Origin of the sequence: Streptomyces panaciradicis, assembly GCF_023516615.1 — a bacterium.
GTDB classification, from domain to species: domain Bacteria; phylum Actinomycetota; class Actinomycetes; order Streptomycetales; family Streptomycetaceae; genus Streptomyces; species Streptomyces panaciradicis.
Map to the genome: position 1 here is coordinate 1 of NZ_JAMGBF010000040.1, position 57512 is coordinate 57512.

Consider the following 57512-nt stretch of genomic DNA (forward strand, 5'->3'; position numbering starts at 1 on the left):
CCCGCGACCGCCACCGGCCACCGACCCGCGGCCACCCCCGGACCGGGTGCCTGAGCCGATTCCCCCGACACCCCCATCCACCCGACAGCCCTCCCATGACCGCCACCGGCCACCGCCCCGCGGCCACCCCAGGGCCGGCTGCCTGAGCCGATTCCCCCGACCCCCCCATCCACCCGACAGCCTTCCCATGACCGCCACCGGCCACCGCCCCGCGGCCACCCCAGGGCCGGCTGCCTGAGCCGATTCCCCCGACGCCCCCCATGCGCCGCACGGCCCTCCCGTGACCGCGGCCGGCCGCACGGCAGCACCCGACCCCGCGCCCCTGGCTGCCGCCGTCGCTCGTCGGCAGTCGGTGTGCCGCCGGCACGCGGTGGTGGTCGGCGTGGGGGCGGGTCGTCAGGGGCGTTCGCCGGCCGTCTCGCCGTGGTGGGCGCCGGAGAGGAGGTCCAGGGCCTGGTTCAGGGTCTGCGGCCTGGGCAGGCCCCGCGCCGAGGGGCCGGACCAGCCGGGTCCGGCCAGGACGACCAGTGGCCCGCGCCGCGCGCCCTTGACCCCCCACTGGGTGTCGGCGACGTGCCGGGCCAGCGGCAGGCTGGCGGTGGAGCGCGCCTGCGCCCACAGCACCACGGCCGACGGCCCCAGCCGCTGCACCGCCGCGGTGAGCGCCTCCACCGGTACGGCGGCGCCGAACATCCGTGTCGGAAGGTGGAGCGCGCCCAGGGCGGCGTTGAGCGCCTCGATCGCCAGGGTGTGCTGTTCACCGGGGACACAGGCCAGCAGGACGGGCCCGGTGGCCGAGACATCGCCCTGCCGTTCGGGGGCCGGGGTGTGCCTGCGCAGGGTGGTGGAGACGTGCCAGGACAGCATGTGCTCGACCTCGACGTAGCGGTCGCCGGAGGAGGCCCACTTGCGTCCCACGGCGTGCAGGGTCGGCGCCATCACCTCCTGCCAGGCGACGGCGATGCCGTACTGCTCGACGGCGGCGGCCAGTTGCGCCTCGACGGCCGGGGCGTCCAGGCGTACGGCGGCGCGGGCCAGCCCCCGGCACTCCTGGCGGACATCGCCGAGGGGCAGGGTGCCGGCCGCTTTCGAGCGGCTCGGCGGCGAGGGCTGGACGTACGTCTCGGCCGTTCCGGGCAGGGCCTCGGCCGTCTCCTTCGCGGCCCGGGCCGCCTCCGCGGGCGGTACCCCCGACGAGGTCAGCCGGCACATCGCCTCCAGCACCGCGACGTCCTGCCGGGTCCAGCGGCGGTGCCGTCCGTCGGCGCGGGCCGCCGGGCCGATGCCGTAGCGGCGGTCCCAGGAGCGCAGCGTGGTGGGCGAGACCCCGAGCCGCCGGGCCAGGGCCCCGGTCGTCAGGGGCACACCCGCCTCGGTGGCGGGCTGCGCCTCGCCCCGGTCCTCGCCGTGCGTGGCATCCCCGTAGGCGGCCGCTTCGCTCATGCGACGAGCCTATACGACGCAGAAACGATGCGAGTTGATGACCTTGTCCACGGGCTCTCAGCATGAACGGACCGGCGGCCGCCCGGGCGGCCGCGCCCGATCCGCCCGCTCGTCCGACGCGAGGAGCCGCACATGTGCCCGCAGCGCAGCACCGTCGCACCGGCCCCCGCGGCAGCCCGCCCCGGCCCCGGCCCCTACCCACCGTCACAGGCCCCGGCGGCGGATTCGCCGACCGAGGACGAACTCGCCCGTGGACTGGCCGAGGGCGACGAGTACTGCCTGGAGGCGGCCTACCGTCGCTGGTCGTCGCTGGTGCACTCGCTGGCCTGGCGATCTCTGGGCGACGCGAAGGAGGCGGAGGACGTCACCCAGCAGGTGTTCCTCGGGGTGTGGCGCGGACGCCGGGCCTTCCGGCCGGAGCGCGGCACCGTCGGGGGCTGGATCGTCGGTATCACCCGGCGCAAGATCGCCGACGCGCTCTCGGCTCGCACCCGCCGACTGGCGACCGTGGCCTCCGTCGGTTCGTCGTCGTCCCTGTCCTCGTCCGACCCCTCGGCCGCGCAGCCCGACGCCGCCCTCGACCGTGTGCTCGTGCTGGACGAGCTGGCCAGGCTGCCCGCTCCTCAGCAGCGGGTGCTACGGCTGGCCTTCTACGAGGACCTCACCCAGACGCAGATCGCCGAGCGCACAGGCTGGCCGCTGGGCACCGTGAAGAGCCATGCGCGCCGCGGCCTGCACCAGTTGCGGCGGCGCCTGCAGGAGGAGGACCTCTGAAAGGCTCACGAGTGACCACTCGCACCTCCTTTCGACGCAGAAACGCTGCGCCGCTGTGAACCCACCCGTACGAGAAAGGGGCGGCGCATGCCCGGCCCGTACCGCGTCGGCCACGTACCACCGGACCTCCTCGTGGCCATCGCCCTCGACGGGAGCCGGCTGTCCCGCTCCGCGGACGTCGTGGCGGCCGAGGGGCACGTGGCGGAGTGCCTGCAGTGCGCCGACGCGCTTGCGGGGCTGCTGCGGGCCGTCGCGGCGGGCCGGAGCACCCGGCCGGGCGGCGGCGCGGCCCGGCGGCCTCCCGCCCTGGTGCGGCGGGCGATCGCCGAGCGGACGCACGTGCCGGCCGGGCCCGGCGGGAGAGCGTCGGCGGCGCTGCCGGGGCCCGTGGGGGTGCTGCTGGCCCTGGTCGGGGCCGTGGTCCTGGCGCGCCGGTGGCACGGGAATCTGCGGCGCCGCTCCGCATCCGCCGGGCGCCCTGCCACGGAAGTAGGAGTGAACCCTGGGACCGGCTGACGGTCCGGCGGGTCGGGGAGCTCCCCTCCTCCCCGACGGCCTCCGGGGAGGGTCGGCGCCCCCCGGAGGCCCCTCCCGCGGTCGTGCTCAGCGGCCGGGGACCAGCCACGGCTCCTGCGGCAGCGGACTGCCGGTCTCCAGCAGGGACTTGAGGTTGGACAGCACCGCGGGCCAGCCGAGCGACACGTCGGACAGCGCGCCCTCGTCCCACAGGTCCTCGTGCGTGACGGTGAGGCGGACGATGTCCTCGTGCGGGGTGATGTCGAAGGTGACCCGGGCGTAGGTGTCCTCCTGACCCTCCTTCTGCGGATCCACCCAGGTGGCGACCAGACGCGTGGGGGGCTCGCTCTCCACGACGGTGCCGACGACGTCGGCGATGCCGGAGCCGTCCGTGCGGACGTGCTCCCAGCGTGAACCCCGACGCCAGTCCGAGACGTTGCTGTGGCCCCAGTAGGAGGCGGTCAGGTCGGCGTCGGTGAGCGCCTCCCAGACCTTCTCGGGCGTGCTGCGGATGTAGGTGACGTACACGAACGTGGGCTTGTCGGTCATGGCTTCCTCGGCTTGTCGTTTCACGGCGCCGAGCGCGCTCAGGCGCGGGCGCTCGAACTTGTCGATCCACCGTTCCTGGATCTCGTGCAGTGGGACCGGGTTGAGGTAGTGCAGCTTCTCCCGCCCCCGCCGCACCGTGCTGACGAGGTTCGCGGCCTCGAGGACTGCCAGGTGCTGGGTCACCGACTGGCGTGTCATGTCGATGCGCCCGCACAGCTCGCCCAGTGTCTGGCCGTTGTGCTCGTGCAGCCGGTCCAGCAGCCGCCTTCGCGTGTCGTCGGCCAGCGCCTTGAAGACCTTGTCCATCCCGGAGTCGCTCTCTTCTCGCACACCCAACGTTATGCAGGTAATTACCTGCATGTCAATGATCCGGTCTCGCCGACGGTGAAGGAGATCCACGCGTCGGGCGGCAGTCCGGGCCGGTCCGGCACCGGCCGCGCCTCCTCCGACCAGGCGTGACCGGCGAGTTCGCGGGCGGCGCGGCGCCAGAAGCGCACCGCCGCCTCGTTGTCGTACTGGAAGGCGACCTCCCAGGGCCCCGGGTGCCTGGCCACCACCTGCCGCACGGCCCGCAGACCGATGCCCGCCCGTCGCGCGCCGCGCACCACGAAGAAGCTGTTCAGCACACGCACCGGGGCGTCCAGCGCCCGGACGAAGGCGAAGCCGACGGGGTGGTCGTCGCGGTGGAAGAGGTACGGCGCCCAGCCGTCCTCGGCGAAGGCCGCCTCGACCCGGTCGCCGCGGAAGGTGCCGTCCGGGTTCGGCAGCACGCCGCGCAGGCCCGACAGGTCATGACGGAACATCAGCCACAGTCGCTCGACGACCGGCCGGTCCGCGGCGGTCGCGAGGCGGACGGACACAACGGGCATGAGGCACTCCTGAGGTCGGCCGAAAGGGTCCGGACATGCGAAAAGCCTCCCCGGCGGAGCATGTCCGGCCGGGGAGGCCTGTGAGATGCGGAAATCTTAGTGGCTCAGGCTCCCGCGGGTGCCACGTCGGGGTCCTCGGCCTTCAGGTACTCCTCGGTGATCTCCTTCGGTCCGAACGGCCACACCTTCTCGAAGCGGGCCCACAGCACATAGGCGACACCGCCCAGGGCCAGCCAGGCCAGGGACCACTCGATGGGGTGGCGGCCCGGCGAGTTCTTGTCCGCGTAGCCGTAGATCACGCACCAGCCGACGAAGGCGACGATGCTCGGCAGGGGGTAGAGCCACATGCGATAGGGGCGGCGCAGCGTGGGTTGCCGTTTGCGCAGCACCGTCAGGGCGACGATCTGGGCGAGCGCCTGAACGAGCACCATCACCGTCGTCAGCAGCTGGATCAGGGTCGCGAGGTCGGTGTGCCGGCCGATGAGGAAGCCGACGGCGGTGATCACTCCCATGGTGGCCAGGCCCAGCATCGGGAAGCGGTGCCGGGGGTGGAGCTTGGCGTAGGGGCGGAAGAAGACGCGTTCGCGGGCCGCGTCGTAGGGCACGCGCGAGCCGCCGAGCAGACCGGTGAACACGGAGGCGAACGCCGTGATCAGGATGAGCACGGTGACCGTGTCGGCCGCCCCCTTGCCCCAGGTCTTCTCCAGCACCGCCGAGGCCACGGAGGTGGAGGCGATGTCGTTCGGGTCGGTCATGCGGTGCCAGTCGATGACGCCCAGGGTGCCGATCTGCAGCAGCAGGTAGATCGCCATGATGCCGAGGATGGAGAAGATGATCGAGCGGGGCAGCGTACGGCCGGGGTCCTTGATCTCGGCCCCCATGTAGGCCGTGGTGTTGTAGCCGAGGTAGTCGTAGATGCCGATGGTCAGACCGGCGGCGAAGCCGATCCAGAAGTGGTTGCTGCCCAGGTCGAAGGCGTCCGCCGGGTAGGTGAAGGCCAGGTGCGGGCTGAAGTCGGTGGCGGCGGCCAGGATCACCAGGAAGACCGAGGCGATCATGACCGTCCACATCACGGCGGTGATCCGGGCGATGTTCTCGATGCCGCGCCACAGCAGCAGCACGACGAGCGCGACGATCCCGAGGCCGATCAGGTCCCCCTGGGTCTTCGTCAGATCGGGGGCCAGGTAGCCGAGGTACTGCACGAAGCCGACCACGCCCGTGGACATGATCAGCGGAATGAAGAGCATCGCCGTCCAGACGAAGAGGAACGGCATCAGCCGGCCGGTGCGGTACTGGAAGGCCTGGCGCAGATAGACGTAGCTGCCGCCGGAACCGGGCATGGCCGCGCCGAGCTCGGCCCAGACCAGTCCGTCGGCCAGCGCCAGGATCGCGCCCGCGATGAATCCGATCACCGCCTGGGGGCCGCCGAAGGCGGCGACCATGAGTGGGATCGTGACGAACGGGCCGATGCCGCACATCTGGCTCATGTTGATCGCTGTGGCCTGGAACCGGCCGACGCGACGGACGAAGCCACCGTTGGGTGGCGGGCTACCGGACATGAGGGCTCCTGGGGGTGGGTGCGGGGCGAAAGGGCGGGTTACGGCGTGCGGGCCGGTATCCGGTGGCTGACTGGCCGATAAAGTTAAGGAGCCTTACTTGATGCGTCAAGAGGGGAGCCCGTATGCGCCAGAATGGTGCGATGGCCGCCGGTGACGTCGTGGAGCAGCAGGAACAGCCCTGGAACCGGCAGCGGTTGCGCAGCACCAACGAGCGGTTGCTCCTGGACCGGCTGCGCGCGTCCGGCGCCGCGTCCCGGGCGCAGCTCGCCCGCGACACCGGTCTGTCCAAGCCGACCGTCTCCAGCGCGCTCGCCTCGCTGGAGTCGGCGGGGCTGGTGCGCGAGGCGGGCACCCACGCGCCCGAGCGCGGCCGTACGGCGGTCCTGTACGCGCCGGACCCCGCCGCCGGCCACGCCCTCGGCATCGACATCGGCCGCAGCTGGCTGCGGGTGGCCGTGGCCGACCTGGACGGCACCGTGGTCGCCCGCTCCGACGTGCGCAACCGGGCGCGCAGTTCGGGCGCGCTCGCCGACCTGGTGGTGACGACGGCCCGCCAGGTGGTCGCCGGGTCGGGCGTGGCACCGGAGGAAGTGGTGCACGCGGTGGTGGGCACGCCCGGCGTCTACGACGAGAAGCAGCGCCGGGTGCGCTACGCCATGCACCTGCCGGGCTGGGGGCGCGCCGGTCTCTTCGACCGGATGCGGGCGGAGCTGGGCGTCCCGCTGGAGGTGCACAACGACGCCAATCTGGCCGCCCTGGGCGAGTACACGTACGGGGTGGGCGCGGGCAGCCGGCTGTTCGCCTACATCCTGATCGGCACCGGGCTCGGCATGGGCGTGGTGAGCGAGGGGCGGCTGTTCACCGGGGCGCACGGGCTGGCCGGGGAGATCGGGTTCCTGCCGTGGCCGGGGCAGCAGAAGCCGGCCCGGCTGGAGGACGCGGTGTCGGGGGTGGCCGTCGTGGAGGCGGCACGGCGGTTCGGCATGAGCGGGCAGCTCACGGCCAAGGCCGTGTTCGACGCGGCCCGGCAGGGCAACGACGCGGCGGTCCGGGCGGTCCGCCTGGAGGGCGAGCGCATCGCGTACACGGTGGCGGCCGCCGCGGCGGTGCTCGATCCGGACCTCGTCGTCCTGGGCGGCGGTGTCGGCCACAGCGTGGACCTGCTGCTGCAGCCGGTGCGCGACAACCTCCGTGCGCTGACCCCGTTGCGGCCCAGGATCGCGCCCAGCCGGCTGGGCGAGGACGCGGTGCTGCTGGGCGCGGTGGCGACCGCTCTCGACACCGCTCGGGACGTGGTGTTCGAGCGCCGGTCGGCCGCCTCCTGACCAACTCGCGCACGGGCGGGGGTGATTGACAGGCTCACCGTCGGGTCCTAGCCTGCCTCGCGTTAGTAAAGTTTCCTAACTTTACGAAAGCTGGAGCCTCCGTGAACAGACAGCGTCTCGCCACGGCGACCGCGATCCTGGGACTGCTGGGTTCCCTCACCACCAGCGCCTGGGCCGGCGGACCGGACCCGGGCCGGCAGGACCCGCCCGCCCCGGTCACCAGGATCCCCGCAGCGCCGGGCGCCGCGACCGCACTGTCCGGCTATGCCATCCGGTCGACGGCCGAGGTCTCCGACCCGGCGTCCGCCGTCTCCTCCCCCGGCTACCCGGCGACCGGCTGGCACCGGGCCGGACCGCGCTCCACCGTCCTGGCGGCCCTGCTCGCCGACGGCGTGTACGCCGACCCCTTCTACTCGACCGACCAGCAAAAGATCCCCAAGGCCGACTTCCGGGTTCCCTGGTGGTACCGCTCCGACTTCACCGTCGCCGACACCTCCGCGCGCACCTACCTCGACTTCAGCGGGGTGATCTCGGCGGCGGACGTGTACGTCGACGGCAAGCGGGTCGCCACCGCGAAGGACGTCACCGGCGCCTACACCCACCACGAGCTGGACGTCACCTCCCTGGTCCGCAGGGGCACGAACACGGTGGCCTTCCGCATCCGGCCCAACGACCCGGTCAAGAACCTCACCATGGGCTGGATCGACTGGCTCCAGCCGCCCCCCGACGAGAACATGGGCATCGTGCGTGACGTCGTGGTCCGCCGCGGCGGCCCGGTCGCCCTGCGCGACGCCCACGTGGTGACGAAGCTGGACGTCCCCTCGCTCGCCTCGGCGGACCTGACGGTCAAGGCGCGGGCCCGCAACGACTCCGGCGCACCGGTGACGGCCACGGTCTCCGGCAGCATCGGTCCGACGACGTTCAGCCGGCCCGTCTCCCTCGCCGCCCACGAGACCAGGACCGTGACCTTCACCCCCTCCGACGTGCCCGGCCTGCACCTGACGTCCCCGAAGGTGTGGTGGCCCGCCGGCATGGGCGGTCAGCCCGTGTACGACCTGCACCTCACGGCGTCCGTCTCCGGCGCCCCCTCCGACACCGCGCACGAGACCTTCGGCATCCGCGACGTCAAGGCACCCCTGAACTCCGACGGCGCCCGTCAGTACCGGGTGAACGGACGCGCACTGCTGATCAAGGGCGGCGGCTGGTCACCGGACGAGTTCCTGCGCTGGGACCGAAAGTACGTCGAGGACCGCCTGAGGTACGCCCTCGACCTGGGCCTCAACACCATCCGCCTGGAAGGCCACCTCGAACCGGACGAGTTCTTCGACCTCGCCGACCGCTACGGCATCCTCACGCTGCCGGGCTGGGAGTGCTGCGACAAGTGGGAGGGCCAGGTCAACGGCGACGAGCCCGGCGACAAGTGGACGGCCGCCGACTACCCCGTCGCCAAGGCGTCGATGGCCGCCGAGGCCGCCCGGCTGCGCGACCACCCAAGCGTCGTCTCCTTCCTGATCGGCAGTGACTTCGCCCCCGACGCGACGATCGAGAAGACCTACCTGGACGCGCTGAAGGCAGCCGACTGGAACACCCCCGTCGTGGCCGCCGCCTCCGACAACGCCTCGCCCCGACTGGGCAGTTCGGGCATGAAGATGACCGGCCCCTACGACTGGATCCCACCCGGCTACTGGTACGCCAAGCGCGAGGGCGGCGCCACCGGCTTCAACTCCGAGACCAGCGCGGGCCCCGACATCCCCACCCTCGACACGCTGCGCCGCATGATGACCCCGGCCGAACTGGACACCCTCTGGAAGGACCCGAGCGCCAGGCAGTACCACCGCTCACCGTCGTCCACCTTCGGCACCCTCAAGCTCTACGACGACGCCCTCGCCGGCCGCTACGGCGCCCCCACCGGCCTGACCGACTACGTCAAGAAGGCCCAGCTCGCCCAGTACGAGAACGTCCGCGCCCAGTTCGAGGCGTACGGGCGCAACGCCACCGACGCCGCCAAGCCCTCGACCGGCGTCGTGTACTGGATGTTCAACAGCGGATGGACCTCGCTGCACTGGCAGCTGACGGACCGTTACCTCGACCAGGGCGGCGCCTACTTCGGGGCCAGGAAGGCGAACGAGCCGCTGCACGTCCAGTACTCCTACGACGACCGTTCGGTGGTGGTCGTCGACAACCGGCACACGGCAGCATCCGGCCTCACCGTCCGGGCGGCCCTGTTCAACCCCGACGGCTCACAGAAGTACGGCAAGACGGTCACCGGCGCGACGGTGAAGGGCGACGGCGCGCACGCCAGGGCACTCACCCTGCCCTCGTCGGTGAGCGGACTGGCGACGACGTACCTGCTGCGGCTGACCCTGACCGACAGCTCCGGCAAGGAGGTCAGCCGGAACGTCTACTGGCTGTCCACCAGGCCCGACACGCTCGACTGGGCCCACACCGACTGGTACTACACGCCGACGACGAGCTACGCCGATCTCAGGGGCCTGGCCTCCATGGCGCGGGTCCCGGTGTCGGCCACGGCGTCGACGGTGACCTCGCACGGCACGTCCACGACGACGGTCACCCTGCGCAACACGGGCAACGGCACAACCCCGTCGCTGCTGACGGACGTCCACCTGGTGGACGCCGAGGGACGGCCGGTGCTGCCCGTGCGGTGGTCGGACAACGAGGTGAGTCTGTGGCCGGGCGAGTCGGTGACGCTCACCGCCCGCTGCCGCACGGCCGATCTGCACGGCTCGGCGCCGCGTCTGCGAATCTCCGGCTGGAACACGCCGGAGCACACGGTCCCGGCCGCCTGAACCTGAGGGGCCCGGCCCGGCGGCCGGGCCCCGCGGGTCTCAACTGACGTTCAGGGCCGTGTCGTCGATGACGAAGGAGGTCTGCAGGGTGGAGCCCTCGGTGCCGGTGAACTTCAGCGTGACGGTCTGGCCGGCGTAGCTCGCGAGATTGAAGCTGCGCTGGGTGTAGCCGCTCGCGGCGTTGAGGTTCGAGTACGTCGCCAGGGTGCCCAGCACGGTCCCGGAGCTGTTGAGGACCTGGACCTTGAGGGTGTCGTAGGCCGTGCTGGTACTGGTCTCCGCCGTGTCGACATGGAGATAGAAGCTCAGGGCGGCGGTGGTGCAGCCGGACGGGATGGTCACCGACTGCGACAGCGTGTCGGTGGTGGCGCTGCCGTAACCGTCCAGCCAGGCGTAGTACGAGCCCGAACGCGCGGACTCACCCGTCGAGTTGGTGATCACCCCGCTGGAGGCGCTCCAGGTGGTGCTGCCCGACTCGAAGCCGTTGTTGCCGAGCAGCTGGGCGGCGGTGCAGGTGCCCGAGCCCCCGCCGCCTCCGCTGCTGCTGCCCGCGCCGGCCAGCCACGCGGTGGCGTTCAGGGCCAGGGCGGCATTGGTGGCGCCGGAGTCGTTCCAGCCGTCGTAGAGGGTGTTGCCCGACTGGCCGGTGCCGTCGTCGATGGGTGAGCTGTCGCCCCAGAAGGCGACGCGGCCGCTGCCGAAGGCGGACGTCAGGAAGAACGCGCCGGTGTTGCCGGAGTAACCGGTGCGGTAGAGCAGGCCCTTGACCGCGGAGTTGTCGGCGGGCTTGAGGGTGGCGGTGGTGCCGCTGGCGATGAGGCTCTTGGAGACGTTGCCGAAGGAGCCGTGCAGCACCGGGTCGGTGCTGTCGCTGATGGCGGACGGGTAGTCGGAGCTGATGCTCAGCGAGTCGATGGAGAAGCCGAACGGGTCGGTCGAGTCGACGCTGTTGTTGGTCATCAGGTCGTTGAGGATCTCGACCGCGTCGTAGCCGTCGTTGTTGCGGTCGGCTCCGGTGTGGTCGGAGATCATGAACAGCCCGCCGCCGTTCTTGACGAACGTCATGATCGCCGTCTTCTCGGCGCTGGTGAACAGGGTGTTGGGCTCCGGCAGGACCAGGGTGTCGAAGTTCGACAGGTCGGTGGACGACGAGCCGCCGTACGTGAGCGCGCTGGTGGCCGTCTTGAGGCTGTAGCTGCCGGTCTTCTGCAGCGCCACACCCCAGGACGACAACGCGCCCGTCCAGTCCGTCTCGGCGGACGGGGTCGAGTCCTGGCCGAGCGGATCGGGCTTGCTGGTCGAGATGATCCAGTCGGCGTTGCCCGCCTCCTCGGCGTGACCGTCGTCGAAGAGCACGCGATGGGTGGTGGCCGCGTGGGCGGGGGTGGCGCCCGCCGTGGCCTGGAGAGCGGCGCCCGTGCCGAGCAGACCGAAGACCGCGAGGGCCGTGGCGAGTCTGTGGCGGGTTCGGGAACGAGTGAGCATCCGGCGTACCTCCGAGTGGGGTTGGGGACGAGTGGTGCGGGATGCGGGGCCGGACCTACGCGCGTAGAAAAACGGCATCTGCGCGCGTAGAGACTCGGTCGCACGGGACCCGTGCGATTGATTGAACGGTACATGGCAGAACAGGGGCTGAACAGGCGTCACCGGCCCGGCCCCCGGGAGATGACCCGACGTTGACCCGTGCTTGAAACGGAACGGACTGTCCCCCTCTCCAGGGGGCATGTGACTGGTGCGGGGGTCTTCGAAAGAGGGGTGGAGATGGAGATCTCAGGCATCATCAGTGCCATCGTGATCGGCATCGTCATCGGCGTGCTCGGACGGCTCGTCGTGCCGGGCCGCCAGCGCATCGGGATCCTGCTGACGATCCTCGTCGGCATCGTGGCCGCGCTGATCGGATCGGCGTTGGCGAGTGCGTTCGGCGTGGCCGACACCAAGGGCATCGACTGGATCGAGTGGCTCATCCAGATCGGCCTCGCCGCGCTGGGCGTCGCCGCACTGGACCGCACGAGGGCGCGCCGCTGAGGGATGCGTCAGGCCCGGCAGGGGTCATCAGCCCTGGCGGGGTGCGGTGGTCAGGCCCGCCGACGCGGCTCCCCTCAGCAGTCGGCGGGCCCGTCGCCTCGACCGTGCGCCCTGAGCGGGAGAGTCGGACGCGGCGGGAGGCTGTCCCCCGGGTGGTGTACCCATGGACGAGACTGCCAGCCGCGCCGATCGGTGACGCGGGGCCGTTCGGCCCCGGACTGCGGTCCGAACAGCCCCAGTTGGCGATTCAACGGTGCGCCGCGGACGCCGCCGACGCCGCGAGGCCGTCACGGCAGGAGGCGTACTCGGGCGTCCAGCCCAGCTCCCGCTCCGCCTTCGCCGAGGACACGCGCATGCAGGTCGACATCATCGTGTGCGCATAGGTCAGGGGCCGGGTCAGCCACAGCGGTACCGTCAGCGGCTTCGGCAGGCCGAACTCCTCGGCCACGAACAGGAGATGGGCGCGGAAGCCGAGCGGGGTGCGGTCGGTGACGTTGTACGCCTGGCCGGCCCGGCCGCGTTCGACGGCGGCGGTCACCGCGCGCGCCGCGTCGGCGAGGTGGATCCACGGCAGGACCCGGCCGTGGTCATCGGGGGCGGGCAGTTGCCGCTTGCGCAGCAGCGCCACGACGGCGTCCGTGCCGCCGGGACCGTAGAACAGGCCGAAGCGCAGCGCGATGCCCGCCAGTCCGGCCGCTTCGAAGGTGAGTTGCTCCTTGATCCGCATTCCCTCGATGTGCCGCTCCAGCTCCGGGGTGGTGCCGCGCGGACCGAACGGGTCGTCCTCGGTGAGGACGTGGTCGCCGAAGTCCCCGTAGCCGTAGCCGAAGACCATCGACTCGCTGACGAAGCGCCGGGCTCCGGTGGCCTGCGCCGCCTCGATGAGGTGGGCGGTGCCGGCGACGCGCAGCGCGTCGGTGGCGTACATGTCGCGATGGCGCATCGGCGCCTTGCGCAGCGCGGTGGCGGCGTGGACGACGGTGTCGAAGTGCCGGCCGTCGACGGCGCGCAGCAGCCCGTCCCGGTCCATGAGGTCGGCGCGCAGCTGGTGGGCCGGTCCCCGGCCGAGCCCGGTGACCTTGTGCCCGGCCTCGGTCAGGGCACGGGTGAGGTGCCCTCCGAGGACGCCGCCGGCGCCCGCGAGGAGGATGCTCTGGTTCGTGTGGTTCGTCGTCATACCGATGCGACGGACCCGGCCGCCGCGGATGTGACATCCCGCGGAAGCGAACCTCGCCCCGGTTGCCGGGGGCGGCCGGACCTGGCCTAGGGAACGTAGGTGTACGGAGTCGTCGTGGTCAGCGGCGCGAAGCCGAGGCGCTCCAGGATGGGCCTGCTCTGGCTGGAGGCGTCGACCTGGAGGTAGCGGTAGCCGCGCTCGACGGCCGCGCGGGCACGGTGGGCGACCAGCGCGCGGTAGACGCCGCGCCCGCGCCAGCCCTCGACGGTGCCGCCTCCCCACAGCCCGGCGAACCGGGTGCCGGGCAGGAGTTCCATACGGGCCGCGCTGACCGGTTCCTCGCCGGCGAGGGCAACCACCGCGAGGATCGTGTCCGGTTCCGCCGCCAGCCGGGCCAGCAGTTGCTCACGCAGGCGGGAGCCGTCGGTGCCGAACGCCTTCTCGTGCACGTCGGCCACGAGGTGCACGCCCGCCGCGTCGGTGACCGGCAGCAGGCGGACGCCCTCGGGCGGCTCGGCGTCGAGGTCCAGACCGGCGGCCTCGGCGATCATCAGCGTCTCCTCGGGCTCGGCCGAGAACCCGGCGGCCCTCAGCCGCTCCCCCAGGTCCACCGGCCGGTCGTGGCCGTACAGCTTCCACTCGAACTCCCGGCCCAGGCCGGAGAAGTAGTCGATCTGCTCGGAGATCGCGGCCTGCGCGGTCGTCCCGTCCAGGTCGGACCAGACGACGCCGTTCCAGCCGCGCGCGGTCGACACCTGGCGCACCACGCCGCCCACCCGCTCGACGCGCGTGCCGGGGCCGTCCGGCTGGGCGCCCTCGCGCATGTCACGGTCGAAGAGAGCGAGCACCGCTGCATGATCCATGGAATCACTCCAGCACCCGCCGCCGAACGCGGCAACAGCTTTACGGGGCGGGGCGGCGAGCGTCGGGGGCGCGGGCTGGGCGGCGTCGCGAGCGGCGTTGTGGACCGGTCGGCGTCACGGGCTAAGCAGCACCACAGGGCAAGCGGCATCGCACGCCCCTCGGCGTCACGGGCCGAGCGGCATCACGGGCTGGGCAGCGTCACGCGCCCAGGGTCACAGGCCGGGCAGCGCCACAGGCCGAGTGGCATCACACGTCCGTCGGCATCACGGGCCGAGAGGCATCACGGGCCGGGCGGCATCACGGGCCGGTCGGCGTCACAGGCCGAGCAGCGCCACAGGCCGGGCAGCGCCACAGGGCGAGCAGCATCACGGGCCGGCCGGCGTCACGGGACAAGAGGCATCACGGGCCGAGCGGCATCACGGGCTGGGCAGCGTCACGCGCCCAGGGTCACAGGCCGGGCAGCGCCACAGGGCGAGCAGCATCACGGGCCGGCCGGCGTCACGGGACAAGAGGCATCACGGGCCGAGCGGCATCACGGGCTGGGCAGCGTCACGCGCCCAGGGTCACAGGCCGGGCAGCGCCATAGGGCGAGCGGCATTACGGGCCGGTCGGTGTCACGGGCCGAGTGGCATGACTGGTCGGCCAGCATCACGGGCCGTGCAGCGTCACAGGCCGTACTCGGGCCCGATGCCGGGCCCTGGGCCCGGCCGCCGCACCGAACCTCGCGACCGTCTCCGCCGCCGAACCCCGCGGTCCTCGGCACGCCGGGCCTCACCACGGCCGCCCTCGCCACCGCCGCCTTACCCCGCGGCGCGGTTTCCCGCCCCGCGCGGGCGATCATAGGCTCGGGTCTTCGAGGGTCGGGACGTGAGGAGGGCCGTACGGCATGGTCGTGAAGGACATCGAGCTGCCCCATCTGCGCCGGTGCGTCGAGCTGGCCGCCGAGGCGCTGCGGGTCGGTGACGAGCCGTTCGGGTCGGTGCTCGTGGGCGGGGACGGCACCGTACTCGGCGAGGACCGCAACCGGGTGGCCTCCGGCGACGGCACCCGGCACCCGGAGTTCGAGCTCGCGCGCTGGGCGGCCGCCCGGCTGACGCCCGAGGAGCGGGCGGCGGCGACGGTGTACACCTCCGGCGAGCACTGCCCGATGTGCGCGGCCGCCCACGCCTGGGTGGGCCTCGGCCGGATCGTGTACGTGGCGTCCTCACGGCAACTGTCCGAGTGGCTGCGGGAGTTGGGGGTTCCTCCAGCACCCGTGCGGACACTGTCGGTGAACGAGGTGGCGCCGAACGTGGTCGTGGAGGGCCCGGTACCGGAGCTGGTGCCGCAGGTGCGCGCACTGCACCGCAGGTTTCACCGCGGGGACGCCTGAGACGGGCGGGACTGCGTTCAAGATGCAGCGGTGCGCGCCCCGTGCCTAGGCTCGACGGATAGCAGACCAGGTGGACGACCCGGTCCCCTCCGATGGGGGAGGCGCTTGCCCTTGCTGCCCGCACACCGGCTGATGGTCGCTCATGCAGCCGTGGTCGCGGCGGCCACGACCCTGTACGTGACGGTGCCCGCGGCACGCACTCCGGCGTGGGCGGTCATCGGTGTCGCGGGCGTGGCCGCGGTACTGACCGGTGTTCGTGTCCACCGGCCCGCCCATCGCTGGCCGTGGTGGCTGCTGGCCGCCGGCCTGCTGACGTTCATCGCGGGCGACACGTACTACAACGTCGTCGAGCAGTACTTCCACGCCTCCAACCCCTTCCCCTCCCCCGCGGACGCCTGCTACCTGGCCACCTACCCGCTCTTCGCGGCCGGGCTGTACGGACTGGTGCGCTACCGCTGGTCGGGGCACGACCTGCCCAGCCTGCTCGACGCGCTGATCCTCACCGCGGGGCTCGCGCTGCCGGTGTGGCTCTACCTGGGGCAACCGCTCACCGAGGTGGACGGCCGCAGCTGGCAGCAGCAGTCCATCAGCGTCGCCTACCCCCTCGGGGACATCCTGGTGCTGGCACTGCTGGCCCGGCTGCTCACCCCCAGCCCGGTGCAGGCACGCAACCGCTCTGTGCAACTACTGGGGGTCGGCACGCTGACGCTGCTCGGCTTCGACATCGTGTACGGCATCCTGCAGCTCAACGACACCTGGCAGGTCGGCACGGCCCTCGACCTCGGGTGGATCGTCTTCTACACCGCCTGGGGCCAGGCCGCGCTGCACCCGTCCATGGTGGAGCTGACGACGGCGGCACCCCGGCACCGGTCGGTGCCGGCCCCCGGTCGCCGCCTGGTCATGCTGGCCTCGGCGACCTTGATCGCCCCAGCGATCCTGTTCTACGAGGGGCTGACCGGGTCGGCCGGGGACGCCGCGGTGATCGCCGCCTTCTCCGCTCTGCTGTTCCTGCTCGTGATCTTCCGGCTCGGCGGGATGATCGCGGCCCACCGCGGCACCGTGGCGCGGGAGCTGACGCTGCGCAACGCCGCCGTCTCACTCGTCTCCGCGGCCCGCCAGGAGGAGGTCGCCCGGGCCTGCGCCACGGCCGTCGGCCATCTGCTGGGCACCATGGCGGACCACCGGACCCTGCTGCTCCCGGCCGAGCGGGCCGCCGCCCTGGCGCCCCACCACGGGCACCTCGTCGCCGCCCGGGACCTCGGCGTCGACGCCGAGCTGGAGCCGTCCGCCACCGTCCTGGTCTGCCTGATGATCCCGCCGGACCGCCCCTACGGCGACGTCCCCGGCGTCCTGCTGGTCGACGGACCGGCCGGGCAACTGACCGAGACCCGCGGCTCGCTGGAGATCCTCGCCTCGCACGCGGGCCTGGCCCTGGAACGCATCGTGCTGCGCCAGGAGATCGTGCGCCGGGAGAACGAGGCGTACTTCCGCACGCTGGTGCGCAACACCTCGGACGTGATCCTCATCGTCGAGGACGACGACACCATCCGGTACGCCAGCCCGTCCGCCGCGACCGTCTTCGGCACCGCCGACCTGGTCGGCGTCCCGCTGCCCGAGCTGGTCGACCCGCGGGAGCGGCAGCGCGCCGCCCGGGAGCTGGCGGCCGTGCGGACGGCGGGACCGCGGGCCACCCACGACCACTGGTGGGTCAGGCACCGGGCGGGCCGGGTCGAGGTGGAGGTGCGGTGCAACGACTTCCGGGACGAGCGGACCGTGGGCGGCCTGGTGGTCACCCTGCGCGACGTGACGGAGCAACGCCGGCTGGAGCACGAGCTGACCCAGCGGGCCTTCCACGACTCGCTCACCGGCCTGCCCAACCGCACGCTGCTGCTGGAGCGGATCGAGCGGGCCCTGCTGCGCGGGCGGCGCGAGTCGTCCCTGACCTGTCTGCTCTTCGTCGACCTCGACGACTTCAAGCAGGTCAACGACACGCTCGGGCACTCGGCCGGCGACCGTCTGCTGGTGGCCGTCGGCGACCGGCTGTCCAAGACGCTGCGGCGCAGCGACACCGCCGCCCGGCTCGGCGGCGACGAGTTCGCCGTCCTGATGGAGGACGCCCGCGAACCGCTGGACGCCGAGCTGCTGGCCGCTCAGGTGATCCAGACGCTGACCCGGCCGTTCCCCCTCGAAGAGGAGTCGGTCACCGTCTCCGCCAGCATCGGGGTGGCCACGGCCCGTGACAGCATCGACGCGGAGGAACTGCTCGGCCACGCCGACCTCGCGCTGTACGCGGCCAAGGCGGCCGGGAAGCGGCAGTGGCGGCGCTTCCGTCCCCTGCTGCACACCCGCATGGTCGAGCGGCACGACCTGCAGAACCGGCTCGCGCGGGCGGTCGCCGGCAAGGAGTTCACCCTGCGCTACCAGCCGGTGGTGGACATCAAGGCGGGCGAGGTCGTCGGCTTCGAGGCGCTGGTGCGCTGGCCGCAGGCCCCGCCCCGGCCCATGCCGCCGGAGCAGTTCATCTCGCTGGCCGAGGAGACCGGGCACATCGGGACGCTGGGCTCGTGGGTGCTGGAGAACGCCGTCAACGACATCTCCGCCCTGCAACGGCTGCCGGGCCCCGCCGCGGCGCCGTACGTCAGTGTCAACGTCTCCGCCCGGCAGTTCCGTGACGCCGGGTTCGTCGACCAGGTCGGCGAGGCCCTGCGCACGCCCGGACTCGCCCCGGGGTCGCTGCAGCTGGAGCTCACCGAGACCGTGCTGCTGCGGCGCGACACCCAGATCCAGGGCATGCTGCGGGCGCTGAAGGAACTGGGCGTGCAGATCGCGGTCGACGACTTCGGCACCGGCTTCTCCTCGCTGCGCTACCTGCGGGACTTCCCCATCGACGTACTGAAGATCGACAAGACGTTCATCGACGACATCACCCGCGACGCCCAGCAGGTCGCGCTGGTCGAGGGCATCGTGCGGATCGCCGACACCCTGGGGCTGCAGGTGATCGCCGAGGGCATCGAGGAGCCGGCGCAGCGCGATCTGCTGGCGGGGATGGGGTGCCGGTTCGGTCAGGGCTATCTGTTCGCCCGCCCGATGACGGTCGAGCAGAGCGAGCGGGTGCTGCGTCGCAGCGGCAGCGGCCGGTTCGTCGAGGCCGACTCGGATGCGAAGCCGGCGCCCGCCGCCGACGCCCGCTCCGCGCACCGGCGACAGGCTGCCCGCACCGCGGGCCTGGAGCGCCTGCGGCGGACCAGCCCGATGAGCGACGCGGTCCTGGACGAGGTGCGGGGCCGGCACATCCGCAGCGGCGACGACTGGCTGATCGACTTCGCCTCCTGCAACTACCTCGGCCTCGACTGGGACCCGGAGGTCATCGACGCCGTGGACCCCGCGTTGCGGCGCTGGGGCACCCACCCCAGCTGGTCCCGTCTGCTGGGCAGCCCCCGGCTGTACCCCGACATCGAGGAACGGCTGGCCGCCCTGCTCGGCGCCCCGGACACGCTGCTGCTGCCGACGCTGACCCTGATCCACACCTCGGTGATCCCAGTACTCGCCGACGGCGGCCATGTCTTCGTCGAGGCGACGGCACACCGGACGATCTACGACGGCTGCGTCGTCGCCCGCGGCGAGGGCGCCACCCTGCACCGTTTCCACGCCGAGCGCCCCGAGGAGCTGGCGGGGCTGCTGGCCTCGGTGCCCACGGGGCTGCCCCGGCTGGTGTGCATGGACGGCGTCGACAGCATGAGCGGCAACATCCCCGACCTGCCCGCGCTGGCCGCGGTGTGCCGCGCGGCGGGGGCGACCCTGTACATCGACGACGCGCACGGGTTCGGGGTGATCGGGGAGCGCGGGCCGCGGGAGCCGTGCCCGTACGGAATGCGCGGCAACGGGGTGGTGCGGCACACCGGGGAGTCGTACGAGGGGATCGTGCTCACCGGCGGCTTCTCCAAGGCGTACTCGTCGCTGCTCGCCTTCCTCGCGCTGCCGACCGGGATGAAGAACCGGCTGAAGACGGCGGCGGCCCCCTATCTGTACTCGGGGCCCTCCCCCACGGCGTCCCTGGCGACGGTGCTGGCCGGCCTGGACGTCAACGACAGGCGCGGGGACGCGCTGCGCGCGGATCTGTACCGCAGGACGGTCCGGGTGCTGGACCACCTGGACGTGCTGGGCGTGGAGACCCTCAACCGGGACCGGCTGCCGATCATCGAGATCCCGCTGGTGGACGCGGACGACCTGGACGCGGTCGCGGCGTTCCTGTGGGAGGAGGGCATCTACGTGACGCTGGCCGCGCATCCCCTCGTCCCGCGCGACCGGGTCGGGTTCCGCGTCCAGGTCACGGCGCTGAACTCGGACGACGACATCGAGCGGCTCAACGGGACGCTGACCCGGCTGGCCGCCCGTTTCCCGCTGCGGCCGAAGGGCTGAGGGCGATGACGACGCACAACGACGACGTGGACTGGGACCGCTGGCCGGTGGCGGACTACCTCGCGGAGAACTACCGCGACCTGCATCCGTCCGACGCGGCGGTCATCGCCCACCACTCCGCCTTCTACCGGCGTATCCCGCCGAGGTCCCTGGACCGCTCGGTCGAGTTCGGGGCCGGTCCCAACCTCTACCCGCTGATCCTCGCGGCCGCCGCGAGCCGCCGTATCGACGCCGTCGAGGCGGGGGCCGGCAACGTCGCCTACCTGGAGCGGCAGATCCTCTGCGGGCCGGACGCCAGCTGGCTGCCGTTCCACGCGCTGTGCCGCCGCCTCAACCCCGACCTGCCCGCCACCCTGGCCGGGGCGCTGGCGGACGTCCACGTCGTCCACGCCGACGTGCGCGAGCTCACTCCCGGCGGGTACGACCTGGCGTCGATGCACTTCGTCGCCGAGGGCGCCACCGAGGACCGCGCGGAGTTCGCCGCCTTCTGCCGGGCCTTCGCGCGCTGCGTCGTCCCGGGCGGGCTGCTCGTGGCCGCGTTCATGGAGAACCTGCCCACCTACCGCATCGGCCCGGCCTCGCGCTGGCCGGGCTGCCCGGTGGACCCCGAGACGGTCACGGGAGTGTTCACCCCGCTGACCCACGAGCTGAACGTCACCCACATCGACCCCGACCCGACCCTGCCCGCCTACGGCGACTCCGGAATGGTCCTCCTGACGGCCCGGACGCGACAACCGTCACCGGGCCGGTGACGCCGGGACGGGGCGGCCGGGCACCGGCACGGGGTCCCGCCGGCCCCCGGAGACAGGAGATGCGGCCCGGCCCGCGGGTGCGGGTCGTGGTCCCAAGGGCGTCGGGGCGGCCGGGGGACGCCTGGGGCGGCAAAGCCGTCGGGGGGACGCCGAGGGCGTGTGAAGCAGTCCGGGGGATGCCGAGGACACGGCGAAGACGTCAGGCACTGCCAAGGGCACGGCGAAGCCGTCGGGGGGACACCGAGGGCGGGCCGACGCGGTCCGGGGATGCCGAGGACACGGCGAGAAGGTCAGGCGCCGCCAAGCGCACGGCGAAGAGGACCGGAGACGCCAAGGGCACGGGAGAACGTCAGGCGCCGCCAAGCGCACGGCGAAGAGGACCGGAGACGCCAAGGGCACGGGAGAACGTCAGGCGCCGCCAAGCGCACGGCGAAGAGGACCGGAGACGCCAAGGGCACGGGAGAACGTCAGGCGCCGCCAAGCGCACGGCGAAGAGGACCGGAGGACGCCAAGGGCACGGGAGAACGTCAGGCGCCGCCAAGGGAACGGCGTAGCCCAGAGACGCCGAAGGCGGGACGAACAGTCGGGCGACGCCAAGGACGCGACGAGGCGGCCCGCGGACACCAGAGCGGCACGCCCAAGCCGCCGGGCGACGCCAAGGGCGTGACGAGGGGGCCACGGACACCAAAGAGGCACGCCCAAGCCGCCGAACGACGCCGAGGGTACGGCAGGTCCCGGGGTTCCGCTTGCCCGGAGGCGAGGGGCGTGGGGGCCGCCTATCGTGAGCGAGGGCGCCGTTTCCCGCCGGTCCGCTGCGGGCGCCCTGGGAGGCATCGATGCTGGCCAAGCCGACGACGCGGTCCGCCCTGCGGCGCTGCGCGGTCACCGGAGCCGCCGCATTGGCCCTGCTCGCCGCGGGGTTGCCGGCGGCGACCGCGGACGGAACCGGACCGGACCTGTCACGCTTCTACCGGCAGAAGATCGTCTGGTCCAGGTGCAAGGGCGCGGACGCGCCCAAGGACCTGCAGTGCGGCACGGTGACGGTCCCGCTCGACTACACCAGGCCGCGGGCGGGCACGCTCGACCTGGCGCTGGCCCGCTACCGCGCGACGGCGAAGAAGAAGCGCGGTTCGGTGGTGCTGAACTTCGGCGGGCCGGGCGGCTCCGGGGTGAGCGAACTCGCCGCCGGTGGCGACGACTTCATGGGCCTGACCGACGAGTACGACGTGGTGTCCTTCGACCCGCGCGGCGTCGGCAGGTCCTCCCCGGTCAGCTGCGGCGACGACTCCGACGCGCTCGCCGCGGTGACGGACGACAACGCCGACCTCGGCCATCCGCAGGACGTGCTGCGGCGGTTGAAGGCGGCGGCCGAGCAGTGCGCGCGGCACTCCGGGCCGGTGCTCCCCCACATCGGCACGGTGAACGCCGCCCGCGACCTGGACGTGATACGCAAGGCGCTCGGCGACAAGAAGCTCAACTACCTCGGTTTCTCCTACGGAACACGGCTCGGCGCGGTGTACGCCGCCCAGTTCCCCAAGAAGGTGGGCCGCCTGGTGCTCGACGGGGTGGACACGCTGACCGAGCCGATGGCGGAGCAGGGCATCGCGGGCGCCGAGGGCCAGCAGACGGCCCTGGAGGACTTCATCACCTGGTGCGTGAAGGACATCGCCTGCCCCTTCGGCCAGGACGCGCGCGACGCGCGGGAGCAGGTCGTGCAGTTGGTCGACTCGCTCGACCGGGACCCGGTGCCGGGCGATCTGGGCGGCGAGTTCACCGGCCAGGACCTGGTGGGCGCGATCGGGCAGGCGCTGTACAGCAGGCAGCTGTGGCCCTCTTTGGAGCGCGCCCTCGCCCAGCTCGTCGAGGACGGTGACACACGCGGCGTGATGAACTTCGCGACCGGCGGGGCCCGGCCGTTCCGGTCGGAGGGCGACGGCGGGCTGGTCGACGAGGACGAGGTGCCGCTGGACAACCTGCCCGCGGCGCTGATGGCGATCGACTGCGCGGACGACCCCGACCGCCCCGGAGCCGACCGGATCGCCCAGGACCTGGGCCGGCTGCGCGCCGAGTACCAGCAGGCATCCCCGGTCTTCGGCCGCTACCGGCTCACCGAGCTGCTGATGTGCTACGGCCGGCCCAAGGGCACCGACTTCATCCGCGAGAAGGTGCGCGACGTGCACAGCGCCAAGATGCTGCTCGTGGGCACCCGGGGCGACCCCGCCACGCCGTACCGCTGGACCGTGGAGACGGCCGCGCGGCTCGGCTCCTCGGCCGTGGTCCTCGACAACAAGGGCGAGGGGCACACCGGTTACGCCTCCTCCAAGTGCGTGCACGAGAAGGTCGACGACTTCTTCCTGTACGGCTCCCTGCCGCCGAACGGCAGCTCGTGCGGTCCGGAGGAGGAGGACTGAGTCAGGCCTCCCAGTCGTAGGCGAGGCGGTGCAGGGCCGCGGCGGTCGCCACGAAGCCGTCCTCGCCCAGCAGTTGGCGCAGCTGGGCGTTGAAGCGGTCGATCTCCGGGCGCGCGGCTCGCAGGGCGTCCGCTCCGGCGTCGGTCAGCTCCAGCACGACGGCCCGGTGCTGGCTCGGGTGGGCCCGCTTGGACAGCAGCCCGGCCATGGTGAGGCGGCCGACGAGCGCCGTGACGGCCGACTCGCGCAGACCGAGCACACCGGCCAGCTCCTGCTGCGTGGCACCGGGCCGGTCCTGTACGGCGAACAGGGCGCCGACCTGGGCGGTGGTGACGCCGGCGACGGCGAGGCAGCGCCGGTCCACCGCGGTGCGCAGACGGTGCGCCGCCCGCTGCAGCAGGAAGTACAGGCGCTGATCCGGCTCGGACATGGGCCGATCTTGACAGACACCGGGGACCCGCGCCACCCTCACTTCACTGGTGAAGTGAGATGGAGGGCGGACGGCGCGATGGACCTGGAACTGGCTCGCAAGGCCCTGGCCGAGCAGCCCTTCAGCAGGCTGCTGGGCACCCGGCTGACCGCCTGCGGGGACGGCACCGCCTCGCTGGAGCTGGACATCCGCGAGGAGTTGCTCCAGCAGTACGGCTTCGTGCACGGCGGAGTGCTCTCCTACCTGGCGGACAACACGCTGACGCTGGCCGCGGCCACGGTGGTGGGCGCCGGGGTGATCACGTCCGGGTTCACCATCGACTATCTGCGGCCGGCCACGGGCGCGGTGCTGCGCGCGGACGCCCAGGTGGTGCGGGCCGGCCGCACCCGTGTGGTGTGCCGCTGCGACGTGACGACCGTGGACGGCGCCGGGGTGGCGACCTTGTGCGCCGTGGCCCAGGGGAACGTCGCGGTGACGGAGCCGCCGGACGGGGCCCGGTAGGCCCCTGCGTCAGAAGTCCACCGGATCGCGCACGATCGGGCACGTCATGCAGTGCCCGCGGCCGCGGCCCAGTTCGGCGCCGACGATGGTGATCACCTCGATGCCGGCCTTGCGCAGCAAGGGTGTTGGTGCGGGTGTTGAGGCAGTGGGTGAAGACGACGCCGGGCTCCAGAGCGACCGCATTGTTGCCGCTGTCCCACTGCTGCCGCTCTCGGAGGCGCAGGCGTCGCCGCCGGTCTCCACGTCCCGCAGCCCGGGCAGGCCGAGCGCCTTGGCGACGACGTCGACGACGTCGACGACGTGATGAGCACGTGCGGGAGCCGCCGTCCGGCGACTCGGGCGACGTCAACAATCAAATGCCCGTAATGCCCGGTCGAACCGCTCCCCATGCCCCACGGGCGAATCGGTCCTATCGTGCTGTTATGGAGCACGATCTGAGTCCTTCAACCCTCTCCGAGCTCCGGCGTCCGCGGCCTTATCCGGCCGTGTCCGTGCTGACGCCGACGCATCGCCGGGAGCCCGACAACGCCCAGGATCCGGTCCGGCTGCGCAATGTCGTGGCCGAGGCCAAGAAACAGCTGGAGGCCGATCCCTCGGTGACGCGGGAACGGCGCTCCGACGTCGTCCGCCAGCTCGACCAGGCCCTCACGGAGGTGGATCTGGCGCATGCCGAGGACGGTCTGGTGATCTTCGCCGCTCCGGGTGAGCACCAGGTGTGGTCGCTCGCCCGAACCGTGCCCGAGAGGGTGGTCCTCTCGGACACCTTCCTGACCCGCAACCTGGTCTCCGCCCACGCCGCCGAGCGGCCGTTCTGGGTGCTGTCGGTCTCCGCCGACCGGATCACCCTGTGGAGCGGCGGCATCGACCGCGTCACGCAGGACCACAGCGGCGGCTTCCCGATGACCCGGCCGGCGCCGAACTTCGACGCCGAGCGGATGGAGCGGATCGGCGACATGCCGAGCACCTTCCGCGACGAGGGCACGCGCCACTTCCTGCGGGAGGCCGACGCCACGATGGGCATGGTGCTGCGCGAGCAGCCGCGGCGGCTCTACGTCACCGGCGAGCAGGCCGCCCTGTCCGCACTGGACGAGGTGGGCGGCGTCACCAAGGAGGCGGTGCACGTCCCGCACGGCGGACTGGCGCACGGCACACCGGAGGCGGTGTGGCAGGCGGTACGTCCGGTGCTGGACGCCGAGGCCCTCCGCGAGACCGAGGCCGTCGCCCGGGAACTGGAGACGGCACGCGGCCGCAAGTCGTTCGCGGCCGGCGTGGACGAGGTCTGGCACAGCGCCCGCGAGGGCCGGGTGCGGCTGCTCGCCGTGGAGGAGAACTTCCGCATGACGGTGCGCGACGCGCTCGGCGAGCACCTGGCCCCGGCCGAGAGCGGCGATCTGGACGCCCGCGAGGACATCGTGGACGAGATCGTCGAGCAGTGCCTGGAGACGGGGGCCGAGGTCCGCTTCGTCCCGGACGGCGCGCTCGTCGACGCACAGGGGATCGCGGGAGTGCTGCGCTACTGAGAGCGGGTCGTCACACGTTGCCGAGGAGGCTGCTCAGGCTCCGGTCCACCGCCTCGCCCAGGTCCTCCTGCCCGGCCGCCACGACGGCGTACGTGCGCACCAGGAACCGTTGCAGGGCGGCCGTGTCGAACTGCAGCAGGGCCATGCCGTACGGCGAGTGCAGTTCGATCACGGTGCGGGCCCGGCCGCAGGGCCACAGGCGCACGTCGCCGCCGCCGACCGGGCCGCGCAGCCCCTCGTCCAGCAGAGTGCGGGCGAACGCCCAGGTCACCGCGGTGCCGTCGAGGGAGACGTCGGGCGGGAAGTCGAGGTGCACGGCCAGTGGGTCCGCCGAGGTGTAGCGCAGGGTCGCCGGGGCGGGAAGTTCCTGCTCGGCTGCGGTGACCAGGCGGCCCCGGACGGGCTGCTCGAGGGTGATGTCCATGGCCGCTCCCCATACGAATCCGAGGTCGGCCGGATTGCCGACACTGTTACGACCTCGAAGAGCCCGATCGCATTACGGGCAAGCGCTTTCCAGTTTGTGTGACCTGCGTCACGGGGTAGCGATGGGTACATACGTGCCGAACAAACACCCGTCGAACACACTGCTGAACACCCACACGGGACTCGGTTACGATGCCCCAAGTCACGTACGCCGCCTACGACTTGACAAGCCGGGGAGGTAAGCGACAGACGCAGCGCGAGCGCTCCGAGGAGACGCTGGCATATGCCAGAAGCACCACCGGATCGTGTGTTGCCAAATCACTTACGGGGCGTCGCGGGCTGTGCAACAGTCGTAACGGTCCCTCCGTCCGCCCAGGTCGTACCGTCCCGCATCGGAGTGCGTCATGCCGTCCCACCTCTCCGCGGATCACCCAGCCGCCCAGCCGCCGGGGCGCGGCTCGGTCGACGCGCTGATCTCGCAGACGCGGCGGCTCAAGGGCGAGGTGGACGCCGTACGACGGGACGCGCACGCGGACGGTTCGGACCCGCAGGAGCGCTGGCAGCGCGCGCTGTACGACCTCGCGCTGCACCAACTCAACGACATCCACGCCCACTTGGCGCAGCTACGGGACGGACCACCCCCCGTGCCCGCCGCCCCGGAACCGGCCGGCGGCCGGTCCGTGCCGACCCCTCCCCGGCACGGCTCGCTGCTCAGCCGGGTCGGCTCCGCGGAATGGAACCTGCTGACCGACGAGGCCAGTTGGTCCGGCGAGCTGTACCAGATCCTCGGCCGCGACCCCGCGACCGCCCCGCTCACCCTCGACGAACTGCCCTCCCTTGTCCTGGACGAGGACCGCGTGAGGCTGACGGCGATGGTCACGCACTGCCTGGTCGACGCCCAGCCCATCGACGGGGAGTTCCGCGTCGTGCGCCCGGACGGCGAGGTGCGCACCGTGCACATGATGGGCGAGCCGGTGCTCGACGCCGACGGCGGCACCGCCTCCATGTGGGCCGTGCTGCGGGACGTCAGCGAACTGCGGCGCAGCCAGAAGGCGGTGAGCGAGAGCCGTGACTCGCTCCAGCGCGACCGGCACCGCGCGCAGACCGAGCACCGGCTCGCGGTCGAGCTGCAGGAAGCCGTGCTGCCACCGTGGCGTGGCGCCCTGCGGCTGCCGCACCGAGGCCCCCAGGCGCTGGACCTCGCCGCGCACTGCCTGCCGTCGTCGAACGGCGCCCTGGTCGGCGGCGACTGGTACGACGCGCTGGAACTGCCCGACGGACAGACTTTGCTCAGCGTCGGCGACCTGACCGGGCACGGCGTGAGCGTCACCTCCGGGATGGCGATGCTGCTCGGCGCGCTGCGCGGCATGGCGATGGCCGGCACCGCACCGGGTCAACTGCTGTCCCTGCTGAACCAGTTACTCGACGCCACCGTGCAGCCCGCCCTCGGCAGCACCGTGTGCTGCCGCTACCGGCCCGAGACACGCACCCTGACCTGGGCGCAGGCCGGACACCCCGCCCCGCTGCTGTTCCGCGACGGGACGGGGCGCAGGCTGCGCGCCCCGCAGGGCGTTCTGCTCGGCGCGACCCCGGCGGCCGCCTTCGAGGAGGTCCACGAGACCCTCGAAGTGGGCGACCTGATCCTGCTGCACACCGACGGACTGGAGTCCCGGCATGCCGCGGGAGTGACGGAGTCCGCGAACCGGCTCCTGGACCTGGCCCCCCGCTTGCGCGAGGCGCGCACCGCACAGGACTGCGTACGGCTGGTCGTGGAGGAATGCGCCGCGAGCGAGCGTCGGGACGACGCGTGCGTGCTCGTCGCCCGGGTGACCGCGTAGGCGCACCGGACCACCGGTGTACCGCGTTCGGCCCGGTCCCGCGGAGGCGCGAACCCCCTACGCCCGTGCGCTGTTGCCGCCCTGGGAGGCCTTCTTCGGCAGCGCCAGTTCGATCTCCTCCCGCAGTTCGTTGATCTTCGGATAGCTGGAGTACTCGGCCGTGAGCCGGTACATCTGGCGCAGCCGGTCCCAGGTGCGGTGGGAGGAGTTGGATCCCATCGACATCAGGGCCAGGCGTGCGTAGCGGTCGGCCTGCTCGGGATCGTCGGCGATGAAGCAGGCCGACGCCATGGACAGGAAGTCGAAGATCTTCGACCGCTGGCGTCCGTCGACACGCAGGGCGAGGGCCTTCTCCGCGTAGTGCTGGGCGTGCACGGCCGCGGACGGGTCGTGTTCGGCCAGGGTGCGATAGGCCAGGGCCTGCATGCCGTACAGGTCCTCCTCCTTGAACATCTGCATCCAGCTCGGCGGGGGCACGTCCGACTTGTCGGAGACGAAGAGGTCCTCCGCCTGGCCCAGGGTGCGCCGCATGGCCTGGCCCTTGCCCATGGATGCCTGTGCCCAGGCCTCGATGGTGTAGAGCATCGCCTTGGTGCGCGGCAGCACCTCGTCGCCCGAGCCGGACTGGGCGAGTTTCATGAGGTCGAGTGCGTCGTCGGGCCGGCCCAGGTGCACCATCTGGCGAGCCGCCCGCGAGAGCGCCTCGCCCGCGCGGGGCCGGTCACCGCCTTCTCTGGCCGCGTGCGCGGCGATGACGAAGTACTTCTGGGCCGTGGGCTCCAGGCCGACGTCGTGCGACATCCAGCCCGCGAGGACGGCGAGGTTGGCAGCGACGCCCCACAGGCGCCGCTGGAGATGGTCGGGGTGACGGTAGGCGAGCATGCCGCCCACCTCGTTGAGCTGGCCCACGACTGCCTTGCGCTGCAGCCCGCCGCCGCGGGCGGCGTCCCAGGCCCGGAACACCTCGACCGAGCGCTCCAGTTCCTCGATCTCCTGCGACCCGATGGGGGCGGCCTCGTAGCGGTCGAACCCAGCGGGGTCGGCGTGCAGGGGATCGTCGAAACGTGGGGCGTCGGCCCTCAGGGCCGGGTCGGTGTGCAGCCAGTCGTGCATGGCGCTGCTGAGTGCGGAGCCCGCGGCGAGCGCGGCGCCCGCGCCCACCAAGCCGCGTCGGTTGAGCATGAGGTCCATTCCCGTGAATTCGGTGAGGACCGCAGCCGTCCGCTCGGGCGCCCACGGCACACCGTCGGGATGTTCCACACTCCCGGCGTCCTGCCGTTTCCCCGCACGCCCGTGCCGGACCAGACCGAGGTCCTCGATGGTCACGACACGGCCGAGACGCTCGGTGAACAGAGCCGCCAGCACCCGCGGCACCGGATCGCGCGGGATCTCTCCCGTGTCGATCCAACGCCGCACCCGGGAGGTGTCGGTCGACAGCTGGGGGTGGCCCATGGCCGCCGCCTGCCGGTTGACCAGCCTCGCGAGTTCGCCCTTGGACCAGCCGGCCAGGCCGAACAGGTCCGCAAGGCGGGTGTTGGGTTGTCCGCTCACGTCAAGCCCCCAGGTTCTCGGCTGAGTTGACAGTAGCCCGGTGAGAGTTGCCGGGCGACTATTCGCCAGGGTTCGCCAGGGTGCGCCAGATGGTGTGCCACTGGGCATCGGGTGTCAGGTAGGAACGCGCCACCCCGACCCGGTTGCCTTCGTGAACAAGGGACGCATTCCCCAGGGTGCTTCCCAGGGAGCCGGGCCGGGCAGCGCACCCCAGCACACAGCACATCAGCACACAGGCACTGCAGGCACACGAAGGGATCTGTTTCGCCCATGTACGCAGCATCGTCCTCCGTGTCCGCCCCGCCCCGGTCGCTGCGCTCCCGCCCGGCGGGCAGCGGCCCCTACCTCGACCCCGCCGCGCGACCGGCGGCCCCCGTGCTCGGCGCGGGCCGGCCGCGGCGCACCCCGGGGTCCGGCACCCAACCGCTCAGCGGGAGACTCGACTTGTCCGGCCCTCAGGGCGCCCAGTTGCGTACGGCGATCGCGTCGGTGCACCGGATCTGTCCGGAGTTCGCTCCGGTACAGGTGCTGCGCCGCAGCGGACGGTCCGTGCTCCTGGTCGGCACGACCGGGCGCAGTACGGCCGTCGCCAAGTGCTTACTGGACCACTCCCCCGTGTGGTCCGAGCGGATCCGGCACGAGATAGCGGCCTACCGCTCGTTCGTCCGGCACCGTCCTCCGGTGCGGGTGCCGAGGCTGATCGCGGCGGACCCGGACAACTGCACACTGGTCATCGAGCGGATGCCGGGACGGGTGGCCGCGCTGCAGCGGCATCCGACCGAGGCTCCTCCCCGGGCGGACATCAGGGCGGCACTCGGCGCGATCTGCCGGCTCAACGCCTGGCGGCCGCCGGCGGGCACCTTCGACGCCCCGCTGGACTACGCGGCCCGGATCTCCCGCTACCACGAGCTGGGGCTGCTCACCGACCGGGACATGGGCGACCTGCAGAAGCTGCTGCACGGCATCGCGCACTCTGCGGGCCGGCAGGGCATGGGCCAGTTCTGCCACGGCGACGCACTGCTCTCGAACATCCTGCTGTCCCCGGCCGGTCCAGTGCTGGTGGACTGGGAGCACGCGGGCTGGTATCTGCCGGGCTACGACTTGGCGACGCTGTGGACTGTCCTCGGTGACGCCCCGGTGGCCCGCCGTCAGATCAGCCAGATCGCCCAGTCGGCGGGTCCGGCCTCCCGGGACGCGTTCCTGGTGAACCTGATGCTCGTCCTGACCCGTGAGATCCGCACCTACGAGACGGCCGTGCAGCGTTCGATGCACGACACGACCCCGGCGGCACCGGGGGTGGCCCACCCGAGTGCTGCGCCGTCCGGCGAGGAACAGCGGCTGCTGCTCAGGCGGCTGCACGACGACTGCCAGCTGGCCCGGCGGGCCGTACGCGCGGCGGTCGGCACTCGCTGACGGGGACGAAGGTCCGCGGTGCGCCCGAGAGGAGCGCGCCGCGGACCTTTGTGTGAAAGGGCTCCTCCGTACGGGCCATTGGTGTACTCCACTGACGCCCCGCAGGCCCGAAAGCCGCCGCCCCGAAACTCCTCCATCCTCGTGTTGACATGGGAAATCTCCTGCTCGTGGGCATGATTGACGGATCGTCGGCAAGCCGGTACCACTGACCCACCACCGGCCCTGCACGCCCCGCCACGCCCGCTCGTCCCAGGAGGCTGCATTGCGAGGATCCGTCACCGACCCCACATCCGCCGCCGGCCACAGACACACCCGTCGAGCCGCCGGCACCCTCGCCACCGGGGCCCTGCTGCTGCCACTGCTGGGCGCGGCCCCGGCACCGAGCCCGGCCGAGTCGTCGGCGGGCTCGCTGCAGCGGGCGTTCGCGTCCGCGGCGGCCGAGTACCACGTCCCGCAGAGCGTCCTGCTCGGCGTCTCCTATCTGCAGTCCCGCTGGGACGCGCACGAGGGCGCGCCGAGCGTCTCCGGCGGTTACGGCCCAATGCACCTCACCGACGCGCGCGCCGCGCTCGCCGCCACCTCGCACCACAGTCAGGGCACGGAGGACGCACGCGGCGACAGCGCCCGCGCCGCCCTGCACCCCGACGCCGTGGCCTCGGCCCCCACCCGGCTCCCGGCCCGGCTGCGGACGTTGCCGAAGGCGGCCGAGCTGACCGGCATCCCGGCCGAGCGGCTGCGCACGGACGAGGCCGCCAACGTGGCCGGCGGCGCCGCGCTGCTGGCCGCCGCGCAGCGCGACCTGGGTGAGCCGCCGAGCGCGGACCCCGCCGACTGGTACGGGGCGGTGGCCCGCTTCTCGGGCGCTGACGACAGGGCCACGGCGGCCGCGTACGCGAACGACGTCTACAACGTGATCCGCACCGGCGAGGAACGCACGACGGACGCCGGGCAGCAGGTCGTCCTGGCCGCCCGGCCGGGCCTCGCCCCCGACACCGGGCAGCTGCGCGCGGCGGGCCTGCGGACGGTCCCCGCCGACGGCGCGGAGTGCCCGAAGTCCGTGTCCTGCGAGTGGATCCCCGCCCCCTACCAGCAGTTCGGGGACAACGACTACGGCAACCACGACCTCGGCGACCGCCCGGCGTCCCAGAGCATCAGGTACATCGTGGTCCATGACACCGAGGGCGCCTGGGACGGTGTGCTGAACCTGATCCAGGACCCCACCTATGTGTCGTGGAACTACACGATCCGCTCCACGGACGGTCTGATCGCCCAGCATGTGAAGGCCAAGGACGTGGCCTGGCACGCGGGCAACTGGTACGTCAACGCGAAGTCGATCGGCATCGAGCATGAAGGTTTCCTCGCCTCGCCGGACACCTGGTACACGGAGGCGATGTACCGCGCGTCCGCGCGCCTGGTCCGGTATCTCGCCGCGAAGTACCGCATCCCGCTGGACCGGCAGCACATCCTGGGCCACGAGAACGTCCCCGGCCCGACGACGTCGACCATCCCCGGCATGCACACCGACCCCGGCCCCTACTGGGACTGGCGCCACTACTTCGAACTGCTCGGCCACCCCTTCGAGCGGACCGCGGGGAAGAGCACCGGGGTGGTGACGATCCTGCCGGACTACGCGACGAACCAGCCGCAGTACACCGGCTGCGTCACCTCGGGCGAGCCCTGTCCGGCGCACGGTTCCAGCGAGGTGCGCCTGTACTCGGACCACGACGAGACCTCGCCGCTGATCAAGGACGTCGGCCTGCACAAGGGCGCCGACTCCACGATCGACGTCAACGACGTGGGCTCACGGGTGTCGACCGGCCAGCAGTACGCGGTCGCCGGGCGGTACAAGGACTGGACGGCGATCTGGTACCTGGGCCAGAAGGCGTGGTTCCGCAACCCGCCCAAGGCCCCCACCGCGGTGCCCGCCTCCGGACTGGTCGTGACCCCGAAGGCGGGCCTGGACAGCGTGCCGGTGTACGGGCGGGCCTACCCGGAGGCGTCGGCGTATCCGGAGGGGGTGCCCGCGCAGGCGGTGTCCCCGCTGCCGTACACGCTGCCGAAGGGGCAGCGGTACGTGGTCGGTGACGTGGTGCCGGGTGAGTACTACTACGCGGTCACCTTCACCACCGACTCGCACCGGGTCGTGGTGGGCAAGGACCTGTACTACGAGATTCAGTACGGCCATCGTGTGGAGTTCGTGCGCGCCGCGGACGTGACGCCGGTGCCGGCCGGCCGGTAGAGCCGGGTCAGCCCTGCTGGAAAAGCTCCGCCGGGAGCGGCTTCAGCAGGGCGTACAGGTCGTCGGTGATGGGGCGGTCCCAGGCGGCGATGGTCACCAGGACGTTGTCGCTGCGGTCGAACTGCACGCAGGAGATCCGGCTCTCGGAGAGCTTGAGGCGGCGCACGATCAGGAGGTTGTCGCCCTGCATGACGGGCATGTCCTCGGCACCGACGACCGTCACCTCCTCCTCGTTCTCCAGCGCGAGCAGCAGCTGGGCCACCTCGAAGGGAATCTCGCCCTCCGCGACCTCGCGGGCCGGGGAGCCCTCCGGCAGATTGCCGATGATCATTGCGGGACCGCGGCCGCCGAAGAGGTCGTAGCGCAGGAAGACGCCCTGGCAGCTGCCGTCGGGGGCGGGCAGCAGGCCGGCGCCGAGGTTGCCGGGCCAGTCGCCCGGGTCCATGGCCAGTACGTCGAAGTCTGGGCCGGCGGGGGTCGCGCTGCGGCGGCGGAGGAACGACATGCGCCAATGGTACGGGGCAGGCGGGCGTGGTGCGGGTGGGTGGGTTCCCCGGTCGCCCAGGGCCTGCCGTTCGGATCAGGTCGGCTGCAGGGGACGGTGCGTCATGGCCGGCCCGCGACGCCGAGCTGATCCGAACGACAGGCCCTAGGCCTCCTGGTCCTGCGTCTTCAAGGTGGCCGCCAGGCCTGTGCTGTCCGTGCCGATCTTGCGGTAGACCGCGGACAGCAGGCGCACGACCACCGGCTCGTCGATGTGCAGTTCGCCCGCGATCTCCGCCTCGGTGCGGCCCTGGGCCGCGAGGTTCGCCACCGAGCGTTCGCGGGAGGTCAGGGTGTCCGTCTCCGCGCTGTGCAGGCGCCGGGGCCGCAGCCCGGCCGCGGTGAGTTCGTCGCGGGCCTCTTCGACCAGCCCGTCGGCTCCGCACTGGACCGCCACGTCGAGGCCCCGGTAGAGGTACTCGGCCGCTTCCCGCGGGCGGCCGGTGCGGCGCAGTTCCGTACCGAGGGCGACCAGGGCGCAGGCCAGCTCGTAGGCGGCCGGGGAGCGTTCGAGGTGGGTGACGGCCTCCTCCAGGTATTTGACCCGGGCGGAGCCGGAGGAGACCTCCGCTGCCGTGCGCAGCGCCTGGCCGACGGCCGACGGGGTGCCGAACTGGCGGGCCCGGGCGACCGCTTCGAGGGCGGTGGTCACGGCCCGCTCCGGGCTGGTGTGGGCCTCGGCGCGGGCGAGGTGGAGCTGCCAGGGGCACCAGGCGGGGTTGCGGACGCCGCGCGGGTCGAGGCGGCGGCCCGCCGCGGCGAGCTCCTCGGCCGCCTTGCGGTGCAGGCCGCGGGCGAGGAGCAGTTCGCCGTGCACGGTCTGGGCGTCGGGGAAGACGACGGCCGCCGGGTAGGGCGCGCAGAAGGAGGAGTCCTCGCCGGCCCGGGCGGCCTCGGCGACCCGGCCGCGGGCCAGCAGCACCTCGATGAGGATGCCGACGGCGTACCAGTGGGCGGGGGTGCCGGGGCCGACGCGCTCGGCCAGCCGCAGTCCCGCCCGGACGAAGTCCTCGGCCTCGGCGAGGCGGCCGCGCCGGTAGCGGACGTAGGCAAGGAGCGTGTAGGCGAAGGAGAGGTGGGCGCCGCGCCAGCCCTGGCGTTCGTAGTCGGCGATGCCGGCCGCGAAGAGTTCTTCGGTACGGCCCGGCCGGTCGGCGTACATGAAGGCGAGCGCGACCAGGACGGGCACCTCGAAGCCGCGGTCGGGTTCGGCCCAGCCCAGGCCGCCGGCCAGGGCGCGTTCGGCGTGGTGGAGGGCGACGCGGGCGGGCTCGCCGCGCAGGACGGCGTCCCAGGTGCGCAGGCCGATGACGTAGCGCTCGGTGAGGTCGCGGCCGCTCAGGCGGTCGGCGAGCCGGGTCAGGCGGCGGGAGCGGGAGGGGTGGTCGGGTTCGTCGGCGCGGAAGGCGTCCCACATGAACTGCTCGGCGACCATGCGCAGCCTGACCCGGGCGTCGTCGGTGACCCGGATCTCGCGGGCGAGGGTGTCGGAGGCCTCGGCGAGGTGGTCGCTGTGGGCGAGGACCTGGGAGAGCCGGTAGACGATGTTCTGGCGCAGGCCGGGGTCGGCGACCGGCTCCTCCAGGGCGGCGCGCAGATGGTTGACGGTGGTGGCGGGTTCGGTGAGCAGGGAGGCCGAGCCCAGTTCGTACAGAACGGCGGCGCGGTCCCCCGGGGACGGCGGTTCGCGCAGGGCGCGCGCGAGGTAGACGCGGGCGGCGTCCGGGGCGCCGGCGCGCAGGGTCTGCGCGGCGGCGGCGCGCAGTTGCTGGACGACCCAGTGGTCGCCGTCGGGGTGGGTCTCCAGCAGGTGGCGGGCGGCCGCGGAGGGGCCCTGCCCGTCGTCGATCACGCACCAGGCGGCCTGGCCGTGGAGGGCGACGCGGACGCCGGGCGGGATGGCCCGGTAGACGGCGGTGGCGATCAGCGGGTGGACGAACTCCAGGGTCTCGGCGCCGGTGAGGATGCGGGCCGTGCGCAGCGCGTCGGCGGCGTCGGCGGCCTCCTCGTGGCCGAGTCCGGCGACGGCGGCGGCGAGCAGGGGGTGGATCTCGGTGCCGAGGACGGCGCAGGCCCAGGCGAAGCGCACGGTGGAGGCGCCGAGGCGTTCGAGCCGGGAGACCAGGCCGCTGCCCTTGACGGCGGCGGCGAGGTCGCGCAGCAGGGGCGCGGCGGACTCGGTCGGGGCGAGGCCGCGCTCGCGCACCTTGGCGAGCAACTCGACGGTCTCGAAGGGGTTTCCGGTGGTGACGGCCCAGCACTCGCGGCAGAAGGCGTCGTCGGCGCGGGTGCCGAGCGTCTCCCGTACCAGCCGGGCGACGGCGGCGGTGCTGAGCGGTTCCAGACCGAGGGGACGGGTGCCCGTCCGGCCGGGCAGTCCCCTGAACGACTCGGCGTGCTCGGGGAGTTCGTCGGGCCGGTAGGCGACGACGATCAGCAGCGGAAGCTGTTCGGCGCGGGACGCGAACGCGGCGAGCCAGCGCAGGGATTCGGGGTCGGCCCAGTGGGCGTCGTCCAGCGCCAGCACCATCGGGGCGCGCAGGGCGGCGAGATGGGTGAGGATCCAGTCCAGGCCGTCGCGCAGGCCCTGTTGGTCGGGCGGGGCGGCCGCGGTGGGCGCGCACAGGCCGAGGGCGGGGCCGACGATGTCGTACCAACTGCCCAGTGATGCGCGCAGTTGGGCCTGTGAGGCGCCGGCGAACTGGGGCTGGAGCAGTTGGCGGGCGACGTGGAAGGCGACCCGCTGTTCCTGGTCGCCGCCCCGCGCGGAGAGCACGGTGCAGCCTTTTGCGGTGGCGAGCCGCCGGACTTCGGCGAGGAGGGTGGTCTTGCCGATGCCGGCACGCCCGGCGAAGGCGAGGAGGGCTCCGCGCGGACGGCCGGGCGGTTCGGCCCCGTCCGCGCGCAGACCGGTGAGCGCGGCCAAGGCCTCGTCGACGGCGGCGAGTTCGCTCTCGCGCTCGAAGAGGGTCCGGCTGCTCCGTACGACATGCTGCACCATGGCATACCCCCTGCCGCGGTGGTGTGTCCGCGCGGGGAGCGAACACGCACCGTGGCCTCCAGGCACCTCAGGGTACGCCGGGAGGGGGTCGCTCGGCGTGGTCCGAGCATTACTGAACGAAACCGGTTCAAACGGTGCTTCGGTGTCGTTCGTGATGCCGTGCGACCCGGGCACGGTTGCCGCAGGAGGGCTTGCACCACTCCTGCCGGGGGTGCTCCTTGAGGAAGTAGCGCACGCAGCGCGGCGCGTGGCAGGCGCGCAGTCGCTGCCGGTCGGGGCCGGCGAGAAAGGCGATGGCGGCCTGGGCGAGGGTCGCCGTGAGGTCCTCGGCACCGCCGGGCGGACGGCGGCGCACGGTGGGTTCGGCGCCGTCCTCCCAGCGCAGGACCGGCACGGTGGGGGTGCGCGCGGCCGCGTCGTTGAGGCGGGCGAGGGCGTCGGGCACGGGCAGGAGGCGGGCGGCGTCGGCGGGGCTGGGCTCGGCGGGGCGGACGGCGTGGGCGAAGAGGGCGCGGACGGCCGCCCGCAGTTCCCGTACGGCGGTCAGGTCGCCCTCGCCGGCGGCCCACCGGCCGGCGTCCGGCACCGCCTCGGGGTGGTCGCGGACCCAGGCGGTGAGGCCGCCGGTGTCGCTCAGGTCGTCGGCGACGCCGCCGTGACCGTCGTGCCGGAGGGTGAGGGCGAGGTCGAGGCAGAGGCGGGCTTCTGGAGCGAGCGGGTCCGGCATGCGCTAATGATAGGTCTCAACGCATCCATTAGAGCCGCCCATCCGGCAGGACCGGCGCGGGCCCGCTCCCCCGGCGGCGGGGAGCGGCAGCTCTAGGCCTCCCCCGGCTCAGGCGGTACGACGGCGACCGGGCTCGCCGCGTGCAGGAGGACCGCATGGGTGACCGAGCCGAGCATGCGGGCCGGTGCGAGCAGGCGGCGGCGGTGGCGGCCGACCACGACCAGTTCCGCGTCCCTGGAGGCGGCGACCAGCAGGCCGGCCGCGTCGCCCGGCAGCGCGAAGGCGTCGGCCCGCACCTCGGGGTGGTTCTTGCGGTGCGGGGTGAGGAAGCCCTCGGCGAGCGTCCACGTCTCGTTCTCCACGGCCTCCTGGTCGATCATCTCGGGGGCGAGTTCGGCGGGGACCGCCCAGGACCGCACCGGCCAGGCGTAGGCGGCGACGACCTGGAGGCGGGCGCCGCGCAGCGCGGCCTCGGTGAAGGCGAAGGACAGGGTCGCGTCGTCCGGGGCGTCCACCTGGAGACCGACGACCACCCGCGGCCCCGGTTCGACGGGCGCGTCGCCGTGCACCTCGCGTCCGGGCGGGGGCACCACGACGACCGGGCACTCGGCGTCGCGGGCGGCGGCCATGCCGTTGGAGCCGAGCAGCAGACTGGCGAAGCCGCCCCGGCCGCGGGAGCCGAGGACCAGCAGCCGCGCGGTGGCGCCCAGCCCGGGCAGCACGGCACCCGGCGCGCCGTCGAGGCCCACGTACTCGATGCCGGGCGGGTGGGCCCGGTCCTCCAGATGGCCGCGCGCCTGGGCGAGCACCGGGTCGTCGCCCGCGTCCGGCGGTCCGGCGAGCAGGACGTCGGGCTGGGCCCAGGCGGCGTACTGCCGCACATGGACCACGCGCAGCGGGGCCGCGCGCTCGCGGGCGGCGTCGAGGGCCCAGTCCAGGGCGCGCAGGCTGTCGTCCGAACCGTCGACCGCCGCGACGACGGGCAGGCTGTTCATGGGGGCCTCACCTCCGGATCACGACCCGTCCTCCCGGTCCGACCTCGCACGGGCGCCGGCACCGGGAAGGTGTTCACGGTCGAGTGTCCGGGAAACGGGCGGCGGACACCGCCCGGCGGGCACCTCTCCCCCAGCTCAGGTGAGGTCGAATTCGCCCTCCCTCGCTCCCGACACGAACGCGCCCCACTCCGCCGGTGTGAAGATCAGGGAAGGGCTTTCCGGGCGGCCGCTGTTGCGCATCGCGATGAATCCCTCGACAAAGGCGATCTGGACATCCCCCAGGCCACCGCTGCTGGAGTGCCATTCGGCGCTGCTGAGGTCCAGCTCCGGCTTGTCCCAGCCCGCGAGCGGGTGCTGCTGGATGGTGGTGCTCTCGGCCACGTCCGTGCTCCTCCCGATTGCGTCGTCCGCGGCCAGCCTAGCGATCGACCTCTGATGCCAACAGAGCACGTGAGGGGGACCTTTGGCGAGTCCCTCAGGAGGTGGGGGGTTCACTGCCCACGAGCCACATGGAAAAGAACTGCGAACCGCCTCCGTAGGCGTGCCCCAGAACCCGCCGCGCGCCCTCCACCTGGTGTTCTCCGGCCTGCCCGCGCACCTGCAGGGCCGCCTCGGCGAAGCGGATCATGCCGGAGGCGCCGATGGGGTTGGTCGACAGCACCCCGCCCGACATGTTCACGGGAAGATCGCCGTCCAGTTCCGTCACTCCCGACTCGGTGAGCTTCCAGCCCTCGCCCTCGTCGGCGAAGCCGAGGTTCTCCAGCCACATGGGCTCGTACCAGGAGAACGGCACGTAGATCTCGGCGGCGTCGATCTCCCGGCGCGGGTCGGCGATGCCGGCCTGCCGGTACACGTCGGCGGCGCAGTCCTTGCCGGCCTGCGGGGAGACGAAGTCCTTGCCGGCGAAGAGGGTGGGCTCGCTGCGCATCGCGCCGCCCAGCATCCAGGCCGGGGGCCGCGGCGCCCGGGCCGCTCCCGCCCGGTCGGTCAGCACCATCGCGCAGGCGCCGTCGGAGGAGGGACAGGTCTCGGAGTACCGGATCGGGTCCCACAGCATCGGCGAGGCCTGCACCTTCTCCAGGGTGATGTCGTGCTCGTGCAGATGGGCGTACGGGTTTTTGAGCGCGTTGCGCCGGTCCTTGTACGCCACCAGCGAGCCGACCGTGTCGGGGGCGCCGGTGCGCCGCATGTAGGCGCGCACGTGCGGCGCGAAGAAGCCGCCCGCCCCGGCGAGCAGGGGCTGCTGGAAGGGGATCGGCAGCGACAGCCCCCACATGGCGTTGGACTCGGACTGCTTTTCGAAGGCCAGCGTCAGCACGGTGCCGTGGACGCGGGCCGCGATCAGGTTGGCGGCGACGAGCGCGGTGGAGCCGCCGACCGAGCCGGCGGTGTGCACGCGCAGCATCGGCTTGCCGACCGCGCCGAGCGCGTCGGCGAGGTAGAGCTCGGGCATCATGACGCCCTCGAAGAAGTCGGGCGCCTTGCCGATGACGACGGCGTCGATGTCGGCCCAGGACAGCTCGGCGTCGTCGAGGGCGCGCCGGGCCGCCTCGCGGACGAGCCCCGCGATCGACACATCGCGCCGGGCGGCCACGTGCTTGGTCTGGCCGATCCCTGTGACGGCCACGGGCTCCTTGCTCATCGCGGATCCCCTTCCAGTACGGCGACCAGGTTCTGTTGCAGGCACGGGCCGGACGTGGCGTGGGCGAGCGCCCGGTCGGACTCGCCCCGGTGGATGCCGGCGGCGGCCTCCCCGATGCGGATGAGCCCGGCGGCCATCATCGGGTTGGCGGCGAGGGCGCCGCCGGAGGGGTTGACGCGCACGGTGTCGTCCAGCCGGAGCGCCTTGCGCAGCACGACCTCCTGCGAGGTGAAGGGCGCGTGCAACTCGGCCGTGTCGACGGGCCGTTCGAAGGCGCCGGCCCTCTCGGCGGCCAGCCGGGCGGAGGGCGAGTCGGTCAGGTCGCGCACGCCCAGGCTGTGGGCCTCGGTGCGGTGGTCGATGCCGCGGATCCAGGCGGGCCGCTCGCACAGGTCGCGGGCCCGCTCGCCGGCCGCGAGGATCACGGCGGCGGCGCCGTCGCCGATGGGCGGGCAGTCTCCGGTGCGCAGCGGCCGTACGAGGTAGTCGCCCTGCGGGACCGAACCCCTGAGCTGCGCGTGGGAGTTGGCAGTGGCGTCCGCGCGGCTGCGGGCGGCGACGGCGGCGAGCGCGGGCTCGTCGGTCTCCCCCGCGTCGATCAGGGCCTGCGCCTGGAGGGCGGCCAGCGCCACGGAGTCGGGCCACAGCGGCGCCACGTAGTACGGGTCGAGCTGCCGGGTCAGGACGTCGCGCACGGAGCCCGGGGAGGACTTGCCGTAGGAGTAGACGAGCGCGGTGTCCGCGTCGCCGGTCAGGAGTTTGGTCCACGCCTCGTACAGCGCCCAGGCGCCGTCCATCTCGACGTGCGACTCGGAGATCGGGGGCCAGGCGCCGACGCCGTCGAGGGCGAGAGTGAAGGAGAAGGCCCGGCCGGCCAGGTAGTCGCTGGAGCCGGAGCAGGTGAAGCCGATGTCGGCGGTCTTCAGGCGGGTGCTGCCGAGGACGCCGTGCAGGACCGGCATGAGCATCTCGACCTCGGAGAGCTCGTCGGTGGTGCGCCGGTGGTCGGTCTGGGCGAAGGCGACCAGTGCTATGTCACGTGTCACAGCAGCTCCTTGTAGGCGTCGTACTCCGCGTCGGGCTCTCCGGTGGGCCGGTAGTGGTCGGGGTAGCGGGCCCCCTCGGTCCACACCGCCTCGACGCGCAGGCCCATGCGCACCTGGTCGTAGGGGATGCCGCCGATGCGTCCGTGCAGCGCGAGGTCGGCGCCGTCGAGGGCGATGTGGGCGTAGACGTACGGCACTTCGATGTCGAGGTTCTTGGCCTTGATGTTGACGATGCAGAAGGTGGTGACGGTGCCGCGGGGCCCCACCTCGACCTGCTCCGCGGTGGCGACACCACAGGTGGGGCAGGCGCCCCTCGGCGGGACGTACACCTTGCGGCAGGAGGGGCAGCGTTCGCCGACGGTACGGCGGTCGGCGAGGGCGTGGATGTACGCGGACTGGGCACGGCCCGGCGAGTAGGTGTAGTCGAGGCGGGCCTCGGCGACGATGCCGGTGACCGGATTCTCGAACTCCCCGGCGGGCACGGTGACTTCGGTGTCGTCGCCGTCGTACGGCTCGAAGCAGGCGATGTCGGTGATGGCGCCTGAGCGCTCTTCGGCCCAGCGGACGCGGACCCTCATGCCCGTGTGCACGGCGTCGGGGCCGGGGGCGTCCAGGGCGTGCAGCAGGGCGGTGTCGGCGCCGTCGAGGCGGACCAGGACCCAGGCGAAGGGGGTGTCGAGGGGCTGGCCGCGGCGGGGTTCGTGGTTCCACGCCCAGGTGGTGACGGTGCCGGTGGTGGCCACGGGAACGAGGTCGCGGATCTCCTCGGCGGTGACGGGGTCGTACTCGACGGGCGGGACCAGGGTGCGGCCGTCGACGGTCTTCACGCCGAGCACGACGCGCTCGCGCAGGCCGGTCAGGAAGGCGCTCTGGACGGGGCCGAGCGAGCGGGTGAAGGGGAACTCAACAGCGAGGGGGGCTTTGAGGACTTCGGGCATGCCCGGTCTCCTTCGGGTCAGGCGCGCTTGTAGACGGGCGGCCGCTTCTCCGCGAAGGCGCGGGCGCCTTCCCTGGCGTCGGCGGTGTCGAAGATCGGCCAGCCGCGCTTGAGCTCTGAGGCGAGGCCGTCCGTCTCCGTCATCTCGGCGGTCTCGTAGACCGAGGCCTTGATCGCCTCGACCGCCAACGGGCCGCAGGCGTTGACCTGTTCGGCGATCTCCAGGGCCTTGTCGAGTGCCGTGCCGTCGGGGACGACATGGCCGATCAGGCCGATGCCGGCGGCCTCCCGGGCGCTGTAGGGGCGGCCGGTGAGCAGCATCTCCAGGGCGTGGGTGCGCGGGATCTGGCGCTGCAGCCGGACGGTCGAGCCGCCGATGGGGAACAGTCCGCGCCTGACCTCGTAGAGCCCGAAGGTCGCCGACTCGCCGGCGACGCGGATGTCGGTGCCCTGGAGGATCTCGGTGCCGCCCGCCACGCAGTGGCCCTCGACGGCGGCGATCACCGGTTTGCGGGGGCGGTGGTGGCGCAGCAGCGCCTTCCAGTGCAGGTCCGGGTCGGCCTTGAGGCGGTCGCGGTGGCGGTCGTCCCGGGTGCCCTTCCCGGCCAGGGCCTTGAGGTCCATGCCCGCGCAGAACGATCCGCCCGCACCGGTCAGCACGATCGACCGGACCTCGTCGTCCTCGTCGGCCTCGACCCAGCCGTCGTACAGACCGACCAGCATCGGCAGTGAGAGCGCGTTCTTGGCTTCGGGCCTGTCGAGCGTGAGCACCAGTGTGGCGCCTTCGCGCCGGACGGTGAGGTGTTCCGTCCCACCCATGACCATCTCCCCTCTCCGGGAACGAGAACAGGTTGCAGGAGCACGGGAGGCACTTCAAGGGTTTTCTGACAGGTAGTCAGATTTCTTCGCGCGAACCCTTCACAGTTGCCGCGCCCTTTGCTCTGATGACCGGCGAACCGACGGATGCGCCTTTCTTCGTCACGGCTGCACGGGGTCAGGAGGAGCGGTGGAGTACAACCTTGCGGACCTGTTCGAGTCGGTCGTCGACGTGGTGCCCGACCGCGAGGCGCTGGTGTACATCGACCATCCGGGGACGGGCGCGGAACGCCGGCTGACGTACGCGGAACTGGACGCGGCGGCGAACCGCATCGGCCACCACCTGATCGACGCGGGAATCCGTCCCGGTGAGCATCTCGGGCTGCATCTCTACAACGGCATCGAGTACCTGCAGACGGTGTTCGGCTGCCTGAAGGCGCGGATCGTGCCGGTCAACGTCAACTACCGCTATGTCGAGGACGAGTTGGTGTACCTGTACCGGGACGCCGATCTGGCGGCCCTGGTCTTCGACGCGGAGTTCGACGCCCGGGTGGCCGCGGCACTGCCGCAGTGCCCGGGACTGCGGCATCTGGTGCGGGTGGGCGGCGGCGACGAGGGGGTTCTCGCCGCGGTGCCGTTCACCGGGGCCGAGGCGTCGGGCTCGCCGGAGCGCGGGTTCCCGGCGCGCTCGGGCGACGACCAGTTCATCATCTACACCGGCGGCACCACCGGCATGCCCAAGGGAGTGATGTGGCGTCAGGAGGACCTGTTCTTCTCGGGGCTGGGCGGAGGGGCGCCGACCGGTGAGCCGGTGAAGAAGCCCGAGGAGCTCGCCGAGCGGGTCGCGGCCGGGGGCAGCGGCATCACCTTCTTCCCCACTCCCCCGCTGATGCACGGCACCTCGACCCTCACCTCGCTCATCGGCTTCAACTTCGGCCAACGCGTCGTGATCCACCGCAAGTTCGTGCCCGAGCAGGTGTTGCGGACCGTGGAGAAGGAGAAGGTCACCAGCATCTCGCTGGTCGGCGACGCGATGCTGCGGCCGCTGGTCGACGCGCTGGCCGGCCCCATGAAGGGCACGGACTGCTCGTCGGTGTTCAGCGTGTCCTCGTCCGGCGCGGTGCTGTCGGAGACCGTCCGCAGGCAGTTCCAGGAACTGCTGCCCAACGCCGTCCTGCTGAACAACTACGGCTCCTCCGAATCCGGTTTCAACGGCACGGCGACGGCCGACTCCGGGGCCGGGCAGAGTTTCCGCATCCGCGTCAACTCCCGCACCCAGGTGGTCGATCCGGCGACCCACGAGCCGGTCGCGGCCGGCGAGGTGGGCCGGGTCGCGCAGTGCGGCCACGTCCCGCTCGGCTACTACAACGACCCACGGAAGACCGCCGAGACCTTCTTCGACAAGGACGGCGAGCGCTGGGTGCTGCTCGGGGACATGGCGACGGTGGACGAGGAGGGCGTCGTCACCGTCCTCGGCCGGGGTTCGCAGTGCATCAACACCGGCGGCGAGAAGGTGTATCCCGAAGAGGTCGAGCAGGCTTTGAAGTCCCATCCCGACGTGTACGACGCGCTGGTGGCCGGGGTGCCGGACGCGAAGTGGGGCAACCACGTCGCGGCGGTGGTGCAGTTGCGCGAGGGAGCGGCGCGGCCGTCCCTGGAGGACGTCCAGACCTACTGCCGCACCCATCTCGCCGGTTACAAGATCCCCCGGCAGCTGGTGATCACGGACGCGATACGGCGCTCGCCGAGCGGCAAGGCGGACTACCGCTGGGCCCGGGACGTGGCGGAGGCGGCCGACCGGTGAGCGCGGGGCCGGGGGTAGTCTTTGCCCGCGGTTGACCTGCGCGCTTGAACGGAGGGTGACGGGGGGCCGTACGCGAGGTAGGCGGCCCCGACCTGCGGGCCCGGTCCGCCGTACCAGCACCGGGAAACCGCACGGAAGGACCTTCGGGTGTCGCACCTCACGCCCCCTCGCCAGCTGCCGGACACGGACGCGGAAGCCGACGGGAGCCCGGACCCCGACGTGACGTCGACCGACGCATCCCGCGAGGACCCCGAGCCGGCCGGCAAGCCGACACCGGCGACTCCCGGCGCCCCGGAACCCGCCCTCGAGACCGCCGCACACGACGAAGCCGATCCCGACGCGCAGGCCGAAGCGCAGGCCGCCGCACCCGTCTCCCCCACCCGTCCCGGCTGGTTCGGCTGGCGTCGGCGGTTTCCGCGGACCGCGCGGGGCATATGGCTGGGCACGACCGTGCTGGCCGCCGTGCTGGTGTTCGTGGTGCTGCTCGTGCCCAACCGTCTAGACTACATCACCGTCCAGTCCTTCCTGCGCCTTCCCGTCGAGGGGATCTTCCTCGCCGCCGTCCTGCTCGCGCTGCCGTCGCGGGCACGGCGGATCACCGCCGCCGCCCTGGGCGTGATCCTCGGGCTGTCCGCGGTCCTGAAGTGCCTCGACATGGGCTTCCGCCAGACCCTGGCCCGGCCGTTCGACCTGGTCTTCGACTGGGTCCTGCTCAGCGACGCCGCGGACTTCCTGAAGGACTCGCTCGGCCGCACCGGCGAAGTCCTCGCGGTGATCGGGGTGATCGCCCTCGTCGTCGCCGTGCTCGTGCTGAGCGCGCTGGCGACGGTGCGGCTGGCCAACGTGCTGGCCCGGCACCGCACCGTGGCCGTGCGTTCCACGCTGGTCCTCGGCGTCGTATGGATCATCTGCTTCACGCTGGGCGTGCAGTTCGGCGGCGTCACCGTGGCCACCAAGGGCTACGCCCAGTACCTGTCGAACCGGGTGCAGTACGTCCGCGACGGCCTCGGGGACGCCGAGGTCTTCAAGAAGCAGCTCACCGTCGACGCCTACGCCAAGACCCCGCCCGACCAGTTGCTGACCGGGCTGCGCGGCAAGGACGTCATGCTCACCTTCATCGAGAGCTACGGCCGGGTCGCCATCGACGATCCGACGATGGGACCGGAGGTCGACGCCACGCTCAAGGCGGGCGACGCCCGGCTGAAGGCGGCCGGCTTCTCCGCGCGCAGCGGCTGGCTGAGGTCGCCGGTGACCGGTGCCGGCAGCTGGCTCGCCCACTCGACGTTCCTGTCGGGCCTGTGGGTGAAGAACCAGCAGCGCTACCGGACCCTGACCACGAGCGACCGCGCCACCCTCACCAGCTACTTCCGCAAGACCGGCGCCTGGCGGACCGTCGGCATCGTCCCCGGCGTCCGCAAGGCCTGGCCCGAGGGCAAGTACTTCGGCCTCGACCACATCTACGACTCCACGCACCTCGGCTACCAGGGCCCCTACTTCAGCTGGACGCCGGTGCCGGACCAGTTCAGCCTGGAGGCCTTCCAGAAGCTGGAGCACGGCAAGAAGAACCGGGACCCGATCATGGCGGAGATCATCCTGGCCTCCAGCCACAACCCCTGGTCGCCCATCGCCCACATGATCGACTGGAAGGACCTCGGCGACGGCAAGGTCTTCTACAAGATCAAGAAGGAGGGCACGAACCCGACGGAGGTCTGGAAGAGCGCCAAGCGGGTGCGGACCGAATACCGCAAGGCCATCCAGTACTCCCTGGACAGCCTTACCCAGTGGGTCCAGCGGTACGGCGACGACAAGACCGTTCTCGTCTTCCTCGGCGACCACCAGCCCGTCCCGACGGTCACGGGGGGCACCAGCAACAGGGACGTGCCGGTCACCGTCGTCGCCCGCGACCCCAAGGTGCTGGACCGCATCTCCGGCTGGGGCTGGACGGAGGGCATCAAGCCCGCCGACAACGCGCCGGAGTGGAGCATGAACACCTTCCGGGACCGCTTCCTGACGGCGTACGGGCCGCAGGGCGGGTGAGCGGAACCGCCGACGGGGTGACAGCGGGGGCCTTCGGACGGCGTAGCAGGGCGCGCCGGGGGCCCGTGACCGTTCCTAGGGTCGCAGTGACGTGGATCGGATCCACCGTCGCTGAAAGGGACCCCCATGAACATACGCACCCGCTCCCTGAGCACAGTCGCGCTGGCGCTCCTCGCGACCGTCGGGCCCGCGGCCGCCGTGGCCCACGCGCAGAGCGACCTGGACTGCTCCGACTTCGTGTTCCAGGAGGACGCGCAGGCCGTGTTCAACAGCGATCCGAGCGATCCCAACCGCCTGGACGCGGACAACGACGGCATCGCGTGTGAGGACCTGCCGCACCGGCCCGCCGCCACGGCCACGGCCACCGCCACATCCACGGCGGCCGCCACCGCCGTACCGCGGCGGGGCGTCAACGCGGGGCTCGGCGGCAGTACCGGGCCCGCCGACTTCGAGGTGGCCGGCGGGGTCGGGCTCACCGTCCTCGGCGCGGGCCTGGCGGCCGGCCACCTCGTACTGCGCCGGCGCCGCAGGGCCGCCCCGGCCCGACGGCACTGAGCCCGGCCGGTGGGTCACCGGTCGAGGAAGGCCGCCACACGGCGCGCGAACCACTCCCCGTCGTCCATCCACGGGTAGTGCCCGGCACCGGGCTGCACGTCGAACTCGGCGTTGGGGAACACCTCGGCCGCGGCGCGCGCGAGCTCGGGGCAGGGCCCGCCGTCGAGGCCGCCCGCCAGGACGAGCACCGGCGCGGTGACCTCGGCGAGGGCGGCGCGGGTGGCGGGCGGGTCGTAGGCGCCGTCGGAGCCGTAGATGTCGTGGGCCTCGTCGTTGAACTCCGCGTCGGAGCGTGCCACGTGCTCGGCCGCTGCCTCGTCCCAGCGGCCGTAGGAGAACGGCGCGAACACGGGGTCGTAGTCGCTCTTCCCGGCCAGCCAGTCCTCGAAGGCGGGGAACGCCTGCGCGAACCAGGGCTCGCCGTCGCGCGCGCGAGCCGCCGCCAGCCGCTGCTCCGGGGTCGCCTTCAGGCCCAGCGCCCACGGGATCGCGGTGACCAGCACCAGCCGGGCCACCCGCCGCGGATACCGGGCGGCGTAGAGCATGGCGAGGCTGCCCCCGGCCGAGTGCGCGAGTACGTCCATGCGCTCCAGCCCCAGATGGACGCGCAAGGCCTCCACGTCGTCCACGAGCCGGTCGCAGCGGTACGTCGCCGGGTCCGCCGGCACCGCGGACGCACCGGTGCCGCGCAGGTCCAGCAGGATCAGCCGCCGGTGCGCGGTCAGTCCGCCCAGGTCACCGAGGTAGGAGGAGGCCTGCATGGGCCCGCCGGGCAGCACGACCAGCGAGGCGCCCACCCCCCGCGCGTGGTAGGCCAGCTCGGTCCCGTCCGGTGCGGTGAAGGAAGGCATGCCGTCGATCTTCACGGACGGCCGCCGCGCGCCGCAACGGGGTTCTGCGTCCGGCGGCGAGGGCACCGGTGAGAAAAATCCGGGCCGAACTCTTGCCTGCCCGTGGGGGGCCTGAATTACTTGATCCCGAAGAGCTCGACCGAATGATCGGTCGTCCGAATTGGTGCGGTCGGTGAGGGAGAAGCCCCCATGGCGGATGGTGCGGAGCTGCTGGACAGCGGGGAACGGCTCGACGCGGAGGCACTGCGGGCCCTGCAGCTGGAGCGGTTGCGGGCCTCGCTGCGGCACGCCTGCGAACACGTGCCGTTCTACCGTGAGGCGTTCGCCAAGGCCGGGGTGCGGCCGGAGGACTGCGAGTCGCTGTCCGACCTCGCGCGTTTCCCCTTCACCACCAAGGGCGACCTGCGCGAGAACTACCCGTACGGAATGTTCGCCGTACCCCGGGACCGCATCCGCCGCATCCACGCCTCCAGCGGCACCACGGGACGCCCCACGGTCGTCGGCTACACGGACAACGACCTCTCCCTGTGGGCCGACATGGTGGCCCGCTCGCTCCGCGCGGCCGGCGCCAGGCCCGGCGACACGGTCCATGTGGCCTACGGATACGGGCTGTTCACCGGGGGCCTCGGCGCGCACTACGGCGCCGAGCGGCTCGGCTGCACGGTCGTCCCGGCCTCCGGTGGCATGACGGCCCGTCAGGTCCAGCTGATCCAGGACCTCGAGCCGCGGATCATCATGGTGACCCCGTCGTACATGCTCACCCTGCTCGACGAGTTCGAGCGGCAGGGCGTCGACCCGCGCGGCACGTCACTGCGGGTCGGCGTCTTCGGCGCCGAGCCGTGGACCGAGGAGATGCGGCGGGAGATCGAGGAACGGTTCGCGATCGACGCCGTCGACATATACGGGCTGTCCGAGGTGATCGGCCCGGGGGTGGCCCAGGAGTGCGTGGAGACCAAGGACGGGCTGCACGTCTGGGAGGACCACTTCTACCCCGAGATCGTCGATCCCTTCACCGGTGAGGTGCTGCCCGACGGCGAGGAGGGCGAGCTGGTGTTCACCTCGCTGACCAAGGAGGCGATGCCCGTCGTGCGGTACCGCACCCGCGATCTGACGCGGCTGCTGCCGGGGACGGCCCGGGTGTTCCGGCGGATGGAGAAGGTCACCGGGCGCAGCGACGACATGGTCATCCTGCGCGGGGTGAACCTGTTCCCGACGCAGATCGAGGAGATCGTGCTGCGCACGCCCGGGGTGGCGCCGCACTTCCAGCTGAAACTGACCCGCGAGGGCCGCATGGACGCCCTCACGGTGCGGGCCGAGGCCCGCTCCGACGCCGGCGCGGAAGTGCGGGAGGCGGCCGCGGCGGCGATCGCGGTGGCCGTCAAGGACGGCATCGGCGTCTCGGTCGCCGTCGAGATCGTGGAACCGGAGTCCCTGGAGCGGTCGGTGGGCAAGATCCGCCGCATCGTGGACCTGCGCCCGCGCGCTTGAGACACGCGGTCAGAGGCTCTGCGCGAGGGCCGGTGACGTGGGGCGGGTGATGCCGGACAGGTCGCGGAAGACCACGCTGTTGCGGTCGGTGACCGAGCGGCCCAGCGCGTGGTGCGGCCACAGCCCGCCCGCCATCCGGCGGCTGCGCTCGCCCCACTCCAGGGCCTCCGCGCCGCGCGCCTTGAAGAAGTTCAGGGCGTAGCCGCCGGTGTGGATGCGGAGCAGGCTGAAACCGCCCGGGTACTCCTTGGCGGCGCCGACCTCCTGCAGGGCGACGTGCGGGGCCTGCGGCACGACGGTGCGCTTGTTGCGGTGGGTGTGGCCGGCGTGGTGCAGGAAGACGCCGGGGGTGGTGGCGTAGGCGTCGATGATCGAGCGGGCCTGGCGGCGGCTGAGGCGCTGGCCCGAGCTGACGGGGAAGAGCGAGTCCCGGACCGTCAGCGGATGGTGGCCGAAGACGACGGTGGGCTGTTCGCGGTTCTCCCGCAGCCGGCCGCGGAACCAGGCCAGCTGCTCGGGGCCGAGCCCGCCCGAGTCCGCGCCGTTGCCCCGTTTCTCGTAGGTGTCCAGGCCGATGATCCGCAGGCCGCCCAGTTCGCGGGCGAAGTAGCCGGGCTCGTCCGCCCGGCCGAACCCGCGGCGGAAGCCGTCGCCGTCGACGTCCTGGGAGCCGGGCCGGTCGTGGTTGCCGCGGACGACGAAGTAGTCGCGGTCGTGGGTGCCGAATCCGTCCAGGATGCCTCTGGCCCGGGCCAGGTCGGCAGGCCCGCCGCCCGCCGATATGTCGCCCGCGGCCAGCAGCACGTCCGCTCCGCGCCCCAGGGCCTCCTGGACCAGGGCCCGGGTCATGATCTCCGGATACGGCGGCAGACCGGGCTCCTGCGAGACCCCGCGCAGCAGGGGGAAGCCGGTCACGAGACCGGCGACGGTCTCGCCGAGGTGCAGGTCGTTGCAGAGGGCGAGGGACATCAGGTGCCGGCCGGGCGGGGGCTGCGGCGTGGTGAAGGCGTACGGGCCGCCGAGGGAGCCCAGGCCGTGCAGGGAGGTGCCCGCGGCGTTGCCGCGCACCAGGTGCAGGGTGGTGGGCCGGGCGGCCACGCCCCGGGAGCGGGCCTGGTAGTAGTACGTCTGCCCCGGCTCCAGGCCGGTGAGCTCCACGTGGTGATGGGCGGTGGCCAGGTCCTCGCCCGCGACGCGGTTGAGGTGGGCCGGGTGGGTGCCGTAGACGACCTCGCCCTCGGTGACGGCGGGCAGCATGCGGCCGAAGCCGTCGTCGGTGCCGGGGACGCCCGTGTACCAGGTGATGACGGCGCGGTCCTCGGTCAGGGTGACCAGTTCCAGATGGACGGCCGCGATCTGGTGCGGGTGCGGGAGCCGTGAGCGGGCTGCGGAGGCGGCCCTGAGCAGGGCCGGAGCGAGCAAGGCTCCCGAGCGCAGCACCTCACAGGGGCCGGGGACTCCGGCGAGGGCGGCGAGAGGAGCGGAGAAGCAGCATCGCATGCTTGGTGGGTGCCCTCCTGCCGTATACATGAGTCATGCTAGCGGTGGCAACACCGGATACGGCAGGAGACGGCCTGTGCATCGCGTCACGTGCCGGAGCGGTCCCGCAGCTGCCGTTTGAGGATCTTCCCGCTGGCGTTGCGCGGCAGCTCCGTCACGAACACCACCCGCTTCGGCGCCTTGAAGGGGGAGAGTTTCTCGCGGGCGTGCTCGATCAGTTCGGCCTCGGTCACCTCCCCGCGGGGGACGACGAACGCCGTGACGGCCTCGACCCACCGGTCGTCGGGCAGGCCGACCACGGCCACCTCGGCGACGGCGTCGTGCGTGTACAGGGCGTCCTCGACCTGGCGTGAGGCGACCAGTACGCCACCGGAGTTGATGACGTCCTTCACCCGGTCGACGATCGTGTAGTAGCCGTGCGCGTCGCGCACCGCGAGGTCGCCGGAGTGGAACCAGCCGTCACGGAAGGCCTCCGCGGTCTCCTCCGGCTTGTCCCAGTACCCCTCGCACAACTGCGGGGAGCGGTAGACGATTTCGCCGGGGGTGCCGTCGGGGACGTCCTTGCCGTCCTCGTCGACCACGCGGGCGTCGACGAAGAGGACGGGCCGGCCGCAGGAGTCCATGCGGCCCTTGTGCTCGTCGGGCGCCAGGACAGTGGCGAGGGGGCCGATCTCGCTCTGGCCGAAGCAGTTGTAGAAGGCGAGCTTCGGCAGCCGTTCGCGCAGCCGCTCCAGGACGGGCACGGGCATGATCGAGGCGCCGTAGTACGCCTTGCGCAGGCCGTCGAGGTCGCGGGTGGCGAAGTCGGGGCGGTTGGCGAGAGCGATCCACACGGTGGGCGGGGCGAACAGGCTGTCCACGCGGCCGGCCTCGATCAGGTCGAAGAGCCGGTCGCCGTCGGGGGCGTCGAGGATGATGTTGGTGGCGCCGACCGCGAGGTAGGGCAGCAGGAACACGTGCATCTGCGCCGAGTGGTACAGCGGCAGGGAGTGCGCGGGACGGTCGCCGGCGCTCAGGTCGAGGGCGGTGATCGCGCTCAGGTACTCGTGGACCAGCGCCCGGTGGGTCATCATCGCGCCCTTGGGCAGGGCCGTGGTGCCCGAGGTGTACAGCAGCTGCACGAGGTCCTCGGTGCGCGGTTCGGGGCCGTCGTACGCGGGAGCCGTGGCCAGGCGGGCGAGGAAGGAGTCCTCGGCGTCCCGCAGCGGCAGCGTCCTCGTGCCGTCGGCGAGCCGCGGCGCCAGGTCGGGGTCGGCGAGGACCAGGGAGCTGCCGGACTGGCCGACGATGTAGGCGAGGTCGTCCCCGGTCAGGTTCTGGTTGACCGGGACGTGCACGAGCCCGGCTCGGGCACACGCCAGGAAGCCGATCAGGTAGGCGTCGGAGTTGTGGCCGTAGGCGCCGACCCGGTCGCCGGGCGCCAGGCCTTGGCCGAGCAGGACGCTCGCCGCGCGGGAGACGGCGTCGTCGAGTTCCCGGTACGTCCATCTGCGGTCGCCGTACTCGATCGCGACCCGCGCCGGGGTGCGCCGGGCGCTGCGCCGCAGCACCCCGTCAACCGTGCTGCCCTGTCCCTGCGTCATGACTCATGATCCTCGGTCCGTGGCCGGGGCGGGTCAAGCACCCGGGCGGGTCACAACCGCAGGCATGTTCAACCACCGTTCCGCTGACGGACGTTGGGAGACACCATTGCGCACCCGTGGAAGACGGCTGATCGTCGGGGCCGTCGCGTTGCTCACCGCCGCGACCGCTCTGCCGGCCGCCGAGGTGCGGTGTGCCTGCGCATGGGACCCCCGGGGCCGACGGTGACGGTGACGGTGACGGTGACGAACACGGTGCCGTCCCTACGACGCGCGGGCACCCCGCCGCGTTCGATCCTCCGCCCCCCGTCGGCCCGGTGCCTGTCACACGGGCCGGGTGCGGCCCTTCCAGTACGGGTCCCGCAGTCGCCGTTTGTACAGCTTGCCGTTGGGGTCGCGGGGCATTTCCGTGATGAAGTCGACGGTCCTGGGCCGCTTGTAGCCGGCGAGCCGTTCGGCGCAGTGCTCCAGGATGGAGGCGGCCAGCGCGGGGCCCGGCTCGTGTCCCGGCGCCGGTTCGACGACCGCCTTGACCTCCTCGCCCCAGTCGTCGTGCGGGATGCCGAAGACGGCGGCGTCCGCCACGGCGGGGTGGGCCAGGAGGGCGGACTCGATCTCGGCCGGGTAGATGTTGACCCCGCCCGAGATGATCATGTCGATCTTGCGGTCGCGGAGGAAGAGGTAGCCGTCCTCGTCGAGACAGCCGAGGTCGCCGACGGTGAAGTAGTCGCCGATGCGGTTCTTCCGTGTCTTGGCCTCGTCCTTGTGGTAGGCGAAGCCGCCGGTGTTCATCTTCATGTAGACGGTGCCCAGTTCGCCGGGCGGCAGCCGGTTGCCGTCCTCGTCGAAGACGGCGAGCTCGCTGATGGGCCACGCCTTGCCGACGGTGCCGGGCTTCTTCAGCCAGTCCTCGGCGGTGGCGAAGGCGCCGCCGCCCTCGCTGGCCGCGTAGTACTCCTCGACCGAGTCGCCCCACCATTCGATCATGGCCCGTTTCACGTGGTCGGGACAGGGAGCGGCGCCGTGGATGGCGTGCCGCATGGACGACACGTCGTAGGAGCGGCGGACGTCCTCGGGCAGGGCCAGCAGCCGGTGGAACTGGGTGGGGACCATGTGGGTGTGCGTGCACTTGTGGACGTCGATGAGGCGCAGCATCTCCTCGGGCGTCCACTTGTCCATCAGGACCAGGCGGTGGCCGATGTGCAGGGACGCGCCCGCGAACTGCAGGACGGCCGTGTGGTAGAGCGGCGAGCAGACGAGGTGGACGTTGCCGTCGAACGGCTTGATGCCGAAGATGCCGAGGAAGCCGCCGAGGTAGGCCTCCTCCGGCGCCCGGCCGGGCAGCGGGCGGCGGATGCCGCGCGGCCGCCCGGTGGTGCCGGAGGTGTAGTTCATGACCCAGCCGAGCTCGCGGTCGGCGGGCGCCGACTCCGGCTGTCCGTCGAGGAGTTCGGCGTACGGGCGGAAGCCCTCGACCTCGCCGACGGCGTAGCGGTGGGTGGCCGGCAGGCCGGCCTCGTCGGCGGCGTGGCGGGCGGGACCGGCGAACCGCTCGTGGGCGATGAGCACCTTGGCGCCCGAGTCGGCGACGATCCAGCCGATCTCCGGTCCGACGAAGTGGTGGTTGACCGGCACGAGATAGAGACCGGCCTGGCTGGCGGCGAGGTAGGCGGTGAGGAACTCGACGCCGTTGGGCAGGACGACCGCGAAGGCGTCCCCGCGCGACAGTCCCGCGGCACGCAGGCCGTGCACGAGGCGGTTGGCGGCGGCGTGCAGGCGTCCGGCGGTCCACTCCTCGCCGTCGGGGGCGATGAGGACCTTCCGGTCGGGGTCGGCGGCGGCCTGGGCCCAGAATCCGGCCGGGGGCGTACTCGTCGTGCTCGTCATTCACCGCTCCTTCCGGCGATGCGGTTGACGCGGTCGACGGCTTCCTCGAAGCCGCGGGTGAGGTCGTCGAAGACCGCCTGGACGCTGCGTTCGCTGGTCATCCGGCCGACGATCTGGCCGACCGGGGTGCCGAGCAGGGGCTCGACCTCGTACTTCTGGATGCGGGTGAGTGCGTCGGCGACCAGCAGGCCCTGCAGGGGCATGGGGAGGGTGCCCGGTCCGCTGGGGTCGTCCCAGGCGTCGGTCCATTCGGTGCGCAGCTGGCGTGCGGGCTTGCCGGTCAGGGCGCGGGAGCGGACGGTGTCGCCGGACCCGGCGGCCAGCAGTTTGCGGGTCACGGCGGGCGAGGAGAGGTCGGCCTCGGTACAGGTCAGCCAGAGGGAGCCGAGCCACACCCCCTGGGCGCCGAGGGCGAGGGCGGCGGCCACCTGCTGTCCGCTGCCGATGCCTCCGGCGGCCAGGACCGGCAGCGGGTCCACGGCCTCGACGACCTCCGGCGTGAGGACCATGGAGGCGATCTCGCCGGTGTGGCCGCCCGCCTCGTAGCCCTGGGCGACGACGATGTCGATGCCGCCCTCCTTGTGCTTGAGGGCGTGCCGGGCGCTGCCCGCGAGCGCGGCGACCAGCACGTCCTGCTGGTGGGCGCGGGCGACCACGTCGGCGGGCGGGGAGCCGAGGGCGTTGGCCAGCAGCCGGATCGGGTAGTCGAAGGCGACGTCGAGCTGGCTGCGGGCGACCTGTTCCATCCAGCCGGTGATGCGCCAGCCGGCCACGTCGCCCTCGGCGAGTTCCGGTACGCCGTACTTGGCGAGGGTGTCCTGGACGAACTGGCGGTGCCCCTCGGGGATCATCGCCTCGACGTCGGCCTCCGTGACCCCTTCCACCTTCTTGGCGGGCATGACGACGTCGAGGCCGTAGGGCTTGCCGTCGACGTGGGCCTCGACCCAGTCGAGGTCGCGCTTGAGGTCGTCGGGGGCGGTGTAGCGGACCGCGCCGAGCACTCCGAAACCGCCGGCCCGGCTGATGGCCGCGGCGACGGCGGGGAACGGCGTGAAGCCGAAGATCGCGTGCTCGACTCCCAGTTTCTTGCTCAGCTCCGTCTGCATGGGCGCAGGATGCCGCAGTCCTCCGGACGACGGAAGGCCTTTTCTGATGCTCCGTCAGATTTCTTGCCACCGCCCCGCCCTGTTGACACACCGCACCCCTGACACGAAAGTTTCCGTCCGCAAGGTGATCCCGGAAAGATACTTTCAGGCACGGGAGGCTCACCCATGACGGACGACGCGGCGACCCGGCCGGGCCTCTCCCGGCGCCAACTGGCCCGAAGAACCCTCGCCCTGGGCGGCGCCCTGGCCATCGCCCCGTTCCCCGCCGGCCCGGCGGCCGCGGCCTCCCCCGGCCCGACGCACCCCACCCTTCGCTACGGCTCGCCCGAGCGCGCCGGCCTGCTCGCCGAGCACCTCGGCCAACTGGTCACGGACGCCGAGGCGTTCCTCGGCCCCTCCCCCAAGCACCCGTGGTACGCGGGCGCCGTCCTGCTGGCCGGGCGCGGCGGCACCGTGGCACTGCACCGGCCCATCGGCATGGCGGTGCGCTACCGGTCGTACGACGAGAAGACCGACACCGGCGTCGAGTTCCCGGCCGGCCGGCAGATCCCCATGTCCGAGGACACCGTCTTCGACCTCGCCTCCGTCTCCAAGCTGTTCACCTCGCTGCTGGCGGTGCGGGCGATGGAGCGGGGTGAGGTGGAGCTGGAGGCGACGGTCGCCTCGTACGTCCCGGAGTTCGGGGCCGCCGGCAAGCAGGACGTCACCGTTCGCCAACTCCTCACCCACACCTCGGGCTTCCGCGACTGGATCCCCCTGTACAAGGCACCGACGTACGAGGCCAGGATCCAGCTCGTCTACGACCAGGCCCCGATCAACCCGCCGGGCACGAAGTACCTCTACTCCGACCTGAACCTGATCTCCCTCCAGCTGGTCCTGGAGAGGGTCACGGGCCGCACCCTGGACGTCCTGCTGCGCGAGGACATCACCGAGCCGCTCGGCCTGGAGCGCACCCGCTACAACCCGCCCGCCTCCTGGCGGCCGGCGATCGCGGCCACGGAGGACGAGCGGGCGCCCTGGTCCGGTCTCGACCGCGGGCTGGTGTGGGGCGAGGTGCACGACGAGAACGCCTACAGCCTGGGCGGGGTCGCCGGCCACGCCGGGGTGTTCTCCTGCGCCTGGGACCTGGCCGTGCTCGGCCGGACCCTGCTGAGCGGCGGCGCCTACGGCCGCACCCGCATCCTGCGCCCGGAATCGGTGAAGTCGCTGTTCACCGACTTCAACACCGCTTTCCCCGGGCACGAGCACGGCCTGGGCTTCGAGCTCTACCAGCACTGGTACATGGGCGCGATGGCGACCCCGCGCACCGCCGGTCACACCGGCTTCACCGGCACCTCGCTGGTCCTGGACCCGACGACGGACTCCTTCCTCGTCGTGCTCGGCAACTCGGTCCACCCGGTGCGCACATGGCGCTCCGGTTCCGCTCCCCGGGTCGCCGCCGGCAACCGTCTGGCGCGGGCCGTGCCCGTCCGCCCCGTGCGCGGACGTACCGCCTGGTTCTCCGGCATGGCGAGCGCCACGACGGCCACGCTCACCCTGCCCGCGCTCGACACCCGGCGGGGCGGCGCGCGGCTCGGCGCCGCACTGTGGTGGGACACCGAACCGGCCTCGGACACACTGGCGTTGGAGACCACCGCCGACGGCGGGACGACCTGGCAGCCCCTGCCGTTCACGACCACGCGCCACGGCGAGCCGCCGCAGGAGCACCCGTCGGGCTCGGTCACGGGCTGGTCGGGCCGCGTCTGGCACCGCCTGACGGCCGACCTTCCGGCCGCCGCCCAACTGGGCGTGCGCTGGCGGTACTCGACGGACCGGCTGTACGTGGGACGGGGTGCGTACGTCGACGCGATCCGGGTCCGGGCGGCCGGCGATGTGCTCTTCGACGAAGCCCGTCCGGCCGACTCGGCACGGATCACGCCGGTGGGCTGGACCGCGTCGGCGGACTAGGTCGTGTGTCGAGAGTCCCGTCGTCCGCCCGAAGGGCGTCGCGGGGCTGGCGGGACTTTCGACACACGCCCTGGGACCGGACGAAAATCCCCGATCGGCCGGCGCCGTCGTCGGCTAGCGTGCGGTCCATGAACCGACGGCGGCAGAAGAAGCTCACCGGCCGGCTCTTCGCGGCGATCCTGCGGGACGACGCCGCCGAGGTGGCCGCGCTTGTGCGGGCCGGAGCCGATCCGGGACGAGCCGACCGCGAGGGCACCACCCCGCTGTACGAGG

The 57512-nt window shown here is 72.4% G+C and carries 44 protein-coding genes and 1 pseudogene (1 of these 45 running past the window's edge); 20 read left to right on the forward strand and 25 right to left on the reverse strand.

The window, feature by feature from the left end; genetic code table 11:
* Positions 1-396: 396 nt before the first annotated feature.
* On the reverse strand, positions 397-1443 hold the full coding sequence (locus M8J74_RS15880) for a MerR family transcriptional regulator (RefSeq protein WP_249837019.1): 1047 nt from the start codon (positions 1441-1443) through the stop codon (positions 397-399).
* Between the two features lie 132 nt (positions 1444-1575).
* On the opposite strand from M8J74_RS15880, the gene M8J74_RS15885 reads away from it, so the two are divergent.
* Together M8J74_RS15885 and M8J74_RS15890 are read left to right on the forward strand one after the other, a co-directional pair.
* A complete protein-coding gene (locus M8J74_RS15885; RefSeq protein ID WP_249837020.1) occupies positions 1576-2217 on the forward strand; it encodes a sigma-70 family RNA polymerase sigma factor in 642 nt (213 codons plus the stop codon).
* 87 nt (positions 2218-2304) lie between these two features.
* Positions 2305-2733 (forward strand): hypothetical protein, encoded by a 429-nt coding sequence (locus M8J74_RS15890; RefSeq protein ID WP_249837021.1) that lies wholly within the window; start codon positions 2305-2307, stop codon positions 2731-2733.
* 87 nt (positions 2734-2820) lie between these two features.
* On the opposite strand, the gene M8J74_RS15895 is transcribed toward M8J74_RS15890, so the two are convergent.
* The 3 genes from M8J74_RS15895 to M8J74_RS15905 form a co-directional block, all read right to left on the reverse strand.
* Positions 2821-3588 carry an ArsR/SmtB family transcription factor gene (locus M8J74_RS15895; RefSeq protein ID WP_058927244.1) on the reverse strand — a complete coding sequence of 256 codons (768 nt, stop codon included), beginning with the start codon at positions 3586-3588 and terminating at the stop codon, positions 2821-2823.
* A gap of 44 nt (positions 3589-3632) precedes the next feature.
* Positions 3633-4151: a GNAT family N-acetyltransferase gene (locus M8J74_RS15900; RefSeq protein ID WP_249837022.1), complete on the reverse strand. Its 519-nt coding sequence runs from the start codon at positions 4149-4151 to the stop codon at positions 3633-3635.
* Between the two features lie 104 nt (positions 4152-4255).
* Positions 4256-5710 (reverse strand): APC family permease, encoded by a 1455-nt coding sequence (locus M8J74_RS15905; protein ID WP_249837023.1) that lies wholly within the window; start codon positions 5708-5710, stop codon positions 4256-4258.
* Positions 5711-5850: 140 nt separating this feature from the next.
* Here M8J74_RS15905 and M8J74_RS15910 point away from each other — a divergent pair, with 140 nt between their 5' ends.
* Together M8J74_RS15910 and M8J74_RS15915 are read left to right on the forward strand one after the other, a co-directional pair.
* Positions 5851-7035, forward strand: coding sequence for an ROK family transcriptional regulator (locus tag M8J74_RS15910; protein ID WP_249837099.1), 1185 nt, complete (start codon positions 5851-5853; stop codon positions 7033-7035).
* 101 nt (positions 7036-7136) lie between these two features.
* Complete coding sequence (locus tag M8J74_RS15915; RefSeq protein WP_249837024.1) at positions 7137-9842, forward strand: glycoside hydrolase family 2 protein; 2706 nt, start codon at positions 7137-7139, stop codon at positions 9840-9842.
* 39 nt (positions 9843-9881) lie between these two features.
* Here the strand turns inward: M8J74_RS15915 and M8J74_RS15920 are convergent, their stop codons facing one another.
* Entirely contained in the window at positions 9882-11327 is a 1446-nt protein-coding gene (locus M8J74_RS15920; RefSeq protein ID WP_249837025.1) for a M6 family metallopeptidase, read from the reverse strand.
* A gap of 276 nt (positions 11328-11603) precedes the next feature.
* On the opposite strand from M8J74_RS15920, the gene M8J74_RS15925 reads away from it, so the two are divergent.
* Positions 11604-11867 (forward strand): GlsB/YeaQ/YmgE family stress response membrane protein, encoded by a 264-nt coding sequence (locus tag M8J74_RS15925; RefSeq protein WP_058928599.1) that lies wholly within the window; start codon positions 11604-11606, stop codon positions 11865-11867.
* A gap of 247 nt (positions 11868-12114) precedes the next feature.
* Here M8J74_RS15925 and M8J74_RS15930 read toward each other — a convergent pair whose 3' ends face one another.
* Both M8J74_RS15930 and M8J74_RS15935 read right to left on the reverse strand, forming a co-directional pair.
* Positions 12115-13044: an NAD-dependent epimerase/dehydratase family protein gene (locus M8J74_RS15930; protein ID WP_249837026.1), complete on the reverse strand. Its 930-nt coding sequence runs from the start codon at positions 13042-13044 to the stop codon at positions 12115-12117.
* Positions 13045-13130: 86 nt separating this feature from the next.
* Positions 13131-13907 carry a GNAT family N-acetyltransferase gene (locus M8J74_RS15935; protein ID WP_249837027.1) on the reverse strand — a complete coding sequence of 259 codons (777 nt, stop codon included), beginning with the start codon at positions 13905-13907 and terminating at the stop codon, positions 13131-13133.
* Between the two features lie 887 nt (positions 13908-14794).
* Between M8J74_RS15935 and M8J74_RS15940 the strand changes: the two genes are divergently transcribed.
* The 4 genes from M8J74_RS15940 (at position 14795) to M8J74_RS15955 (ending at position 22862) form a co-directional block, all read left to right on the forward strand.
* Positions 14795-15280: a nucleoside deaminase gene (locus M8J74_RS15940; protein ID WP_249837028.1), complete on the forward strand. Its 486-nt coding sequence runs from the start codon at positions 14795-14797 to the stop codon at positions 15278-15280.
* A 132-nt stretch (positions 15281-15412) separates the two neighbouring features.
* Positions 15413-19699, forward strand: coding sequence for an aminotransferase class I/II-fold pyridoxal phosphate-dependent enzyme (locus M8J74_RS15945; RefSeq protein WP_249837100.1), 4287 nt, complete (start codon positions 15413-15415; stop codon positions 19697-19699).
* 5 nt (positions 19700-19704) lie between these two features.
* Positions 19705-20451 carry an NNMT/PNMT/TEMT family class I SAM-dependent methyltransferase gene (locus M8J74_RS15950; RefSeq protein ID WP_249837029.1) on the forward strand — a complete coding sequence of 249 codons (747 nt, stop codon included), beginning with the start codon at positions 19705-19707 and terminating at the stop codon, positions 20449-20451.
* Positions 20452-21287: 836 nt separating this feature from the next.
* On the forward strand, positions 21288-22862 hold the full coding sequence (locus M8J74_RS15955) for an alpha/beta hydrolase (RefSeq protein ID WP_249837030.1): 1575 nt from the start codon (positions 21288-21290) through the stop codon (positions 22860-22862).
* Position 22863: 1 nt separating this feature from the next.
* Here the strand turns inward: M8J74_RS15955 and M8J74_RS15960 are convergent, their stop codons facing one another.
* Entirely contained in the window at positions 22864-23292 is a 429-nt protein-coding gene (locus M8J74_RS15960) for a MarR family winged helix-turn-helix transcriptional regulator (RefSeq protein WP_249837031.1), read from the reverse strand.
* Positions 23293-23370: 78 nt separating this feature from the next.
* Here M8J74_RS15960 and M8J74_RS15965 point away from each other — a divergent pair, with 78 nt between their 5' ends.
* Complete coding sequence (locus M8J74_RS15965) at positions 23371-23793, forward strand: PaaI family thioesterase (protein ID WP_249837101.1); 423 nt, start codon at positions 23371-23373, stop codon at positions 23791-23793.
* A gap of 9 nt (positions 23794-23802) precedes the next feature.
* Here M8J74_RS15965 and M8J74_RS15970 read toward each other — a convergent pair.
* Positions 23803-24078 (reverse strand): annotated as a pseudogene (locus M8J74_RS15970) (arginine deiminase family protein); the annotation flags it as partial.
* Positions 24079-24215: 137 nt separating this feature from the next.
* Between M8J74_RS15970 and M8J74_RS15975 the strand changes: the two are divergent.
* A complete protein-coding gene (locus M8J74_RS15975) occupies positions 24216-25313 on the forward strand; it encodes a baeRF3 domain-containing protein (protein WP_249837032.1) in 1098 nt (365 codons plus the stop codon).
* Positions 25314-25323: 10 nt separating this feature from the next.
* On the opposite strand, the gene M8J74_RS15980 is transcribed toward M8J74_RS15975, so the two are convergent.
* Positions 25324-25737 (reverse strand): SsgA family sporulation/cell division regulator, encoded by a 414-nt coding sequence (locus tag M8J74_RS15980; protein ID WP_249837033.1) that lies wholly within the window; start codon positions 25735-25737, stop codon positions 25324-25326.
* A 403-nt stretch (positions 25738-26140) separates the two neighbouring features.
* Between M8J74_RS15980 and M8J74_RS15985 the strand changes: the two genes are divergently transcribed.
* On the forward strand, positions 26141-27574 hold the full coding sequence (locus M8J74_RS15985; RefSeq protein WP_249837034.1) for a PP2C family protein-serine/threonine phosphatase: 1434 nt from the start codon (positions 26141-26143) through the stop codon (positions 27572-27574).
* A 57-nt stretch (positions 27575-27631) separates the two neighbouring features.
* Here M8J74_RS15985 and M8J74_RS15990 read toward each other — a convergent pair whose 3' ends face one another.
* A complete protein-coding gene (locus M8J74_RS15990; RefSeq protein ID WP_249837035.1) occupies positions 27632-29125 on the reverse strand; it encodes a DNA-binding protein NsdB in 1494 nt (497 codons plus the stop codon).
* 270 nt (positions 29126-29395) lie between these two features.
* Between M8J74_RS15990 and M8J74_RS15995 the strand changes: the two genes are divergently transcribed.
* Positions 29396-30538, forward strand: a complete 1143-nt coding sequence (locus M8J74_RS15995; protein WP_249837036.1) for an aminoglycoside phosphotransferase family protein — start codon at positions 29396-29398, stop codon at positions 30536-30538.
* Between the two features lie 262 nt (positions 30539-30800).
* Positions 30801-32777, forward strand: coding sequence for an N-acetylmuramoyl-L-alanine amidase (locus M8J74_RS16000; protein WP_249837037.1), 1977 nt, complete (start codon positions 30801-30803; stop codon positions 32775-32777).
* A gap of 7 nt (positions 32778-32784) precedes the next feature.
* Here M8J74_RS16000 and M8J74_RS16005 read toward each other — a convergent pair whose 3' ends face one another.
* From M8J74_RS16005 to M8J74_RS16045, 9 genes are all read right to left on the reverse strand, one after another.
* Positions 32785-33282 carry a hypothetical protein gene (locus tag M8J74_RS16005; RefSeq protein ID WP_058927226.1) on the reverse strand — a complete coding sequence of 166 codons (498 nt, stop codon included), beginning with the start codon at positions 33280-33282 and terminating at the stop codon, positions 32785-32787.
* Positions 33283-33426: 144 nt separating this feature from the next.
* Complete coding sequence (locus M8J74_RS16010) at positions 33427-36321, reverse strand: ATP-binding protein (RefSeq protein WP_249837038.1); 2895 nt, start codon at positions 36319-36321, stop codon at positions 33427-33429.
* Positions 36322-36448: 127 nt separating this feature from the next.
* Positions 36449-37048 (reverse strand): CGNR zinc finger domain-containing protein, encoded by a 600-nt coding sequence (locus M8J74_RS16015; RefSeq protein ID WP_249837039.1) that lies wholly within the window; start codon positions 37046-37048, stop codon positions 36449-36451.
* Between the two features lie 92 nt (positions 37049-37140).
* The gene (locus M8J74_RS16020; RefSeq protein ID WP_249837040.1) at positions 37141-38043 is read right to left on the reverse strand and encodes a universal stress protein; all 903 of its coding nucleotides are present in this window, start codon (positions 38041-38043) and stop codon (positions 37141-37143) included.
* Positions 38044-38178: 135 nt separating this feature from the next.
* Complete coding sequence (locus tag M8J74_RS16025) at positions 38179-38424, reverse strand: DUF397 domain-containing protein (protein ID WP_249837041.1); 246 nt, start codon at positions 38422-38424, stop codon at positions 38179-38181.
* A 94-nt stretch (positions 38425-38518) separates the two neighbouring features.
* Positions 38519-39685, reverse strand: coding sequence for a thiolase family protein (locus M8J74_RS16030; RefSeq protein ID WP_249837042.1), 1167 nt, complete (start codon positions 39683-39685; stop codon positions 38519-38521).
* Positions 39682-40731 carry a thiolase family protein gene (locus M8J74_RS16035; RefSeq protein ID WP_249837043.1) on the reverse strand — a complete coding sequence of 350 codons (1050 nt, stop codon included), beginning with the start codon at positions 40729-40731 and terminating at the stop codon, positions 39682-39684. The genes M8J74_RS16030 and M8J74_RS16035 overlap by 4 nt, the downstream gene beginning before the upstream one ends.
* Positions 40728-41669 (reverse strand): Zn-ribbon domain-containing OB-fold protein, encoded by a 942-nt coding sequence (locus M8J74_RS16040; protein WP_249837044.1) that lies wholly within the window; start codon positions 41667-41669, stop codon positions 40728-40730. The genes M8J74_RS16035 and M8J74_RS16040 overlap by 4 nt, the downstream gene beginning before the upstream one ends.
* 17 nt (positions 41670-41686) lie before the next feature.
* Entirely contained in the window at positions 41687-42487 is an 801-nt protein-coding gene (locus tag M8J74_RS16045; RefSeq protein ID WP_249837045.1) for a crotonase/enoyl-CoA hydratase family protein, read from the reverse strand.
* A 187-nt stretch (positions 42488-42674) separates the two neighbouring features.
* On the opposite strand from M8J74_RS16045, the gene M8J74_RS16050 reads away from it, so the two are divergent.
* The 3 genes from M8J74_RS16050 to M8J74_RS16060 all read left to right on the forward strand — a co-directional run bounded on the left by M8J74_RS16050 (position 42675) and on the right by M8J74_RS16060 (position 46880).
* The gene (locus M8J74_RS16050) at positions 42675-44288 is read left to right on the forward strand and encodes an acyl-CoA synthetase (protein ID WP_249837046.1); all 1614 of its coding nucleotides are present in this window, start codon (positions 42675-42677) and stop codon (positions 44286-44288) included.
* Positions 44289-44435: 147 nt separating this feature from the next.
* Positions 44436-46325 carry an alkaline phosphatase family protein gene (locus M8J74_RS16055; RefSeq protein WP_249837047.1) on the forward strand — a complete coding sequence of 630 codons (1890 nt, stop codon included), beginning with the start codon at positions 44436-44438 and terminating at the stop codon, positions 46323-46325.
* Between the two features lie 126 nt (positions 46326-46451).
* Positions 46452-46880 carry an excalibur calcium-binding domain-containing protein gene (locus M8J74_RS16060; protein ID WP_249837048.1) on the forward strand — a complete coding sequence of 143 codons (429 nt, stop codon included), beginning with the start codon at positions 46452-46454 and terminating at the stop codon, positions 46878-46880.
* 14 nt (positions 46881-46894) lie between these two features.
* Here M8J74_RS16060 and M8J74_RS16065 read toward each other — a convergent pair whose 3' ends face one another.
* The gene (locus tag M8J74_RS16065) at positions 46895-47731 is read right to left on the reverse strand and encodes an alpha/beta fold hydrolase (protein WP_249837049.1); all 837 of its coding nucleotides are present in this window, start codon (positions 47729-47731) and stop codon (positions 46895-46897) included.
* 189 nt (positions 47732-47920) lie between these two features.
* Between M8J74_RS16065 and paaK the strand changes: the two genes are divergently transcribed.
* Positions 47921-49219 (forward strand): phenylacetate--CoA ligase PaaK, encoded by a 1299-nt coding sequence (paaK, locus tag M8J74_RS16070; RefSeq protein WP_249837050.1) that lies wholly within the window; start codon positions 47921-47923, stop codon positions 49217-49219.
* 9 nt (positions 49220-49228) lie between these two features.
* Here the strand turns inward: paaK and M8J74_RS16075 are convergent, their stop codons facing one another.
* The 4 genes from M8J74_RS16075 to M8J74_RS16090 form a co-directional block, all read right to left on the reverse strand.
* Entirely contained in the window at positions 49229-50719 is a 1491-nt protein-coding gene (locus tag M8J74_RS16075; RefSeq protein ID WP_249837051.1) for a purple acid phosphatase family protein, read from the reverse strand.
* A gap of 86 nt (positions 50720-50805) precedes the next feature.
* Entirely contained in the window at positions 50806-52302 is a 1497-nt protein-coding gene (locus M8J74_RS16080; protein WP_249837052.1) for an acyl-CoA synthetase, read from the reverse strand.
* A gap of 321 nt (positions 52303-52623) precedes the next feature.
* Positions 52624-54186, reverse strand: a complete 1563-nt coding sequence (locus M8J74_RS16085; protein WP_249837053.1) for an acyl-CoA synthetase — start codon at positions 54184-54186, stop codon at positions 52624-52626.
* Entirely contained in the window at positions 54183-55292 is a 1110-nt protein-coding gene (locus M8J74_RS16090) for an NAD(P)H-dependent flavin oxidoreductase (protein WP_249837054.1), read from the reverse strand. The genes M8J74_RS16085 and M8J74_RS16090 overlap by 4 nt, the downstream gene beginning before the upstream one ends.
* A 165-nt stretch (positions 55293-55457) precedes the next feature.
* Between M8J74_RS16090 and M8J74_RS16095 the strand changes: the two genes are divergently transcribed.
* Both M8J74_RS16095 and M8J74_RS16100 read left to right on the forward strand, forming a co-directional pair.
* The gene (locus M8J74_RS16095) at positions 55458-57239 is read left to right on the forward strand and encodes a serine hydrolase domain-containing protein (protein WP_249837055.1); all 1782 of its coding nucleotides are present in this window, start codon (positions 55458-55460) and stop codon (positions 57237-57239) included.
* A 128-nt stretch (positions 57240-57367) separates the two neighbouring features.
* On the forward strand, positions 57368-57512 hold the 5' end (the start) of the coding sequence (locus M8J74_RS16100; RefSeq protein WP_249837056.1) for an ankyrin repeat domain-containing protein. The gene runs 272 nt beyond the window's last position; 145 of the gene's 417 nt are visible here — the first part of the coding sequence; its start codon is at positions 57368-57370; the stop codon falls past the right edge of the window.

Bases quoted from the DNA above. Each gene is read 5' to 3' on its own strand.
- M8J74_RS15880 (WP_249837019.1), bottom strand. From the start codon at position 1,443: ATGAGCGAAGCGGCCGCCTACGGGGATGCCACGCACGGCGAGGACCGG.
- M8J74_RS15885 (WP_249837020.1), top strand. From the start codon at position 1,576: ATGTGCCCGCAGCGCAGCACCGTCGCACCGGCCCCCGCGGCAGCCCGC.
- M8J74_RS15890 (WP_249837021.1), top strand. From the start codon at position 2,305: ATGCCCGGCCCGTACCGCGTCGGCCACGTACCACCGGACCTCCTCGTG.
- M8J74_RS15895 (WP_058927244.1), bottom strand. From the start codon at position 3,588: ATGGACAAGGTCTTCAAGGCGCTGGCCGACGACACGCGAAGGCGGCTG.
- M8J74_RS15900 (WP_249837022.1), bottom strand. From the start codon at position 4,151: ATGCCCGTTGTGTCCGTCCGCCTCGCGACCGCCGCGGACCGGCCGGTC.
- M8J74_RS15905 (WP_249837023.1), bottom strand. From the start codon at position 5,710: ATGTCCGGTAGCCCGCCACCCAACGGTGGCTTCGTCCGTCGCGTCGGC.
- M8J74_RS15910 (WP_249837099.1), top strand. From the start codon at position 5,851: ATGGCCGCCGGTGACGTCGTGGAGCAGCAGGAACAGCCCTGGAACCGG.
- M8J74_RS15920 (WP_249837025.1), bottom strand. From the start codon at position 11,327: ATGCTCACTCGTTCCCGAACCCGCCACAGACTCGCCACGGCCCTCGCG.
- M8J74_RS15925 (WP_058928599.1), top strand. From the start codon at position 11,604: ATGGAGATCTCAGGCATCATCAGTGCCATCGTGATCGGCATCGTCATC.
- M8J74_RS15930 (WP_249837026.1), bottom strand. From the start codon at position 13,044: ATGACGACGAACCACACGAACCAGAGCATCCTCCTCGCGGGCGCCGGC.
- M8J74_RS15935 (WP_249837027.1), bottom strand. From the start codon at position 13,907: ATGGATCATGCAGCGGTGCTCGCTCTCTTCGACCGTGACATGCGCGAG.
- M8J74_RS15940 (WP_249837028.1), top strand. From the start codon at position 14,795: ATGGTCGTGAAGGACATCGAGCTGCCCCATCTGCGCCGGTGCGTCGAG.
- M8J74_RS15945 (WP_249837100.1), top strand. From the start codon at position 15,413: ATGGTCGCTCATGCAGCCGTGGTCGCGGCGGCCACGACCCTGTACGTG.
- M8J74_RS15950 (WP_249837029.1), top strand. From the start codon at position 19,705: ATGACGACGCACAACGACGACGTGGACTGGGACCGCTGGCCGGTGGCG.
- M8J74_RS15955 (WP_249837030.1), top strand. From the start codon at position 21,288: ATGCTGGCCAAGCCGACGACGCGGTCCGCCCTGCGGCGCTGCGCGGTC.
- M8J74_RS15960 (WP_249837031.1), bottom strand. From the start codon at position 23,292: ATGTCCGAGCCGGATCAGCGCCTGTACTTCCTGCTGCAGCGGGCGGCG.
- M8J74_RS15965 (WP_249837101.1), top strand. From the start codon at position 23,371: ATGGACCTGGAACTGGCTCGCAAGGCCCTGGCCGAGCAGCCCTTCAGC.
- M8J74_RS15975 (WP_249837032.1), top strand. From the start codon at position 24,216: ATGGAGCACGATCTGAGTCCTTCAACCCTCTCCGAGCTCCGGCGTCCG.
- M8J74_RS15980 (WP_249837033.1), bottom strand. From the start codon at position 25,737: ATGGACATCACCCTCGAGCAGCCCGTCCGGGGCCGCCTGGTCACCGCA.
- M8J74_RS15985 (WP_249837034.1), top strand. From the start codon at position 26,141: ATGCCGTCCCACCTCTCCGCGGATCACCCAGCCGCCCAGCCGCCGGGG.
- M8J74_RS15995 (WP_249837036.1), top strand. From the start codon at position 29,396: ATGTACGCAGCATCGTCCTCCGTGTCCGCCCCGCCCCGGTCGCTGCGC.
- M8J74_RS16005 (WP_058927226.1), bottom strand. From the start codon at position 33,282: ATGTCGTTCCTCCGCCGCCGCAGCGCGACCCCCGCCGGCCCAGACTTC.
- M8J74_RS16010 (WP_249837038.1), bottom strand. From the start codon at position 36,321: ATGGTGCAGCATGTCGTACGGAGCAGCCGGACCCTCTTCGAGCGCGAG.
- M8J74_RS16015 (WP_249837039.1), bottom strand. From the start codon at position 37,048: ATGCCGGACCCGCTCGCTCCAGAAGCCCGCCTCTGCCTCGACCTCGCC.
- M8J74_RS16020 (WP_249837040.1), bottom strand. From the start codon at position 38,043: ATGAACAGCCTGCCCGTCGTCGCGGCGGTCGACGGTTCGGACGACAGC.
- M8J74_RS16030 (WP_249837042.1), bottom strand. From the start codon at position 39,685: ATGAGCAAGGAGCCCGTGGCCGTCACAGGGATCGGCCAGACCAAGCAC.
- M8J74_RS16040 (WP_249837044.1), bottom strand. From the start codon at position 41,669: ATGCCCGAAGTCCTCAAAGCCCCCCTCGCTGTTGAGTTCCCCTTCACC.
- M8J74_RS16045 (WP_249837045.1), bottom strand. From the start codon at position 42,487: ATGGGTGGGACGGAACACCTCACCGTCCGGCGCGAAGGCGCCACACTG.
- M8J74_RS16060 (WP_249837048.1), top strand. From the start codon at position 46,452: ATGAACATACGCACCCGCTCCCTGAGCACAGTCGCGCTGGCGCTCCTC.
- M8J74_RS16065 (WP_249837049.1), bottom strand. From the start codon at position 47,731: ATGCCTTCCTTCACCGCACCGGACGGGACCGAGCTGGCCTACCACGCG.
- paaK (WP_249837050.1), top strand. From the start codon at position 47,921: ATGGCGGATGGTGCGGAGCTGCTGGACAGCGGGGAACGGCTCGACGCG.
- M8J74_RS16075 (WP_249837051.1), bottom strand. From the start codon at position 50,719: ATGCGATGCTGCTTCTCCGCTCCTCTCGCCGCCCTCGCCGGAGTCCCC.
- M8J74_RS16080 (WP_249837052.1), bottom strand. From the start codon at position 52,302: ATGACGCAGGGACAGGGCAGCACGGTTGACGGGGTGCTGCGGCGCAGC.
- M8J74_RS16085 (WP_249837053.1), bottom strand. From the start codon at position 54,186: ATGACGAGCACGACGAGTACGCCCCCGGCCGGATTCTGGGCCCAGGCC.
- M8J74_RS16090 (WP_249837054.1), bottom strand. From the start codon at position 55,292: ATGCAGACGGAGCTGAGCAAGAAACTGGGAGTCGAGCACGCGATCTTC.
- M8J74_RS16095 (WP_249837055.1), top strand. From the start codon at position 55,458: ATGACGGACGACGCGGCGACCCGGCCGGGCCTCTCCCGGCGCCAACTG.